The sequence below is a fragment of the Bacillus sp. EKM501B genome (genome assembly GCF_011800505.1).
Taxonomy (GTDB): domain Bacteria; phylum Bacillota; class Bacilli; order Bacillales; family Bacillaceae_G; genus Bacillus_A; species Bacillus_A cereus.
In genome coordinates, this window is sequence record NZ_JAALFZ010000009.1 from 115,344 (window position 1) to 172,643 (window position 57,300).

Consider the following 57,300-nt stretch of genomic DNA (forward strand, 5'->3'; position numbering starts at 1 on the left):
AGTTGGTCTTATTCAAGTACTAGGATGGGAGCGCAATAAAGGTGGTATACGCTTAACCTTTATCGCTGGTTGGCGTACACTTAAATTAATGGGGCAACAGCAACAAATTATGAAAGATGTTTCCAAACAATTAAACAGTAGCGAAACTGATATCCCAGCAAAAGTGGCACAGCTTCTTACCTCTCAAAAGGAAAACGAAAAAACAATACAAACAATGAATGAAAAATTATTATTTGCAGAGGCAAATGAATTACTACAACAGCCCACCGAAATACATGCTGGGTTACTTATTTCTAAAGCATTTACAGATCGTTCTATGCAAGAAATTGCAAAACTATCAGCTATCATTACAGAACAACAAGAGCATGCAATTACGTATTTCGTTATTGAAAATGATGACAAACTACAATGTATTCTCGCTTGCGGAAAAACAGTAACGCTCGATATGAATGCTCTTTTAAAAGATGCTCTTCCTGCAATTGAAGGAAAAGGTGGCGGAAATAAAAAGAGTGCACGCGGCGGCGGAAAAGCGGTTATGCACGGGGACGAGTTTTTAAATCAGCTTGTTTCTTCTTTACAGTCAGCAGTGTAAAACATGTTTATGAAGGATAGCTAACGGCTATCCTTCAACTATATTTACAGGCCTATATGTTGTTTCAACCCTTGATAACTCCCTGAATTTGCAAAACCGCCACTTATAAGATTGATAAAAGTTTCCGAAAAACCATAATAACTTAATTCGTTAATCGGTACCATTTGCACATCATGAATCGGATTATGATCGAACTCGTTAGAAGGTAGTTTAATTTCACCTTCAATCCTTTCAAGCAGAAACGTAATATGTAACAAAGATGGACTAGCATCTGGTTTATCACAAACATAGAGTAGCTTCTTAATTTTAACTTCTAATCCCGTTTCTTCTCTCATTTCTCGAATCATCGCTTCTTCTAACGTTTCACCATTCTCTACCCTTCCTCCAGGTAAAGACCAATCGCGATTAGCCACTTTTTGCTTTACTAGCAATACTTTTTCATCTTCAATTAAAATTCCCGTAACACGAACTTGCATTACATTTTCCATATGTAATCTCCTCTTCCTGTTATATTTACAAATTAATCCTTCCACAAAGAGAACATACGTTTTATAATTAAAGAAAATTATGGAAGAAAGAAGTTGTTATATTCATGCGTCCACCTTTAACAAAATCTATATCACTTGAAGATTTTCAAAACTATTATTGGTTAAAAGCAGAACTGCAAACATTTTGTCGCGAGCATGGTTTGCCAGCTAGTGGCTCTAAGACCGAAATAACCGAGCGTATCTCACATTATTTAACTACGGGGAAAGTCTTAAAAAACAGCTCTGTGCCAAAAGTGAGCAAAGCTCCCCTCTCTTATAAAGACCTTTCTCTTCAAACGATTATTACTAAAAATCACCGCTGTAGCGAAGATGTTCGTGCTTTTTTCAAAGAAAAAATCGGAACAAACTTCCGCTTTACAGTAGCTCTTCAAAAGTTTTTTAAAGAGAATGTTGGAAAAACATATGAAGACGCGATAACATTTTGGTATGAAGAAAACGAACGAAAAAAAGATCCTACTTATAAAACAACGATCAGCGCGCAATTTGAATACAATCGCTTTACTCGGGACTTTTTCGAAGATCCAAATAATAAAGGAAAAGCAAAAGCTGATGCGATTGCTGCTTGGAACGAAATGAAAGCGAAGCCTGGCAGCAATGTTTATGTTCCTCAAAAAGTAGAAAACTAGTTACCTCACTAGTCTTCTACTTTCTCAAATAATAGCGCAATCCCTATCCCGCCTCCAATTCCTAATGTAGCAATTCCATATTTCATAGACTCTCTTTGAGCCTGATAAAACAAACGTGTTACAAGCATAGCCCCAGATGCACCGTACGGATGACCGAGCGCGATTGCCCCACCATTTACATTTAATTTTTCATACGGAATTTGTAACTCTTTTGCGCAAGCAACAACTTTTGAGGCGAATGCTTCATTTATTTCAAAATAATCGATGTCCTCTACTTTTACATTCATTTCGTTTAATAATCTGTTCACCGCAAATATCGGACCAGTCCCTGGAAGATTGGGATCCACTCCCACTACAGTACTACGAACGAAACGAAGGACAGGTTTATAACCGAACTTTAGGGCTTGTCCCTCTTCCATTACAAGAACAGCACATGCCCCATCATTTACACCACATGAATTACCTGCCGTCACTGTTCCATTTTGTAAAAATGCGGGCTTCGTTCTTTTAATGATTCGTTCATAATTCATTTCTGGCTTTATAGATTCATCTAATAATCCATTAAAAGAAAATATTTCATCATGTATATATCCTTTTTCTAACGCTTGCAGTGTCCGCTTATAACTAAGACAAGCGTACTCGTCTTGCATTTCTCTCGTTATGTTATAACGCTCCGCAACATATTCAGCCGCTACTCCCATGTCAGGATCACCAATTGTTTCAGGTGAAAATCTTGCTCTTTTTTGAAAAGGTGACGTACTTGTACTCTCTACTCCTCCGGCGATATAGCAATTACCTGCCTCGCCTTGAATGAGATGACACGCAGTTCGAATTGCTTCTAAACCAGCACCACATTGCCGATCAATCGTTACACCAGGAATATGATAGCCAAGTCCTGCCGCTAAAGCAGATAGTCTCGCAACATTCCCTCCTGGCCCAACAACATTACCTAATATAACATCGTCTATCTCTCTCTCAATTCCTCTACTTAAAAACGTAAGAAGCGGCGTTGCTAATTGCTGGACTTCATACTCTTTTAACATCCCATTCTTCTTACCGATAGGTGTTCTTTTCGCCTCTACAATAACTGCTCTATTCATCTATTTTCTCCCTGTTTTCAATCATACTTTTTGCTTCCATACGAGCGATTTTCCCACTATTTGTATAAGGTATTCTATCTACAAAATGCCATTCTTTCGGTATTTTAAACGAGGATAATCGTTGTAAGCAAAAACTCTTTAATTGTTGTTTCGTAGCACTTCCTTTTACGATCGCGACGGGCTTTTCACCCCAGTAACTATCTTTCACACCAATTACAACTATTTCATCAACAGCTGGGTGTTCATGTAATACACTTTCTATTTCTTCTGGATAAATATTGATTCCTCCAAATAAAATCATATTCTTCTCTCTACCAACAATATATATAAAGCCTTCTTCATCTTCATAGCCTACATCTCGCACTGTCATCCAGCCTTCTGCATTCAACTCCTGTGTTAAAACCCCATCTATTATGTATCCCATAAAAAACTGATCACTGTTCACATAAACAGTTCCTATCTCGCCTTTTTGTACTTCTTCGCCTGCTTCATTACATATTAGAACTTGCACATTATGACAAGGTTTTCCTACTGAATTTGGCCTTCTTTCGCTTTCTGCATCGACTAGTGCTGTTACAAAACTTAACTCTGATGCACCATAAAATTCATACCTTTTCGCATAAGGAAATATATTCTTTATTTTTTCTTTCGCTTCAGCTTCCCATTTCGCTCCTGATGAAATAATTTTCATTTTATTTTCTATTAATCTATTTTCTTTATATAAAGATTCAAGCATTGTCGGAACTGTATACATAACCGATATATTTTCAGTTTCTAACTTATCTAATACTTGATTCGGAATGAACTTTCTCATAATGTGCACCGTTTGTCCTACATATAATGCACTTATTGCCCCGTATAAGAAAAGAGAATGAACGAGCGTCCCAGCTATTAAAATTGAATCCTCCATTTTCATATGAAAGTCATGTACATTACAATCAAAACTATGAACCCACGATTGCTGTGCACGTAAAAATGCTTTTGCTTTTCCAGTTGATCCTGATGTAAATCCCATATAAAAGGGAGCATTTCGTAAACTTTCTACAGTGGAATGTGTAGGAAGATATTTCTCTATCATTCTTTTCCACTCATCAATTTCAATTACTCTTCCTTCTTCATCAGGTAGATCATTTACCTTATATCTTTCTGTCACAATCATATCCGGATTACTGATTTCAATTCTTTCTCTGAGCTCATCTTGTTTCCACTTTATATCTAACGGAACACAAACCCACCCGGCCATAGCGGCACCAGCAAATAGTTGTAAAAACTCTATACGATTTTCTAATAGGATTGCTATTGTTTTATTCTTTGATTCTGTTGCGTGCAACCAGTTTGCTACTTTACAAACTGATTCGAACCACTCTTTATATGTTAAAACTCTATCATTTTCCTTTATCGCTATTTTATTTGGTTGTAAAGAGGCATGCTTTTTGTATTCTTTTGTAATACCCATATGAGACGTCCTTTCTTTACAAAAATAATAAAAAGAAACACGGAATTAACGTGTTTCTTCCCTTTATCATCCCGCATTTGTATATTTTCCATTCTTTAAAGCGGGCGTAATAATATGTTTCAATGAACGATGTAATTTTGTTACGAGAATCGCCGCAATAATTGCTTTTATACAATCCCCTGGTAAAAACACAGCACTCACTTTCATTGTCTCCCATACAGAAACATCCATTAAAAACGCTTGTACAGTAATACCAAATACATAAACTACGAAAATACCACCAATTATATTAATACATAATACTTTTATAATAGAAACTTCACGTAAACGCTCAATTAAATAACCAATAACAAACGCTCCAATGATGTAACCAAGTAAATATCCTGCACTTGGCCCAACAAATACACCAAGGCCACCGCGTCCACCAGCAAGTAATGGTGCTCCAACTCCTACAATAAGTAAGAAAATAAGCTGACTTAATGCACCAAGGCGTGACCCTAACAATCCACCCGCAAGCATAACACCGAGTGATTGCAATGTAATCGGAACTGGTGTAATAGAAAGAGCAATCGGAGGTATTAACCCTAACACTCCCATAATAGAACTAAATAAAGCGACGAAAACTAATTTTTTTGTATGCATATTTTCTTCTCCTGTTTGTAAACTTAAAAGCGTTTTTAGGTAACATATCACGAAAATTATATTATCTTTCCACCCTTCTTTTGTCAACTTTTATTTCATTTAAGTTTACAAATAAGAATTCACTTATTTCTCTCTATGCAAATGCTCCAGTTCTTTCCGAAGCGCCTGTTTCAAAAACTTCCCAACAGATGTTTTCGGTATTTCTTCCATAAATACAATATCATCTGGTAACCACCACTTCGCAAACTGTGGTTTTAAAAACTCATATATTTCTTCTTTTGTAACCGTACTATTTTTCTTTTGAACGACGCAGGCAATTGGTCGCTCTTGCCACTGAGGGTGAGGAATCGCAACGACGGCCGCTTCAAATATAGCATCATGTGCCATTAAAGCATTTTCAAGATCGACCGAAGAAATCCATTCTCCCCCGCTTTTAATAACATCCTTCGTACGGTCAACAATTTTCACGCAGCCTTCCTCATCAACCGTAACGACATCTCCTGTATATAACCAACCATCACGAAAACCTTCGACAGTACGATTATCGTTATAATAGCTTTCAGCGATCCATGGCGCTCGTAAACATAGTTCTCCCATCTCCGTACCATCCCACTTCACTTCACCATTTGTACCGACTACTTTCATCTCTACACCAGGGACAAGATACCCTTGTTTTGATCTAATTTCTAATTGCTCTTCATACGATAATTCTGTTTCATAACTTTTTAAACGTGCAAGTGTTACGAGTGGGCTCGTTTCAGTCATACCATATGCATGTATGAATGGAACATTATGTTTCTGTTCAAATGCTTTAATAACGCTTTTCGGCGCAGCTGCACCTCCGCATAGTATTCTCGTCATACTAGATAAATCGTAACTATTATTTTCTAACTCTTGTAATACGCCGAGCCAAATTGTCGGCACACCCGCAGCTAACGTCACTTTTTCTGATTGAATCATCTCTAATAAAATTTTCGGGGTAAACATCGGTCCAGGAAGAACTTGTTTTGATCCAAACCAAGTAGCCGCAAAAGGAAGTCCCCAAGCGTTCACATGAAACATCGGGACGATTGCCATTGCTGCGTCACTTTCCGATAAAGCAGCTGTATCAGCTAAACCGAGTGCCATACAATGCAATACAGTACTACGATGCGTATATACAACACCTTTTGGGTTTCCTGTAGTCGCTGACGTATAACACATACCAGCAGGTGTATTTTCATCAATATCTTTTACAAATTGGAAATTGGGATCGCCTTCTTCTAATAGCTTTTCATAATGATATACAGGCTCCAGCATAGTATTTGGAAGTTCATCTTTATCAGTCATAATAATGTAAGCCTGTACAGTTGATAATTGTGATTGAATATTTTCAACGAGCGGTACGAGATCTTCATCTATAAGTAGAATTCGGTCTTCTGCGTGCTGAATAATGTATGAAATATGTTGAGGAGATAAACGAATATTAATCGTGTGCAAAACAGAAGCAATACCTGGAATAGCAAAATACGCTTCTACATGTCGATGATGGTTCCACGCTAACGTTCCTACACGTTCACCTTCTTTAATTCCAAGCTTTTTCAACGCACTGGAAAGTCTTCTCGTCCTTTCCCCTAACTGCTTATACGTTAACGTTGTAACTGTATCATGTGTCCGTGAAACAATTTCTTTCTTCGAAAACAGTTTCTCTGCTCTTTCCATCATAGAACTAATTGTTAGCGGTACATTCATCATCATATTGGTTATATCCCCCTTTAAAGCGTTTTCATTTTTCGTTTATTATAACAGAATTCCGCAAATGGTTACGATATTTTTCTGTTTTTTCTGAATTATTTCTTTGGAAATAATTCAGAACGATAAAAAACATGTTTTGAATACATTGATTCGAAACATGTTTTTTATCTTTTATAAACTATCTACCTTTTTTCTTACTTTCTTTTTCAGTTTAAAAATAAAACGATTACTGTATTCCTTATTTTCTACTAAAATTCGATATATCTCCCATACTCCTAACACACGAACAAAAAGATAAACTCCGATAGCAATAAGTACAACACAGTACGGATAATACTGAACTAATTCCCCTGAAGTGATATGCTTTTTCTCAAACAAAAACGGGATCGCGCCTGCTGCTATAAAACAAAATCCAACGATCATTACCGCAGCATACTTCTTCTTAATAATCACATATCTTTTTGTCAATTCTTTTAGAAAGTTTTGATCAAATAGTAGTTCTTCCTTTTTCAATACATTGTATCGACCCTCTTCTATCGTTACAGGTGCCATCATTGCTCCAATTCCAAGAACAGCAATGATAATGACAAGAAATGTCGACATTGTTGCATTTTCTTTAAATAATAGATACGGTATTGTAGACAAAATAAGCAAACTAAACCCTAACGCTATATATTTTGAAATCTTTTGTCCGTACACTATATACCCTTCTGCCATTTCCTGACTTACGTAATAGCCATCCACATTTTCATTACTTTGCTCTGCAGTTTCTTTTAATAAATAGTCGAGTGATACTTCAAAAACATTTCCAATCATTATTAACTTCTCAGTTTCAGGAAAACCTTGACCGTTTTCCCATTTACTAACCGCTTGCCTTGTTGTGTTTAATTTTTCAGCTAATGCTTCTTGAGAAAGGCCCTTTTCCTTTCTTAATTTAAAAAGCTTTTCACCAAATCCCATATGTGTGCCCCCCTTTGTTTTCTTACCTAAATTGTATGTAGACATTGCCCTTATCTCTATCTTCCCGGGGTTGCACTTTGTCAACTTACGGTTGCGATTGTGTTATTTAATGGTTTTATAGACGATTTAGCTATTTTCCTTCTATGATTATGGCGTTAATAAACCAAGACCCCTTAACAACCAATTATAACAATTAAAGGTAATTATTGTTATAAAAAATAAAAAAACTCCTTTATTCATTTAAAGGAGTTTTTTATATGAAATATTTCATTTATCCATATATCTTTCTCGAGATATACAATATCTTTTCGTGTCACGATACTTACCTTTAATGAACATATCCTTTTGAATCGTGCACTCGTACTCCATATTCAAACGTTTCATTAATTTTTCAGATGCTTCATTTTCTGAATCACATCCCGCTTCAATACTATTAAGATGCAACTCATGAAAACCATAGTAGAAAAAAGCTAATGCAGCCTCCGTAGCTAATCCTCTTCCCCAATATTTTCGAGATAAGGCGTATGCAATTTCTGCTGTATGTGTGACCAAATCATATTTTATAAATCCACACGTGCCTATAAGTTTCTTCTCCTCTTTTAATACAATTCCAAGAGGTGCTACTTGCCCTTCATTATATTGCCCCACAATTTCTTCTACATAGTTATATGTGTCACATAACGATCGATGAGCATCCCATACAGTAAAAGTTGTCATCTCTTTATCTGTAGCATACTCATATATATGTAAACTATCACTCATATTCATTTTCCTTAACATAAGTCGTTTCGTATACAAAGTTGGATATGACCACTTCTCAATAATCATAAAGGTTTCTGTTTAAACCTTTCATAATTCCTTACCTTTAATAAAAGGATATTCCCACAATCTGTACAAATATAAGCATCCACCGGTGAAGATGTGAACATCGTTTCCTTTTTCCGTATTTGTGCATATCCGACAAACTCACCTTCTCCTATATTTTGAGAACCACAATTAGAGCATGTCTGCACGTCTTTCTGTTTCATGAGAGCACCACCTTTAATCTGTTTCTACTCCCTTCGACAGTTCAATTCCATTTCCCTTCCAAAAAACTTCTTATTCTCCTACATTACAACAGGAATCTCAAAACAAAAATCGTATATATACTATGAAATATATTTATTAACGGAGGAATTTTATGACTACTGTTATGACACTCGATATAGCAACAGAAATTGAAAATGCAGAAATTGATATGCTCTCTTCTAGATTAGAGAGACTACAAACAATAAGCGGAAACCCCATGCAAGTGCAAATGAAAAAATTCGGTAGCGCCACTGCCTTTTCATCAAAAATAATTGCTGGTCCTGCTTTTAATACGGTAAAAGGTATTACAAATGCAGATGCGATTGATGCAATCATTTCTTATTATGAATCACTACAAATCCCTTGTCGTTTTGAAATTACCCCAGCACAAGGTACAACTGAATTATTTCAATACTTATCTCAAAAAGGGTTTTATCAATCTAGCTTCCATACCGCTTTGTATAGTATACCGAGAGAGGGTTCATCACTTCTTCCTTCTAATATTACAATACGAAAACTAAAAGAAAATGAGTTTGATATTTTTGCAGACATTTATGTATGTGGATTTAATATGCCATCCTTTACAAAAGATAGCGTGCGCCAAAATAATGAAATTCTTTACAATGAACCAGGATGGCATTTTTTCATAGCTGAAGTTCAAAATATCCCTGCTGGTATTGGTGTCCTGTATATAAATAAGGGTGTCGCATCATTAGCTGCTTCTGCTACTTTGCCAGAATTTCAGCGTAAAGGCTGTCATACTGCATTAATTCAAAAACGAATTAAGACAGCTATTGAATCCAATTGTACTTTAATAGTTGGACAAGCAAGGTTCGGTAGCGGCAGTCAAAATAACATGGAACGTGCCCACATGAAAATTGCTTATACAAAATCAATATGGACCGCAAGAGACATATTATAATTTACTTTATTTCTCCTTCCGTTACATTTTTAAACATTTTATGACAATTCCTTTTCTATCCTATTAATCATTTGAATATTCCAACTAAATTTGTTACGCTATTACTAGGTACATCATTCAACTTGCACTATGAAAAGAGAATTCTAATCAAACTACAAGGAGGAGAAATGTATGACTAAGCATGAACACGGTTTAAAAGAAAAAGTAGAAGGTGCCATTGATAAGGTAAAAGGCGAAGTAAAAGAAGCTGTTGGGAAAGTAACTGACAATAAGAAATTACAAGCTGAAGGAAAATGGGATAAGGTGAAAGGCACTGCTAAAGATACAGTTGGTAATGTGAAAGAAAAAGTACATGAATATAAGGAACATAAATAATAAAAAACACGTTGGATGAATTTTCATCTAACGTGTTTTTTATTTTACTTTATATACATAATGAACCAAATGACATATGATATATTTTTATTTCTCTATGCTCTTTGTAAGCGGTTCTTTAAAGGCATTTCTATTCCATACAACAAAAACAATAAGAGAAATAATAAAGAATGCAACAAGACATATACCCAGATAATCAAAATTAACTACTTGTATGAGATTCCAAAACGGGCCCTGTAAATTATAGCTTTCAATAAGCAAAGATAATAGTTGATATCCCCCTATTAAAAAAGCCGTAATAACAGATATTGAGGTAATTAATACATTATATGAATTTCTTATTCGACTATTTTCCATTGCCCACTTATAATTCGTATTCATGAATGTACTATCTAATGTATCCATCAATGACATTCCGGCAGCAAACAAAACGGGGAAAGCAAATATACTTACAAGTGGAATAGATTGACTTGTTGCAGTTACTGTAGAAAGAGCAATTAATCCAATTTCACTCGCTGTATCAAAACCAAGTCCAAATAAAAAACCGATTATATACAATTGCTTCTGACTATCAATAAACGTAAATAAGCGCTGTGTGAAACGATATATAAACCCTAAATTTTCTGGCTGTTTGTCCTCGTGGCTTCTCAACACTTTAATAAGGTACAACAGATTGGTAAGACCAATAATGATAAGGAATGTACTAGAAACGATTGTACCGATAATACCGCCTATAGTTGAAAAGCTCTCCATTCCATGTTTTGCCGTTTTTCCAATTAAAGCAATTAAAACAATCATCGCAAATACTACCGTAGAGTGTCCTAATGAGAAGTAAAATCCCACCCCCTGTGAGTTTTTACCTTTTTCAATTAATTTCCGAACAGTATTATCAATTGCGACAATATGATCACTATCAAACGCATGACGCAACCCTAAAGAATATGCAATAATAGCCATTCCGATTATGCTATTACCTTTATATAGCGCCGGTAATAATAATAAAATTCCAAGCACATGAAGAAATATAATAATAACAAAAAAGTTGGTTGCCTTTTTCAGTTCACTTTTCCACATAGTTACTAACCCTTTCTACTTTAAATTGAATACTCTTGAAAAAGAAAAGTGCCATAATAAAAACTAAAATCGTTATAATAGTCGCTAAAATAATTACAAAATTATTTAACACGTCGGTATGATTTGTAAGTGTTAACAGAGCTGGTACTGTTGCAGTAATCCAAGATTCAATGAAGCAAACAATACCTACATAAATATGAATCTTCTTTTTCAATCCATCTTGTAGGAAAAATAAAAACCAAAGGAATGCCCAAAAGAACCAAATTATTGTACTTTGCAAACTACCACTCTCATGTAATTGATTCACAATTCCCATAACCGTTGCAATGATAGCAACCCAAAGAGAATAGTAACCTACACCTGAAGAATCAAGTTTTAATATATTCGTAAGACCAACATATAAATAAGTAAAACCAAATAAAAAAATAGTTCCATTAGATAGGATAGTCCACTCATCGGATTGACTTCCTGTAAATAATAAATATAATGGTGTCAAAGTTTGTAATGCCCCTACAAATAAATTAAAGTATCCTACACTTTTGCTATCAATAAGTTTAAAAGCTGCTAGTGAATTCATAAATAGAACTGCACCGACAAACAATAATCCCACATTAGTCATAGTATCCCCTTCTCCTACTTAATATTTTCGATAGGATGTTAATTCTTCATGTAGACAATTCTCTCTAACAAAACGATGACACTGAAAAAATATAGACTCCATATCCTCAGTATTATGACTAAGTATGCGAATGACAAAGCCTTTACATGGTGTAGAAGATATTCCAATTTTCATATTGTTAGTGTTAGAAAGTGATGTTTTCAATGTTGCAATTAAATCATTTGTAATGTTCTCATTAATAACTATGAAAGTACCATAATGGGAATATTGATTTAATATTCCCATTTGATCTAACGACTCTTTGAAAGGGTTTAGCAATAAATGATCGTATACTACAAGTTTATTTTCCATATATATTTTTGTTAACGAATCAAAATATTGGTATGTGAACTTCTCCATATTTGGCGACCAACCAGGCGTAACTGAATCGCATAAAATCAATGTAGAATTATTTTGCATATATATATTTGTTTTTTGCTTATATGCTGCATCCTTGTACATAATTAACGGGTCTGGTAAATACTCCATAACAGCATTCTCACCAATATAAAAATTCAATTCTTGCAAAGCATAACTATTTGGAGTCTTGTAAACTTTCGTTGCTGATTGGCTTGTTATATATGTTTTCGCATCTTTACCAACATTTATATTTATAGAATAGAAATCTCCTTTTAAATAGCCTCCACCAGAATTCATAATATAGTAATATGCTCTACCATACTCATCCAAATATATTGGCTGCGTTACTTTTAAGGCATCTTTATGATAAACCTTAATAGGTACGGTTTTATGTCTCTTTTCCATCATATCAATGTTTAAGACACCTGTAGGGGATTTCATTTTTTCAGTCCTTCTAACATAATGTTCTGTCTCATCCAATTTATTAATTCTTGTAAACCTTCCTCATCCTTCAAATTTGTAAAAAAGTATGGTTTATTATGTCGGTAATTTTTCGTATCCTGCTCCATAACTCCAAGATTAGCTCCTACATAAGGTGCCAAATCCGTTTTATTAATTACAAATACATCAGATTTGATCATTCCTTGTCCACCTTTACGCGGAATCTTTTCTCCCTGTGCCACATCAATAATATAAATTGAAAAATCCACTAGCTCCGGACTAAATGTGGCAGCTAAATTATCACCCCCGCTTTCAATAAAAATAATATCTAAATTATTATGTCTAATCATGAGTTCTTCAATTGCTTCAAAATTCATAGAAGCGTCCTCTCGAATTGCTGTATGCGGGCACCCCCCTGTCTCTACACCAATAATTCTATCTTCTGATAAAACACCTGTTTTCAATAAAATCTTTGCATCTTCTTTCGTATAAATATCGTTTGTAATTGCTGCAATTTCATAATCTGTATTTAGATGTTTTGTTAACTTTTCAACTAACATGGTTTTCCCAGCACCTACGGGGCCACCGATACCAATTTTAATAGGCTTTATCATTTTATTCTTCCTCCCTATGACATGAAGACCCTTACATTTACATCTTCATGTTGCATTTGATTTATTTCGAATTCAGGATCATTCAATCCAAAATCTTCTAATGAAAGTATTTGAATTCTATCAATAGATTCGCAGATTAATTCATGGCATTCTTGTAATAGTTTTTGACCATCTGTTTGTCCAAGAGGAATGGCTCTCACACCGTTTTGAATTATACTTCCAACACTTGAGTATAAGAAAACTAAGAGCGTTTCTTCTATTGTCATTTTCAATTCCGCCCCTAATATTCCGTATACAATACTCGGATGACCTTGTAATTTATTACCCATAATATTTTCTTTATATATATTTAAATTTACAAACGAGAACAATTCACACAATAATTTAGAAGTACTTTTACTAATCATTCTATTTGCTTTTCTACATTCAAAAGGCAATGTTTGTGCTGTTATTAAATCATCTAAAAATGTAATTTGTTCTCCCTCATTATTCTTAATGGCTTCGTAAGTATATTTGCAAATTAAGCCGTCCGTGTATGTTAATTGGACTTTTACATATCGATTAACCCATTTGAAAAACCCGTCTTTATTTGTAACTTGTCCCTCTTGAATAAATGTTTCTAATCCAAAAGAGTGACTAAAACTTCCTGTTGGGAAGTTCGAATCACTAATTTGGAGTAGGTTAAGTAGGTTAAATATGTTTGTGCGAAGCATGCTTGAACGGTTTTGGTAATACTCTATTTTCTTTTTGATAAGGAACACCTTCCTTTTTAAGTAAATCTTCTACTAAGTAGTCGTTCGCCAAAATCATGCACCCTTCATCGAATTGTGCTGGTAAATGTCTATTCCCTAAGTTATGAGCAATAATCCCCATTTCTTTTATTGATTTTGGAGTAATTACAATTACCTCTTCTGGTAATACTTCAATATACACAATTCGATTTTCATCTTCATATAAAATATCACCGTTCTTTAATGTTTCTCCACTATCTAAAGACACCCCAATTTCAAAACCAGATTCTGAATATAATTTCTGAACTCTCTTCAGTAAAAGCTCACTAGAAATTAATATCTTATCAAGATGCTTTTTTGTGTTTGAGAAATCATTCATATTGCATACGTTGTTATTAATTTTTTCAATAATCATTTTATCTCCCCCGTTATATCAAAATAAAAAATATCTTTGAGCCATAGGTAGTACATCTACTGCTTCACACGTGATTACTTGTCCATCAACTTTAACTTCATATGTCTGCGGATCTACTTCAATTTCTGGTGTTGCATTATTTAGCTTCATATCTTGCTTCGAAATCTCTCTCGTATTTTTAACAGGTAATACAACTTTATTTAAACCTAATTTTTCTTTAATATTATTCTCATAAGCTACTTTCGATACAAATGTAATCGAACTTGACTGTACTGCTTTTCCATATGCACCAAACATCTTTTTTTCATAATATGGTTGTGGGGTAGGAATTGAAGCATTCTCGTCTCCCATTAATGCCATCACTACCATTCCGTTTTTCAAAACCATATCTGGCTTAACACCGAAAAATTGTGGATCCCATATTACAAGGTCTGCATACTTTCCTATTTCAATAGAGCCCACGTATTCTGAAATCCCATGTGTAATAGCTGGATTAATTGTATACTTAGCTATATAACGTTGAATTCTATTATTATCGTTATATTCTTTATCTCCCTCTAAACTACCAAGCTGCTTTTTCATTTTATCGGCGGTTTGCCAATTGCGAATAATAACCTCTCCAACCCTTCCCATCGCCTGTGAGTCAGAGCTAATCATGCTGAAAACCCCTAAATCTTGCAAAATATCCTCTGCCGCGATTGTTTCTTTTCGAATCCTTGAATCTGCAAACATTACATCTTCTGGAATATTCGCTTTTAAATGATGACATACCATGAGCATATCTAAATGTTCATCCAGCGTATTCACTGTATATGGCAAGGTCGGGTTCGTTGATGATGGTAAAATATTATTCAGCGCAGCAATCTTTATAATATCTGGTGCATGCCCACCTCCAGCTCCTTCAGTGTGGTACGTATGAATAACACGATTATCAATAGCTTTTATCGTTTCTTCCACAAAACCACATTCGTTTAACGTATCCGTATGAATAGCGACTTGAATATCATATTTATCAGCAATCTGTAACGAGTGATTAATTACTGACGAAGTTGCTCCCCAATCTTCATGGATTTTCAATCCGATAGCCCCTGCAAATATTTGTTCTTCCAGGGCAGGTAAACTTGAACTATTTCCTTTCCCTAAAAATCCAAGATTTATAGGAAAAGCTTCTGCTGCTTCTAGCATTTTTCTTAAATTCCAAGATCCAGGTGTTATTGTAGTTGCCTTAGTCCCTTCTGCCGGTCCTGTTCCCCCACCAATTAAAGTTGTTATACCTGAAGCCAATGCCGTATCAATTTGTTGTGGGGATATGAAATGCACATGTGTATCAATACCTCCAGCTGTAACGATTTTCCGCTCACCAGAAATTACTTCCGTTGATGTTCCAATGATGATATCAATATTATCCATAACTGAAGGATTACCACTCTTACCAATTGCTGAAATCTTCCCATCTTTTATACCAATATCCGCTTTATATACTCCCGTATAATCAATAATAATTGCATTCGTAATAACAACATCCACAACCCCCTGTTCTCTTGTAAGTTGTGAATTTTGTCCCATACCATCCCTAATTGATTTTCCTCCACCAAAGACAGCTTCATCACCATATACAGTGGCATTTCGATCAACATGTGCGAATAATTGTGTATCCGCTAAACGAATAGAATCTCCTGTAGTTGGACCATATAAATCAGCATATTGTTTACGTGACATCTTAAAACTCATGCTATCTCCCTCTTTTTGTGTAAGATTGAATATCGCCATCCACTTTATTTTTAAATCCATATACTTCTTGTTCCCCTGAATATGGAACTAGTTCAATCGTTTTTTCATCTCCAGGCTCAAATCTTACCGCTGTACCTGCTGGAATATTTAAATGTTGTCCAATTGCTACACTGCGATTGAATTTTAACGCCTCATTCACTTCATAAAAGTGGTAATGAGATCCAATTTGAATGGGTCTATCTCCCTGATTTATCACTTTGACTTTCATTGCTTTTTTATTTCCATTACATACTATGTCTTCTTTCGCAAGGATATATTGCCCTGGAATCATAACATTCACTTCCTTTAATGAATTGGCTGATGAATAGTTACTAATTTTGTTCCATCAGGAAAAGTTGCCTCAACTTGAATATCTGATATCATGTCTGCAATACCATCCATAACATCTTCAGCACTTAAAATGTTTTTTCCAAGTTCCATTAATTCCGCTACATTTTTACCATCTCTTGCTCCTTCCAAAATTTCATACGTAATAATAGCGATACTTTCTGGATAGTTTAACTTAAGCCCCCTCTCCTTTCGTCGATAAGCTAAATCAGCCGCAACAACTACTAGCAGTTTATCAATTTCTCTTGGCGTTAATCTCATTACAATCTTCCTTTCTGAAGTATTTTAAAACTAAGAATATTCTAAAAATAAAAGGTGTATTTTCAATGTCTTTTCCGTGTTTTCCCTATGTTTTTTTGCTATCAATCAAATAAAAAAAGAGCCCATCGGCTCTTTTTTTATTTTCCTTCATTCTTCTCTAACACGTATAAATCTTCTTCGATATTCGTTAATTTCTCACTTACAAGCTTTCTTGCATCTCCAATTGCTTGATTGTATGCAAATGGTCCAACTAATTTAACCATTTCTTCTATTAAACGCTCTGCTTGGAAACGTCCAATTTCATCTAAATCTTCTTCAACGAAAAATTGCTGAATTTGCGCTACAAGCTCTTCTTTTTTATCATTTGGTATTTTTATATTCATCATCGTTGTTACTCCTCTATATTTAAGATAATATCTTCCTTAACTCTACCATAGAAAAACGATTACCAGGACAGCTTTTTGTAACTCCTTCTAACTCCCTATGACCTAGTATATTTTCTTTCTTTATAGCAAATTGCTTCATAAACATTTTACATAAAGAATATAATGCAGTCACTTGTGCAGAAGTTGGATCGTATTTATCGAAATTTCCCGTCATACATATTCCAATTGTATGGCGGTTATGGTCTTTCGCGTGCGCTCCAATATGTAAACCTCGCCCTTCCACTACAGTTCCGTCCTTTTCGATAAAATAGTTGTAACCAATCCCGCTCCACCCTCTTACAGTTTGATGAAATTCATGCGTTTTATACACGTCCCATCCATCTTCAGCTGTATGGTGGATAATCAGTTGATTTACTTTTTCTAAAGGAACTAATTCATCTTGAAATGTTAGATTGACATATTTAATTTCCATTTGAACTGCCTCCTCTTAAAAATCAATCATAATAATCGTTTTATCATCTGGCCTTATTCTCTTTTCCGCTTCTAGCTCTTCAATGATTGCTACATATTCATTTATACTATTCTTTCTTATATATGCAACAGTTTGTTCTAATGACCAATCTGGGTGAAATAACCCGTCTGAACAAATAAAAATTCCACTCACTTCATCTATATGTAATTCACCATGTTGTAAATAATGTATCGCTTCTTTCATTCCATTTGCAACTGAGTAACCATTTGGCATATTTGCAAGATAACGATTGTACTTTAATTGTTCTCGAACATCTTGAAAAACAGGTTCTTCCGGCACAGATAAACCTTTCTTACGATCTTCTTCCCTCTTCCTTTTTGCTCGTTTACTAATTCCTTCAACTGTGTCTTTCGTTAATACTTGCATCGTTCCATTTTGAAAAGTTGCGACAATCATACAGTCCCCAAGCTGCGCATATTCAATTTTCTCACCAACTATTTGAACTGCCGCGATACATGTGCACCACAAATGCTCTTTTTTTCTCGTGTCTACTTCATATTCTAACATTTTGCTTTGTAATGCTTCATTTGCTTTGGCAACTGCAAATTGTAAACTATGATTCTCTCGTAATGCAGTAAAATAATTTGCAAATAAATGCGAAGCGATGTATGCTCCATTATGTCCATTTTCATCACGAAACGGGACAAGTGGTGTTGCACCGTCACATACACCATAAATCTTTTTATCTTTATTACAAAAATAAGAATCCTCACATTCTTGCTTCAACGGGCTTTTCTGTTGATATGTTTTTATCTTCACAACTGTATCCCCTTTCAAATGATAAAATACTCAAATTCTTTCGATTAATCTAATTTACCAAAATAAACTGTTTTTACCCAAAACTTTCAATATCATATATAATCTTGAAATAATATGAATTTTTCAGTGAAGGACGGGAAAGAAATGGTCAGATTCCTTGGTGTTATTATCGGTTCTATTATTATTGCGGTTGCCTTTAATCTTTTCCTTATCCCCCACAAAATTTTAAGTAGTGGAATTGGCGGAATTGCTATTATTTTAGGGATTGTAACCCCTGTAAACACAGGCATTATTAACTTTGTATTAAACTTACCTATCCTTATTTTAGGGTACATAGGCCTTGGAAAAAAAGTAATTTTTAACACAGTTGTCTCTGTAGTTGTATTATCTGTTGCATTATACTACGTTCCAGTAAAAGTCGTAGCAACAGATCCATTGTTATCTTCTATCTTCGGGGGTGTCATCGCCGGAGCTGGTATTGGTCTTGTTTTTAACTGTAATGGATCCACTGGTGGATTTGATATTATCGGTATGCTTTTATCCCGCAAGCGAGACATTAAACTTGGCGGATTCCTTATTATTTTAAATGCAGTCGTTGTAATAATCGCAGGATTCTTCTTCACCTGGGATGTTGCACTTACAAGCTTACTTTCAATTTATGTAACTGGTAAAGTAATTGATGCTGTTCATACAAAACATCGTAAAGTTACACTTATGATTGTAACAAATGAAGCAGAAAAAATGAAAAAACAGCTTCTTTCAACTGTTGTACGTGGAATAACGTTACTTGATGGCGAAGGCGCTTATTCAAGCGAGAAAAAGCGTGTACTTATGACGGTCGTTTCTCGTGAAGAATTAGCAAGTATGAAACTTACAATTTCTGAAATTGACCCGAATGCATTCGTTAATATTACAGAAACTGTAGAAGTGTTAGGACTTTTCAGAAGAAGTTAAAGACTAGGTGGGAATACACCTAGTCTTTATTTTGCATAAATTCAATTCTGTTTCCAAACGGGTCTGATACGTAAAATCGAATTACATCTGGCCGTGCATAATCATCAATCACTTTTACACCTTGCTCTATAAGTGTTTGCTTAAATTCATTAATTTCATTCACATAAAAAGCTGGATGAGCCTTTTTAGCTGGTGTAAAGTTCCGCTCGACACCAATATGGATTTCTTGATTTCCACATTTAAACCAACATCCACCTCGTTTTTTCAACTCTTCTGGCTTTGGAATTTCTACCATACCAATTTTATTCCCATAAAAATCACGCGCCTCTCCTTCACACTCTACAGGTGCAGCTACTTGCACGTGATCAATCCCTTGAATATAATTTTTCATTTTCTCTCCCCCTCCTCTACCCTAATGTTATACGGAAAACAGCCGTCTGTAACTTACAAAAGGGTTATAAAACAATATAAGCTCCCCTTATTACCATCCTGCATTCACTTTGCAAAAAAAATAAAAAAACAAAATTTATTCTATAACTTCCATTTTTTATAGAAATACACATCACATCTATATTATAGTTATGAATAGACAAATCTTTTTAGATGCTATTTGTACGGAGGAACTATTATGAGTCGTAAAAAATATTCACCAACTCAAAAAAAACGTCATCCGAACATTTCTAGACGTTTGCGAAACCATATACAAGATCGTTCATTAACAGAAATGTACGCATCTCTGTTCGAACATAATCCTGATAGTATTATTTCATTAAACTTAGAAGGAGTTATTCTACATATAAATCCTTCTGCCGAAAGAATATTAGGTTACACTTCTTTAGAATTAGAACAGAAAAATATTACCTCTATTTTAGGAGCCCATATTTCTGAGCAAGTATTACAAAATATAAAGAATACTGAAGCGGATAATCAACAAGAGTATATCTTATCTATTTATCATAAAAATGGATTCTTATTAGATGTTGTGACAAAACTAGTTCCTATTTTTGTTCAAAATCGTCTTACTGGTGTATACGCTATTATGAAGCCACTTGAAAAATCAGAAAGAATTGAGAATATGCTAAAAGAAAGTGAGAAGAGATTACGTACATTAGTAAACTCCATGCCTGCGTTTGTTATATTTAAAGATCATGAAGGGCGCTGGCTTGAGGCAAATGACTACGCACTTTCTTGCTTTAACTTCCATCATGTACCTTACCACGGGAAAAAAGATAGCGAACTCATTCAATATAATGAAGCATACCGAGAAGCTTTTTTACATTGTGAAGAAGTCGATGAACTAGCATGGCAACAAAGACAAATTCTTCATGGCGAGGAATTTATTATACATAGAGATGATTTCGATTTAATCTTAAGTATATCAAAAGTTCCGCTTTATCATCCTGATGGTTCTCGCAAAGGTCTTATCGTGATGGGGAGAGATGTTACTGAGCTAAAAGAAACTGAAAAGTTACTACGAAAATCTGAGAAGCTCGCAGTAGTCGGACAACTGACAGCTGGAATTGCCCATGAAATTCGAAATCCACTCACTTCCCTAAAGGGTTTTCTAACATTGCTCCTCCCTGAAATAAATGAGGAGCAAAAATGGTATATCGATGTTATGTTAAGTGAGATTTCACAAATGGAATCCATCACGAGTCAATTTATGGCGATGTCTAAGCCACAAGTATTATCTATCCAAACTTGTAACATACAAACTTTAATTGAAGAGGTAGTTACATTTATTTTACCGACTGCAATTATGCATAGCGTTCATATCATCATGGATCATTTTGATTACGTATATGATATTCAATGTGACGGTAACCAATTAAAACAAGTTTTTATAAACATATTAAAAAATGCGATAGAAGCGATGCCAAATGGCGGAAATATTTTCATCCAAGCAAAACCATTAGAGGATAATTTCATCTTAATACGAATTATCGATGAAGGTTGTGGCATTCCAGAAGATCGTATCTCCCGTCTAGGCGAACCTTTTTATAGTTTAAAAGAAAAAGGCACAGGACTAGGATTAATGATGTGTTACAAAATAATTGAAGAACATCATGGTAAATTACACATTTCAAGCGAATTAAATAAAGGTACAATTGTTGATATTGAGCTACCACTTTCTTCATCTCATCTTGCAATCCAGTCTTAAATAAAAAAGAAGCATCTGCTAATCGTTAGCAGATGCTTCTTTTTTAAAATACTTTGTCATACCACTCTTTTGCTTTTTCTACTTCACCCATCGTTAATTGATGCCCTCGATTTTCCCAATGCATTGTTACATTCGCGTTTGCATTTTCTAATAGTATCTTCAATTCCTCTGACTCTGCTGATGAACAAATTGGGTCATTTGTCCCAGCAGCAATAAACACAGATTTCCCTGCTAAATTTGCTAATTGCATTCCTCTTCTTGGTACCATTGGGTGATGAAGCACAGCACCTTTCAATGCATTTTCGTAATGGAATAATAAGCTTGCTGCGATATTTGCCCCATTCGAATAACCGATAGCTACAATGTTATTTCTATCGAATTTATATTCTTTAGCCGCTTCATCTAAAAATTCATTTAATTCCTTCGTACGGAAAATTAAATCCTCTTCATCAAAAATGCCCTCTGCTAATCGGCGGAAGAAACGCGGCATCCCATTCTCTAACACATTTCCCCTAACGCTTAATACCGACGCTTCCGGATCAACTATTTCTGCAAGTGGTAGTAAATCTAATTCATTACCACCTGTGCCATGAAGTAATAACAACACTGGTTTTGACGTATCTTTTCCTTTTTGAAAAACATGTTTCATCATAATCCTGTTCCCCCTTCAATCACTTTAATCTAAATTTCTCACTTCAAATGGTAAAAGCGTTTGTTCAATCTGTTTTCTATGTTGTTCATATTGTTCCGGTAACTTTAATTCCTCACCCATCGTCTCTAACGATTCATCATGAGCGAAACCAGGAGGATCTGTTGCAATTTCAAATAAGATTTCACCATGTTCTCTAAAATAAATCGCGTTAAAATAATTTCGATCTTGTACAGGAGTTACGTGATATCCAAAACGCGACACATGCTCTTTCCAGTCTAGCTGATCAGCATCGTCACTCGCTCTCCAGGCAATATGATGAACTGTGCCAACGCCCATTTGGCCACGACCGATTGTTGATAATTTCAAATCAATAATATTTCCAATGTCAGCAGAAGAACGGAATCGAACAAATTCACCCTCTTCTCCAATTTTCTCAAGACCCATAATATGTTCTAACAATTCAGCTGTTTTTTGAGGCTGTGTAGATAAAAGAACAGCACCTCCAAACCCTTTAATTGCTACTTCTGGTGTAACTTCTCCAAAACTCCAATTATTTAATTCGCCTTTTTCTCTTTCAACTAATTCTATATGCAAACCATGCGGATCATCAAATTCTAAATACTGCTCTCCAAAACGAGTCATTTTTGTATACGAAACATCGAATTTTTCTAATCTATTTTCCCAAAACTCCATTGCACCTTTTGGTACAACGTAAGACGTAATTCCTACTTGACCATCTCCAATAATACCTTGACGAGCACCTGCCCATGGGAAAAACGTAATAATTGTTCCAGGCTTTCCTCCTTCATTTCCAAAATAAAGATGGTACGTACCTGGATCATCAAAATTCACTGTTTGTTTCACTAAACGTAACCCCAATACACCAGCATAAAAGTCTACATTTTCTTGTGGATGCCCTACAATCGCTGTAATATGATGGATTCCCATTGTTTTCTTTTCCATTTCTTCCACTCCTTTTTTATTTCATTATAAAAATTCTTTTACATTTAAATTCATTATTCATTTTGTCCATGCTACAAAGTAAAATCCGTCATTATAATTTTATCTCGAATTCGAGATATTAATTACAAAATTACGTATCGGTGTCTAACCTATTGAATTATCTCGAATTCAAGATAATTCGCAAAAAATATTTGTTCGATTTATAACCATAATAAATTTTCATTATGAACATTATTTATCTCGAACTCAAGATTTATTATAAGTTACTTATTTTTTATTGTCAATAAGTCCTTACTTTCATTTTTCTTGTTTTCACTTATGGTTCCCTACCTTAACAAACATTTTTTGTTCTTTCAAGTGAACGAGCACTTTTCATTACATGTGAAAACCTTTATAAACGCCTTTATCCCAGTGGATTACAATGATTTTTCAAGAAATTAAAGTAATAATATTCAGAAAGTTAAAGAGTGTTTTTTCACACCTTATTTTCATTCCTTTACCCGATAAATTTTAAAAACTAAAAGCCATACAAATGTATGACTTTTAGCTTATTGACGTCTCAAATTTTGCTTTCTCTACATATACTTTACGAAATTTCATATAGCATCCAATACGCCAAGGTACTATATAACAAACCGCAAGAGTGTAGAAAAGAATGCCGATTGACTTTGGATCTAGACCTTGTAAATGTCTTCTAAAATAAGCACGTAAAAGAACGATAACTAAAAATGTAGCAATAAAAGCGATACTTTTTTTCGCATAAATTTGACCATCTTCTCTGACTTCATACCCACTTAAAATAATAAGTGGAATTGACAATAACAGTCCGATCCCAGCAGCTATACCAATTTGCCAACCAGCAAGTTGTATCGGTGCTGCGTATAAAGAAAAACCTGGTAATAAGAAGAATAATGGCAATAGTAGTCGTCTTCCTTTATTATTAATTGGTCGATTCATAGAGCGCATGCGTCTAAATATAACGAGCCCTATGACGAGTAAAAAAATTGTAATACTGTACGAACCTTGCTGCAAGTGAATCTCTCCCTAAAAATAGTCATTTTCAAAAATACTTCCCTATTATACTCCTAATTTTTCCAAAAATATAATTATTCCTCTAAAAAATCTTACACATCAAATATACTTTTAGGTTTGATTTACTATAGGAAACAATTCCGAAAGAGGAACTACTCTCCCCACCTCGTCTTTAAACACAATATGCTCTCTAGTTAAATGGCGCGGGCTCTTCACTCCCGCCGCTGCCGCTAATGAAAATAAACTATATCTCATACTAATAATATAATTCATAACTCGCCACTTCTTCTCATACGGATCTAACGCTTTTTGATAATGCGGATTCGTCGTGGCTACACCAGATGGACATTGACCAGAATTACATTGAAGGGCCATAATACAGCCACTTGCCATCATAAACCCACGGGCTGAACTTACAGCATCCGCCCCAATCGCTAAAGCAATCGCCACTTTATCTGGTGTGATTAATTTACCCGATGCAAATACTTTAAACTTGTTACGGACACCATAATGGTTTGCTGTATCAATAAATGTAAGTAATGCTGGAATAAGCGGCAGTCCCATATAATCTGCCATCGATTTATACGTTGCCCCTGATCCGCCTTCTGAACCGTCGATTGTAATAAAATCTGGGTAAATGTTTAGTTCTTTCATTGTTTTTATTAAATCTTCCAAAGGCTCCTGCTGACCAATTACAATTTTCATTCCAACTGGTTTACCGCTGTTTTCTTGCAACTGTTGAATAAAACAAAGTGTATCCGCTGCATTCTTTAAAAATGAAAATCGATTCGGTGAATTAATCGTCTCTCCCTTTCGGACGTTGCGAACAAAAGCAATTTTCTCATTTACTTTTTGTCCCTCTAAATGACCACCACGTATTTTAGCACCTTGCCCAAATTTCAATTCGAATGCTCTAATATTACTTTCTTTCGCTTTCTCCATGAATTTTCCCATTGAAAAATTACCGTCTTCATCACGGTATCCAAATAACCCTGGACCAATTTGCGCAACGATATTCGCTCCTGTATGTAAATGTTCTGGAATAACGCCACCTTCACCCGTATTAATCCACGATCCGCCTGCCATTTTTGCTCCAAAACCACTCGCTAAAATATAATTTTCTCCAATCGCACCGTAAGAAGTCGCAGATGCACCAAACATGCCATGTAGCTTCCACGGATATTTACGGTTCTCGCCAACTATAATTGCATCTTCTTCTTCGTACAGCCAAAGATTCGTTGTATCCGCTGTCAATTTTTCTCTTCTTGAAAATAACCCTTCTTTATGAATCACGTACTTTTTACCTTCCCGCTCTTGCGTGAGATTCACACTTAATTCCTCAGTTAATATTGGAAATAATGTATTAGCAATATAATATCCAGAAGCTTCAAAATCTCGTTTTGATCCAAAACCAAGTATTTCAGAGCGATATTTCGCTAAAAACATAACACTTTGAAAATCATAACGTGAGAAAGGCTTTCCATCCGTATCATGATCAAACCAATATTGTCGAAATTCAGGCCCTATCTTTTCCAGTAAGTAGCGCATTCTTCCTAAGTACGGATGTAATTTTAAAATAGAATGGTGTGTTCGTTTTTTTATAAAAAATGTGATGATAAAAAAGACGATTAAAAGCAACATTAAAAATAGTAATATACTAATAATAACGAGTAGCGTTTCACTCATCCCGCTTCCCCCTATGAAATTCCATAATAAAAGGAGAACACTCGATGTGCTCTCCTTTTATCTTTATTCATACTAACGTAGCAAGATGCTCTTTCGCGTCATATTCAACTAAACTTTCAGCGTGTTTAATTCGATGAACAAAGTCTGGATTAGCAATTAACGGTCTTCCGAATGCTGCTACATCAATCGTTCCTTCTTGCAACGCTTCTTCGGCCTCTTTCGGATTTAAATTACCAACCCCAACAATCGTACCATCCCAATATTTTCTTACTAGTTGATGAAAATTCTTTCCGTCAGCAATCTCTTGCGTATAATTCATCGTTGAAGGATGGATCATCGTTAACCCAACCTCTTTAAACATATTTATGAACGTTTCAATTGCAAACTCAGGGTTTTCCCACATATAAGTAGGATTATCACCTTTGAAAGCAGAGAAACGAAGAAGTGTTTTATTAGCTCCAACAGCTTCTATTACAGCCGCCGTTACTTCTTTCATAAACGTTAACCTTTGTTTTAAATCACCGCCATATTTATCTGTTCGCTTATTCGCAAACTCATACGTAAATTGATCGATTAAATATCCGTGTGCACCGTGAATTTCTACTCCATCAAATCCAGCTTCGATCGCATTTTTCGCAGCTTGTGCGTATTGACCGATCACTTCTTGTATTTCTTCTAACGTCATTGCTTCTGGCGTATCAAACGGTTTACGAAAGCGTGGAACATTCCCCTCTGCAGCGATAGCCGACGGTGCTTGTGGCATTTGACCACCAATTATTTCATGATGACTCATACGCCCAACATGCCATATTTGAGCAATAATCGTCCCGCCTTCTTTATGTACTGCCTCTGTAACAGGTTTCCAAGAATCGATTTGTTCTTGTGTATAAATACCTGGTACTCCTGGGTTTCCTTTTGCTCTCGGACTAATGACAATTCCTTCTGTAATAATTAGTCCAATTCCATCCGCAGCACGTTTTCTGTAGTACTCCACTACATCAGCACCAACTGCTCCAGTCTCATTATCTGCAAAGCATCTTGTCATCGGTGCCATCGCTATACGATTACGAAGAGACCAAGTTCCAACTTGAATTGGATCAAACAACTTTGTTTCTTCAACGTTTTCAAAAAATCCCCCAGCATTTACATTTGTTCCTTCATAAATACTCGCTGCTTTATTACTTGAACTTGTCATTTTTCTTCCCCCTAAAAAATCTTACTATAATCGCATCATACTTACTTTTAGATAGTAACGTCAATTTTTACGACTTTACAATAAAAAATTCGAATATCAAAAAAATAAAATGCTATAAATAATATTAAAAAGGTTTCCTTAGGAGGAAACCTTTTTTGTTGACCATATATGGCTGTCAATTCGTTTATCTCTTTAATAAAAAAACACCTTATCAATAGAAGTGAAAATGGTTCAGTATTCTTCTAAAAATAATAACTTATATACCTAAAACAATGAAAGCCCTACCTCTCTTTCATCCTTACGGCTCCTCGTCCGTGCCAGTGTGAATCAGGATTGCAAAAATCAAGTAACTATTTTATCGAAGTATTCAATTAAACTTCGAACATTCATAAATGAAATTAAAAAATAAAAATGGATTTGATTGTAGTAATAACAATAGAGGTAATGCTCTAAAAGTGGTTTGAAAGAGTTGAATGTCTTTGAAATGATAAATTTTCTATAATTATGTTCCCAAAAAATTCAAGATCTTTTTTGGGATATAATACATTATTTGTAATGAACCTTAACAAAAGCTTTTTATCTGATTTTCTGTGATACCTTCAATTAATCCCAGTTCACTAATCAAAAATTCATATGCGTTATCTAACATCTTCTTTTCGCTTGCATTAAGTGCTTTTTCTTTCTGTATACGCATTAAATCACGCACAACTTCAGCACCTTCTTGCATTTTACCCGTCTTTATTTTATCAGTGTTCAATTTATACCTTTGTTTCCACGTAAGTAATCTATCTGATTCCCCATGTTGAAAAATATCCATTATGTGTGCTAATGCGGTTATATCCGTAACTGGTCGTATATTCGAATTCAATATTCTCCCTGCTGGAATCATTAGTTCCATATTACTAGCCGACATTTTTATAACATAATACTGTTGTTTTTCTCCTGAGATTTCCTTCTCTTCTATGGCTTTAATTATACCTGCTCCCTGCATTGGATAAACAATGTTATCGCCAATTTGAAACAAATAATCCACCTCCATATATGGTAACCTTCTCAAGCTTAACACACTTTTAGTTTTTTAGCAAAATTTTTATTTTATCATAAAATTATTTTATGAGTCAATACTTCAGAAGCAAGAAATTAAATTTACACAATACACTATAAAAATCGCAATTCCATTAACGGTTCCACACACATTCATTCTCCTTTAACACAAAAACACATCACTACATTTAAGTAGTGATGTGTTTTTGATAAGGCATAAATAAATATCTACTTTTCCGTCTATATACTAACCTGTTTGCTAACTGTTTCCCTCGCTAAAAGAAAACTCATAATCACTTGCGCTGCTACTCTACTCGTCATATCTCTGAAATCAAGAGTTGGATCAATCTCTACTATATCCATCCCTTGAACGAGCGATTCTTTACCAAGGAATTCAATCGCATCTAGTAAAGTCGTACTATCCATCCCACCAGGCCCAATTGCTGGACAACCTGGTGCAAACGCTTGGTCTAGCACATCCATATCAAGAGAAATATAAATAGAAGTCACACCTTGATTTCTTAATACTTCAATACTTTCCGTGATAATATCTTTTATTTCTCGCTCTCGTACGTCTTTCATTGTATACACTGTTACACCATGCTCTATTGCATATTCATGGTACGCACGTGCATTAGAAAAATTACGAATTCCAATTTGAACGAGTTGTTTTCCAGTAATGACATCATTTTCTAGTAAACTACGGAATGGTGTACCATTTGACGGGCCTCCATCATCTAAATTACGTAAATCATGATGAGCATCAAATTGAATAATTCCGACCTTTCCTTTACTGTTTGCAAAACCTGTTATACTCGGAAAACTAATCGAGTGGTCACCGCCAAGAACGATTGGTATCATGTTCGGGTTTACTTTCGTTACATGCCCAACTGTTTTCGCAATTCGTTTATGACTTTCTTTTATATCCGTCACATGCATCGTAATATCGCCGCAATCATATAAGACACTTTCTTTCATATCGTGTTCTTCTGTAATTGCATATGTGCTATATGCATCTAACATCGCACGAATTGTTTTTGGCGCAAAACTCGCTCCTGAATGACTAATAGACGGTTTAGAAAGGGGTGCTCCAATTAAGGCAGCACCGAATATTTCCACACCTTCCTCCCAATCTTTAATCATCTCACTCCATTTCGTCACTTCACGATCAATAAACTTTGCATTTTTCTTTAAATAGTGGCCGTGCTCCACGATTGTTCACCTCTTGTATATGCAATATTACCATTCTTCCATACTGTATTCACATGACTTACGCCGTAATGATACGGTACGTAAGCATAATTGTAAGCATCCCATAAAACTAAATCTGCCTTACGACCAACTCTAATTTTCCCAGCTACATCACCACGGTTAATGGCATATGATGAGTTAACCGTTACGGCATTCCAAACTTCTTCTGGTGTCATTTTCAATTTTAGCATCGCAATGCTCATAATAAGCTGAATATTTTCAGTTGGACAGCTACCTGGGTTAAAGTCTGTAGCTAACGCAACTGCAACACCTTCATCAATCATTTTACGTCCACGAGCAAAGCTTTCTTTATTTAAATAGAAAGTTGTTCCTGGTAATAAAGTTGCTACTGTATTAGAATTTGCAAGCATTTCAATTCCTTTATCAGAAGCACCAACTAAATGGTCCGCTGATGCTGCACCGATTTCTGCCGCTGCTTCCGCACCACCAAGAGGGTCGATTTCATCTGCATGAATTTTCACATCAAAGCCAAGCTCTTTCGCTTTTAATAAAAATTCTTTTGATTCTTCTACAGAGAACACACCTGTTTCACAGAAAATATCAACGAACTCCGCTAATTGCTTCTCTTTCATTTCTGGTAGTAGGTCTAACATCCATTGTAAAAATTCTTTCGATCTACCTTTATACTCTTTCGGAACTGCATGAGCACCTAAAAATGTTGAAACTAAATCGATCGGATGCTCTTTTTGTAATTGTGCTGTTGCCTCTAATTGTTTCCATTCCGTCTCATCATCTAATCCGTAACCACTCTTCGCTTCTACAGTAGTAACTCCGAAAGATAGCATACGGTCTAAATGGAATTTCGCTTTTTGAACAAGTTCTTCTTTCGACGCCTGTTTCGTTGCATTTACAGTTGAAAGTATGCCTCCGCCTTGTTCTAAAATTTCTAAGTACGGAACTCCTTGTAGTTTTAGTGCGATTTCATTTTCACGAGATCCACCAAATACAAGATGAGTATGCGGGTCAACAAGACCAGGAGAAACCATTTTCCCGCCGCAATCAATAACTTCTCTCGCTTGTAATCCTTTCGCTTCTTCCGCTGTTCCAACGAAAGTAATTACACCATTTTCAATTCCAACCGCACCGTTTTCGATAACAGGAAGCGTGTTCATCGCTTCCCGTCTTAACAAGCCATCTTCTTGATCCATTGTTAGTAATTGACCGATATTTATTAGTAAAGTGTCCAGCATGTTTTCTCCTCCTTATTTCATCATCGGAATGTTAACGCCTTTTTCTTTCGCAGTTTCCACAGCTAAGTCATACCCTGCATCCACGTGACGAACAACACCCATACCAGGGTCAGAAGTTAATACGCGCTCAATTCGTTTTGCTGCTGCTTCTGTTCCATCTGCAACGATAACCATTCCCGCATGAAGTGAATAACCCATACCAACGCCACCACCGTGGTGAACAGATACCCAGCTTGCACCGTTTACACTATTAATTAATGCATTTAAAATTGGCCAGTCAGCTACTGCATCACTACCATCTTTCATCGCTTCTGTTTCACGATTTGGAGATGCTACTGATCCACAATCTAAATGGTCACGACCGATAACGATTGGTGCTGATAATTCACCATTTGCAACCATTTCATTAATGATGCGACCAAATTTCGCACGCTCACCGTAACCAAGCCAACAAATACGTGATGGAAGCCCTTGGAATTCAACTTGTTGACGTGCCATACGAATCCAGTTACATAAATGTTCATTATCAGCGAACTCACGTAAAATTACTTCGTCTGTTTTATAAATATCTTCTGGATCACCAGAAAGTGCTACCCAGCGGAATGGTCCTTTTCCTTCGCAGAATAATGGACGGATAAATGCTGGAACGAATCCTGGGAAATCGAATGCATTTTTCAAACCTTCATCGAAAGCAACTTGGCGAATGTTATTTCCGTAATCAAATGTAATTGCGCCTTTTTCTTGCATAGCAAGCATTGCTTCCACATGTTTTGTCATACTTTCTTTTGATAATTGTACGTAGCGTTCTGGATCTTCTTCACGAAGTTTCGCTGCTTCTTCTAACGTGTAGCCTACTGGAATATAACCGTTTAATGGATCATGAGCAGATGTTTGATCTGTAACTAAGTCTGGTGTAATATTGCGCTTCACTAGTTCTGGTAAAATTTCTGCCGCATTTCCTAATAAACCAATAGAAATCGGTTCTTTCTTCTCTTTATACTCGTTCGCAACCGTTAACGCTTCTTCTAATGATTCTGTATACATATCACAGTATCTCTTTTCAATACGACGATCGATGCTGCGCTTATCAACATCAATAGCAATGACAACACCGCCGTTCATCGTTACAGCAAGAGGTTGTGCACCACCCATACCACCTAAACCAGCAGTAAGTGTTAATGTACCTTTTAATGAACCATCGAAATGTTGACGAGCTGCTTCACCAAATGTTTCATATGTTCCTTGTAGAATCCCTTGCGTTCCAATGTAAATCCAGCTACCAGCTGTCATTTGTCCGTACATCATAAGACCTTTTTTCTCTAGTTCTCGGAAGTGATCCCAGTTTGCCCATTTTGGTACTAAGTTTGAGTTCGCTAACAAAACGCGAGGTGCATCTTCATGTGATTTAAAAATGGCAACTGGCTTTCCTGATTGAACAAGTAACGTTTCATCGCTTTCTAACGTTTTTAATGAATCTACAATCGCCTGATAACTTTCCCAGTTACGAGCTGCACGGCCAATTCCGCCATATACAACTAATTCTTCTGGTTTTTCAGCAACTTCAGGATCTAAATTGTTCATTAACATACGAAGTGCAGCTTCTTGCACCCACCCTTTCGTTTGTAACTCTGTACCTCTTGGCGCGCGAATTGTTTGTTGTACTTTTTCCATTTCAATCTCTCCCTTTTCTCATTTTATAGTGCTGCGTTTACATCTAATCTTTCTTTTATCGAATAATTCGTTTTTAACCAATGCGCAATATTTTCAATATCTGTTGAGAATATACGGTCATTTTTAATAGATGGCACCTGCTGACGACCTTGATGGTAGAAGCTCTTCGTCACTGTACTCATGTTTTCAATTCCGCGATATTCTGCTGCTTGCATCGCACAAATCATCTCAATAGAAAGAACACGTCTTGCATTTTGAATAATCTGATGTGCATGGCGTGAAGCAATTGTTCCCATACTTACATGATCTTCTTGGTTAGCAGAAGACGGAATTGAATCTACACTCGCCGGATGTGCCAACGTTTTATTTTCAGAAACTAGTGACGCTGCAGCATATTGCATAATCATTGCACCAGACTGAAGTCCTGGTTCTGGACTTAAAAATGGTGGTAAATCATTTAATTGCGGATTCACTAAACGCTCAATACGGCGCTCCGAAATATTTGCAAGTTCTGCCATTCCTACTTTTAAGAAGTCCATCGCAAACGCAATCGGTTGACCATGGAAATTCCCGCCCGAAATTACTTTTTCCCCACCATCAAAGATAAGCGGATTATCTGTTGCTGCATTCATTTCAATTTCTAATTTTTCTTTCACATAATTTAAAACTTGCCAAGAAGCACCGTGTACTTGCGGGATACAGCGAAGTGAATAGGCATCCTGTACACGTAGTTCTCCTTGTTTTGTTGTTAATTTACTATCATGAAGAATGTCACGAATTCTGCTCGCTACTTCCACTTGCTCTTTATAACCACGTGCTTTATGAACATTTTCATCAAATGCATCAATAATGCCTTGTAACCCTTCAATTGTCATCGAAGCAATTAGTTCAGCTTGATACGCTGTTGCTTCTGCTTCTATATAAGAAAGAACTCCTTGTGCTGTCATCGCCTGCGTACCATTAATTAACGCAAGACCTTCTTTTGCTTCAAGTTCAATTGGCTCAAGCCCTTCTTCTGTAAGAGCAACCATTGCATGAACGCGTTTCCCCTTATAGAACACTTCACCTTCGCCTAATAATACGAGCGCAAGATGAGATAAAGGTGCTAAATCGCCACTTGCACCAAGTGAACCTTGTTGCGGAACGACTGGATGAATTTTACGGTTTACAAACTCAAGAAGCATATTTACAACAAGCGGCCTAACACCAGATACTCCTTTAAGCATCGTGTTCGCTCGTAAAATTAACATTCCACGCGATACTTCTTCCGGGAATGGATCACCAATCCCACATGCATGTGACTGAATTAAATTATGTTGAAGTGCCTTTACATCATCTTTTTGGATAAGCACATCACTAAACTTTCCAAATCCAGTTGTAATTCCGTAAACGACTTTTCCGTCCTCTACAATTTTCTCAACTACTTCGCGGCACTCCGCTACCTTTTGCATACTAGTTGGACAAGCTGTTACACCTTCTCCTTCCAGTAATAACCTCTTCATTTCTTCAACTGTCAATGTATGTCCTGTTAACGTAATCATCATTTTTCCTCCTTAAAAAGGCAAAAGGGGACCTTATCTTTTTAAGACAGACTTCTGTCCTAAAAAAGTAAGGCCCCCTTCTAACTAATAGACTATGGGCAAATCATATGTGATTAATTCCTAAACCAATCGCCTCATGCTCAGATCCTTTTACAGGTGCACCAATCGTTCCATATAATGCAACAGCAACCCATTCGCCTTCTTTTTTTCCGTCGTATGGTGTACCGCGCACAATCGCAAAACGAAGTCCTACTGTACGAAGAACGTCTGCTAACTGAATTTGACCTCTCGTCACTCCGTACAAAGCTTCCATAATTGCATGATAAAGTGCATGTGTTTCTCTGTAAACGTCTGTTTCAATAACTTGGTTGCTTTTAGCCGCTGTTTCCATTGCTGCGACAACCTTTTGCGAATTCATCGAACCCACTTTCCCCGTACAATACTTCCAACCTTTTGGAATGGATAATACAGGACTTTCATTCTCATCCGCAAGTGCCAACAGCATGGCCATACGACCAATTCGATGTGTTCCTTGAAGAAGCATGTGACTCTCTCATTTCTTTTGAATTATTTGAATATTACTTAATTTAAGAATATATGAAAACGTTTAAATCGTCAATAGTTTAAAATCATATTCAAACATTTTTTTCATCCCCATAATTTTGTGTACACAAATGATTTACACAAAATTTCCAAGCATGCTATAGTCTCACTAACAGATGCAAAGGGGCGAAATTTCAGTGACAAAACGAAAAGATATTCATTTTCGAATTGAAGAGAAATTACTTAAAAGGTTTGAATCAGCACTCCATTACGAAGGTTTAAAGAAAACAGATGTATTAACACATGCAATCCAACAATTTTGCACAAAGGTGGAATGTGACAAAATGAATGATGTAAAACGTCAATATAACGTTAGCAACCATTTACAAACACGCATCGACACACATACACATTACGAAGAAAAACACGTAGATTTAGATAAGATCGTCATTGAACATTTACAACTTCAAGGGGAAGAAAATATATTAGAGGTTGGGTGCGCTAGTGGAAAATTCCTTTCCCTTTTACAAACAAATGGTCATAAAGGCCCATTAACCGGGTTTGATCAATCCGAAGCTATGCTTGCTGAAGCTGCTAAAACAAATAACTTAATAGAATGGAAACGAGGGGATGCTAGTAAACTTCCTTTCGAAACAAATTGTTATGACCTAATAATTGCAAGACATATGTTATACCATGTGAAAGATGTTGAAAAAACGATTCAAGGATTCCATAAAGTAATTCGTCCTGGCGGAACACTTTTAGCTACAACAAATTCTAGCGTTACACTACCTCGTATAGTTGAAATGTGTAACCGTATGTTAGACGCATTTGATTTACCGAAAACAACATCATCAGTCACTCCATTTTGTTTAGAAAACGGTAAAGAGATATTACAATCTGTTTTTCCAACTGTTGAAGAAACAGTTATTCATAATGCTCTCGTTTTTCATCATGCTACTCCGATTGTAAACTATATTTCTAGCATGTTTCCGTCGCTAAATATACCCGATAATATGTATCTTCAAGCCGAGATGAAAGAATGGCTAACAGAAGAAATCAACCAGGAATTATCTCTCCATAACGGTATATGGCGTGACCCAAAAACGTTAGCCATTTATCGATGTCAAAAAGAAAAAAGCTAGCATTTGCTAGCTTTTACACGTTTTCTCGTAAAAGTTTCTCCATTACTACATTACCTTTACCACAATAAAAATCTGTATTATGTTCGTCTGCCACTCCAAAATAAGAGGCAATTGCTATTCCAAATGGTACAAATGCATGCCCTTGTGCTGTAATGATATTTGAGTGTTTCACAACTTCTTCATACACGAAATTTTCTACTGGAAAACAATCAAATTTTTGATAATCTATAGTCGCAGTATAAGAAATCCCTTTAAATAACCCTGCTTTTGCTAGTGCATACGGTCCAGCACAAATTGCCGCCACTAATTTTTCTTGTTCATGAAATTGACGAATGATTGAAAAAAGAGGTTTTGCATCTTCCAACTGTCCTTCTTCTCCACCTGGAATAAGTATCCCCTCATACTCATCTACACGTGCTTCACTTACTTCTATATGCGGCTGCACTTGCAATCCAGTTTCACTTATAACCAATTCTTTAGTTAAGCCCGCTGTAATGATTTCATATTTATTTTTCAGCAATGCCGTTGCTACTGTTATTTCAAACTCTGCAAATGTTGAGTATACAAATAAAAGTATTTTTTTCATAGCTCTCTCTCCTTTAACCAGTCCATAAAATATACCTCTAAATCGTCCACTGTTAATCTATTCGTGTCCACATAAGTTACAGGAAATTGTTTATACCAGTCTTTTTCAGTTTCTACTAATTTAAATTGCTCTTCAAACGTACTTCTGTTTCTTGTTCTATCATTATTTTTTCTATCATATACATTCTTTTTCGTAACATCTAAGTAAAAAATCACATCCGAACGGCATGCTCTTAATTTATATAATTCATCTTTCAATTCAGTTTCTATATCCCACTCTTCTCCTATAATCGTTGGATAAAAGAGTGTAAAGAACTCAATGTCTTCTGGTCCGCGATCAAAAATTACGACTGAATCTTTCACATTTTGAAACTCCTTTATTTTTGCTTCCATAAACATTTTTTGATTCATAATAAACCCTACTTTTGAATTCATATCTAAATTCAATTTTTTTCGCTTCTCTACAATTGGATATGGATTTTCATATATAACTCGAAACCCTCTCTTTTCTAACCTTTTTGCTAATGTTGTTTTTCCGCTAGCCATCGGCCCTTGCAGTGAAATTACGTATGCCACACCTCTCATTCCCTTACACTTTAGTACACCTATAATATACAGAATCTTGAAAACTCTCAACATTATATATATCATCTTGTTTCTTATTCATATCTAACTTATAATGAAAAATAGAGATTATGACGGACGCATCAATAATGTAAGCTTGGAAATCCAAGCTTACATTATTTTTTGCTTTCCCTTTTCTAATAAAAAGAGTATACTAGATTAGAACGTATGTTCTTAGTGATTACATACAGTAAGGAGATAGAACAATGGTATACGACACAAAAGCAATTTCTTGGAATGAATCTTTAAAACAACTTCAACGCCGCTATACAAACAAACAAGTTGACCGAAAAGAATTTGAGGATATTGAACTGATGGAATTCTTCCGCGATAACGACTACATTTCTTTACCTACACATATAAGCGGCCTATCAAAAACACGTTTTACTTCTTACTCTATTTTCACAACTGAAGATAAAGATCGTAAAGTTGGCACACTTATTATTGAGTATGTTGAAGACGATAATAATAATTTATGTGTTGAACAACTATACTTCGTTTAAACTATAACGCTTGGTCAAAATGACCAAGCGTTCTTGCTTTCTATGAATCTCACTGTATATAATATGAATAAAAGAAAACCGCTATCATTAAGGGGGGATATGCGTGCTCGAAGGATGGTTCAGTTGGTTCATTGTATTATGGACGGTTATTTTATTAGGGCTTATGTCTATCGGTGGATACTTTATGTTCAGAAAATTTTTAAAACGTTTACCAAAAGAAGACGGCATGTCCATTTTGGATTGGGAAGAACACTACATAAATAAAACGAGACATTTATGGGCTGACGAACAAAAACAATTGTTAGAAGAGCTTGTAAGTCCTGTTCCAGAACTATTTCGCGATGTTGCAAAATCAAAGATCGCTGGAAAAATCGGGGAACTTGCATTACAAGAAAATGCCTCTCAAATTACACAAGACTTAATTATTAAAGGATATATCATTGCCACACCAAAGCGTGATCATAAATTTTTAATAAAAAAACTACAAGAAAAAAAGATTGATTATTCTAACTATCGATCTTTACTCGCAAAGTAACTTCATATTATTTTCGATAAAAAAGACAGCGCCTTTGACGCTGTCTTTTTATTTGGTACATATACAGTTTTTAAGTTAGCTTCATATCTTTTTCATTATAAAAACCATCTTCTTTTTCCATTTCCTTCTGTAATTTCGTAAAGGAACGATACATTGCAATTCTCCATGACACAATCATCGCAAACGCAAGTAAGAAGAACATGCCACTAAGTTGTCCTAAATCAAGAGATTGACTTAAGTAGGTTTTAAATACAATCCGCACTACAAGTAATCCAATTAATATGAAAACAAAGGCTTTTGAACGCTTCAAATAAATCTCTTGTCCTCTAATTTCAAATTTAGATGTTTTAATAAGAAAAATAGAGAAAATCAAACCGACACCAATTGCTTCTAACATTTCTGCTGGAGTTAATCGAAATTCAGGAAAAACATACATCAATGCACCCGTACTCATAAAAAATGGTGGAAGTATAATTTTTTTCAATGTTGCAGGTTTCTTAGCTGCTTTTAAACGAATAAACATCGCACCGACAGCCATACAAACAGCAACGATACTTGATAAAAGAACTATGTTCATATTTTCTCATCCTTTTTTGTGGCTATATGCAAAATATACTTTCATTATATGCTTTTCCGTTAGTATTTCCAACATTTTCGCAGAATAATACTAAAAACCAGTAAAACCACCAAATAAACTTGAGAAATATACGATAATTTTCGTCATCCAGTTAAAGTATAGGAAGACACCCATAACAATCATAATATATCCTCCGACTTTCATGAAGGCCATACTATTTCTTTTAATCCAAGACATTTTCGTAATAAAGAATGACAGTACGAAAAACGGGATTGCAAATCCAAGTATGTAAGCAATCATATATATCATTGCTGATTCTGGATTTGTTGCTGCTAATCCAATTACAGACACTAGAATTGGTCCGGTACATGGCGTCCACCCTGCTGCAAAAGCTAATCCGATTAGTACTGATCCAAAATAGCCACTTGGACGATTTTTAAATGTAAATTTACGGTCTTGCATTAAAAATTTCGGCTTAAACACCCCGACAATAATTAAGCCGAACACGATGATAAATATACCACCTAACTGTCTGATTAAATCTTTATAGTCAGTAAAGATTCCTCCAATAAAACTTGTACCAAATCCAATTGCAATAAATATAATTGAAAATCCAAGTAAGAAAAACGCTGTATGTATCATACTTCTTTTGCGAAGCATTGCATTTTCTTCTTTCAATTCAGAAACCGACATACCTGTTATGTACGATAAAAATGCCGGATAAAGCGGTAAGCAACATGGGGAAATAAATGATAAGAACCCGGCGCCAAACGCTAAAAAAATACTAATATCTTGCATCATTCCACTCCTCTCCCTAAATATTGTAACAAAAACACATAAAAATACTATGAACAATTCGTGAAATCACTTTTACAACGTGGCAATAAGAAAAACCGCACTTCCTCACAGTTTCTAATAAAACGTTTTCATTTCCTTCTATTATATAGAAAAAACCCAAATGGATTATAAACTCCTTTAATTGTTATTACCATAACAAAGGTAACATAGTTTCTCAAATAATTAGCACGTTACTAGTACGTCTATATACATATTGGTTTAAAAAATATTTTTTTCAAATGCTATCTCTATACAATGCAAAGTTTATTTTATAATACTTCTACTATTAAAAATTTCAAGATTATGCATAAATATCATACTTTTATTATTATTCTATAAAATGTCATACTTTTCTTTCATTTGACCCTTTATTTCTAATTTTGTATACTTCCCTCTAGTTATATATTTTCGATACGGAACAACTTCATATAGATGGGAGGAATTTTTCATGCTTCGTTATTCTCTTTTAGTTTTATTAGGAGCGTGTAGTTATGGAATTTTAGCTATTTTTGTTAAGCTTGCATATGCAGAAGGATTTTCACTTGGAGAGGTAATTGGCAGCCAATATTTGTTCGGTTGGATTATTTTGCTTGCTATTACACTTCTATTTTCTAGACATCGCGTTCCTTTAAAGCAAGCATTACTTTTATTCGTTGCAGGAACATCTGCAAGTTTTACCGGAATTTTTTATTATGCTTCATTAAAAACTGTACCAGCTTCTATTGCAATTATTCTTTTATTCCAATTCGTTTGGGTCGGAATTATCATTGAAGCAGTCGCAACAAAAACATTACCTTCAAGAGAAAAAGTTATTTCTGTTATTTTCTTACTTGTAGGGACATTTTTATCAAGTGGTTTACTTGAACAATCAGTAGGTGCTTTCGATACGACTGGGGTCATTTTAGGTTTATTATCTGCTGTTACATTCGCAACATACATTTTCGTAAGCGGAAAAGTTGCTGTTGAAGTACCTTCATTACCGCGCGGTGTTCTCTTAATGACTGGTGCTTTAACTTTAGTCATGATTGTATTCCCACCAACATTTATTTTTAATGGTGCCATTTCTCAAGGTCTTTGGAAATACGGTTTAGGATTAGGAACATTTAGTATCGTTATTCCATCTATTGCCTTTACAATCGGGATTCCAAAAATCGGTTCTGGCTTAGCGACTATTCTTGGTGCAGCGGAACTACCAGTTACAACAATTATGTCAGTATTCGTTTTAAAAGAGGCTGTACTATCTTCACAATGGTTCGGTGTATCACTTATATTAATTGGGATTGCAATCCCGCAAATTGCATACGCAATGCGTGGACGTTATCGTAAACATCATACGCATAAAAAAGTCGCAGCATAAAGTGAAACTTTAATTAGTTGAACCAATCGGGCTTTTATGGGATAAACGAGAGAGGATTTTCATTTGAGAATCCTCTCTTTTATTGTTGTATACTTATGATAAATATTTTGCTGAAGAAAGAAGGCATACTACATGGTATCTATTTCAAATCAACTAAAAGAAAAACTTATTTCCATCCGTCGACATTTACATGAGTATCCAGAACTATCATATGAAGAGTTCGAAACAACAAAAGCAATAAAAAATTGGTTAGAAGAAAAAAACATTACTATCATTGATTCCAATTTAGAAACAGGAATTATCGCTGAAGTGTCTGGTAATAAAAACGGACCAATTGTAGCAGTTCGTGCTGATATTGATGCCCTTCCTATTCAAGAAGAAACACATTTGTCCTATGCATCTAAAGTACGAGGGAAAATGCATGCTTGTGGACACGATTTTCATACAGCTGCTATTTTAGGTACTGCTTTCTTATTAAAAGAAAGAGAATCTTCCCTAAATGGAACGGTTCGCTTCATATTCCAACCAGCTGAAGAAAGTAGTAATGGCGCTTGCAAAGTTATTGATGCTGGACATTTACGTAATGTGCAAGCGATTTTCGGCATGCATAATAAACCTGATTTACCAATAGGTACAATTGGCATTAAAGATGGTCCACTGATGGCCGGAGTTGATCGATTTGAAATTGAAATTCACGGAGTTGGTACACACGCGGCTGTACCAGATGCTGGAGTAGATCCTATTGTCGCATCCTCTCAAATTGTGATGGCACTGCAAACAATTGTAAGCCGAAATATAAGTTCATCTCATAATGTAGTTGTTAGTGTTACAAATATTCATGCAGGAAATACGTGGAACGTGATTCCTGAAAAAGCTACGTTAGAAGGAACGATTCGCACATTCCAAGCTGAAACACGTGAAAAGATTCCAGCACTCATGGAGCGTATTATTAAAGGTGTATCTGATGCATTAGGTGTAAAAACGAAATTCCGTTTTTATTCAGGTCCTCCTGCTGTTCACAACGATAAAGCTCTTACAGACTTATCTACTCAAGTTGCCACAAAGATGAATCTTAATATCATCTCGCCTAGTCCGTCAATGGCTGGAGAAGATTTCTCATTTTACCAACAGGAAATACCAGGTTCATTCGTCTTTATGGGAACGAGCGGTACACATGAATGGCATCATCCTGCTTTTACAATTAATGAAGAGGCACTGCCTATAAGTGCAGAATACTTTGCTTTACTAGCCGAAAGAGCACTTAAACAATTCTCATAAAAAAAGCCGTTCAAAGTGCATCTCAGCACCTTGAACGGCTTTTCTTATTAAGTTAAATCACGTTTTAAAAACACAGTATATGAAATACATAAAAATACGAACAAATAAAGTAACAACATACATGATGCAAACGGGAATGTTACTCCATCAATAAAACTTCCATTCTTTGAAATACTATATAAATCTGTGTTTGCTGGCAATAAATATTTCGCCCAGTTATATCTAGTGGCTGCTAATAGCGCAATATTGCCTGATAAAGCAAGGAATAGTGAAATACCAATTGCACCTCCACTAGATCTTGTTAACACAGAAATCATAAATGCAAACGATGCGTACACAACCGTTGGTAACCACGATAAAACATAATATTTACTTGCTTCTACAAAAATGTTTTGTTTTATTATATTTCCATCTTGGAAAATAAACTCACTCCATGCAGGCTGTTGGAATTTATAAATAACAAGTCCACATAAAGCGGAGAAGATCATATTAAATATAAATAATAAAGCTGCAAATATAACAATTGCTAAAAATTTTGCTGTTAAAACTTTAAAGCGACTCGCTGGTCGTATCGTTAAAAATTTATATGTTCCCCAGCTATATTCATTCGCAAAAATTGTACTTGCATACACGAGGATAAATGGGAGCAAAATTGGAAATACGATAAAACCTGTATCTCTCATGAAAGAAAGTGGAGAACTGCTTGCCGGTGCTGTATCCGTATCTAAATGCTTCATCTTAAGCTGGTATTCTTTTACAAGCTCATCCCCTGATTTTTCTGCTAAAATAGCTTCTTTTTTCATGCCAAGCTTTTTCTCAATTTCTACAGTTCGTTCTGTATAATCTACTTTCCATCCTTTTGTTTCCGGTTCAAAATACTTTACCGTAACCCATCCTAATCCGATTATTAATACTGCAATAACTGCAAATGGAATAATCGTTCGCTTCCGCTTAAATATTTTATACAGTTCGTTATATACTAAATTAAACAATATCTTTTCCCCCTGTTAATTCTAAAAATTGCTCTTCTAACGTTTTTCTTTCTTCATATACACGATACACTTGAATATTTTTCTCAAACAATGTACGAATAACATTTGGGATTTCTTCATCTTTTACATTAATAAGTAATTCATTATCTTTTACTAAAACATCATGCCCTAATATTTCTGCTGCTTTATTCGCATCATCTACACGTATACGGATCGTCTCCATCTCTTCGCTTTGGCTATGCTGAATATTTTGCGTAGCCACATATTCCCCGTGCTGAATAATGATAACTCTGTCACACATTAATTCAACTTCTGAAAGTAAGTGACTTGATACAAGTACAGCTTTTCCTTGTTCATGTGCAATTTTTTTTATGTACATTCTCATTTCATGTATTCCACTAGGGTCTAATCCATTTGTCGGTTCATCTAGTATCAACACGTCTGGATCGTGAATAAGTGCCTGAGCGATTCCTAAACGTTGTCTCATGCCGAGTGAATACGCTTTTACTTTGCGATCAATTACTTGTCCCATCCCTAACAATTTCACTACTTCATCGATACGTTCTTCGGTCACATTACCATTCATTCGTCCGAAATATGTTAAATTTTCATAGCCGCTCAAAAAAGGATAAAATTCAGGTGTCTCAATTACCGCTCCAATTTTCGCAGCTGTTTTTTCGAATTGCTGTTTCACAGATTGACCATCAATCCATACTTCACCTTCTGTCATACGGATCATACCAACCATCATTCTCATTAAAGTCGTTTTTCCAGCACCGTTTGGTCCGAGTAAACCGACAACCTCGCCTTTTTTCACTTCAAAACTAATATTTTGTACAAGTGTCTTTGATCCGATTCGCTTCGTTAACCGATCGACTTTTACAATTGATTGTTCATTTGTCATTCTATACAACCTTTCCTTCCCATTCTTTGTCAGGTCTTTTCACTGTAACATGATTATTTTTATGTGTAAAATAGAAAAAAGCATGCTTTCTCATGCCCTTTCTTTAAACCGCAACGAATTTTCATCTTTTAAATTTCGAACAAATCGATAACATTGCATCATCGATATTAAAACGACAGTCATCATAATTACACTAATAATTACAACTGCATATATTGTAATTGGCGCACTATTTATTCCTTGTATCCCTGCGATTTTCATAAAGATAACCGTGAATAATTTCAAAAATAGCATCCCATTAATTAATCCAAAAACAAATGCTGCTCCATAAATGAATAATTGCTCCTGACATAATACACATAGTACCTCTTTTCTTTTCATATTTTCTGCTACATAAGATATAAACTCCTCCCTCCTCACATGCAAAAGGGAGTACATCATTTTATATGTAGTAAAAATACATATGAAAATTAGTACAATAAAAAGTGTGTAAAAGTACATTTGAAATACAAATGCATCCCCTACTTTCAAAATAGCTCCTTCATTAAATTGTAACGATATCATAAAAAACAAAATCATAGTACTCATAGCAATCCACATAAATTGCTTCATCCTTTTGGTAGCAAATGTTATAATATTTTTTCTCGCTAACCGACATAAAGACATAAAATTCTTCCCCTACCTTATTACATACGCATTCTATACTACTAGTGTATAAAAATATGACATTTTAAACATCGCACTACAATCGGAATTTCTTCTAAGTCTTTAGTCCTAGAAAACGAAATGATAAAAAATCACATTTAGAATATAATTGTAAAAAGGAGGAGGTTGCATGCGTATAAAATTACTATCAATCTTGTGTTTATTATTACTCACAAGTTGTAGCCAAATAAAAAACAATGAAGTTGCCATTGTTGAGCCATACAAATTAACAAAGGAGCAAGCTTCTATTTTACAAATGACTCCTTTTCAAGAAGGAAATAGCATATTTTATAACGTTACGCTTAAAAATGATAAAGATGAAATAAATGCTACAATTGATTATTATAACAATGGTAAGAAAACAAAAGAAATTGCTAATATAGCTACCTCACATTTTTCAAAAAAGAAAGTAAAGCTTTCTTTTTTACCACCACATTTCCAATTTGATAAAGATATACAAGAAAAAAGGCAGTGGTATCTGAATATTGAAGGTGGTTCAACACTTGTTCCTGAAGAAGCGCCACCAAGCGTAAATAGCTCTGCAACTACTACAATCCAATCTATAAAAAATTTAAAATACAATCAAAAAACAACTTTAGCTGCTGTAATCCAAACCAGTAAAGAAACTGTAAGCGTCCCTACAATTGACGAAGAAAAGGGTATTGATTTACTCTTAAAAGAAAATGAACACGTTTATCTATTTAGTATCGAGCTAAAAAAAGAACAATAAAGCGGAAATGCAACTTAAGTTGCATTTCCGCTTTATTGTTTAATAAGGTGTACTTTTATGGATTTGAATCAAATCCATTTTCTGTTACTACTATTATTCATCTTCTACTTCTATTCTTTTCTTCTCTCTTGCAATTTTTAAAAACTCTAGCAGCTCTGGATTACTATTCATTTTTTTGTAAGCCACTGACATTTCTGCAACAAAATTAGAATCATATAACTCTTTATATACAACTTCTGTTTTATATAACTTATTTGCCGACACGGGTATTACTGTAATTCCAATCCCTGCTGCTACAAGCCCCATAACTGTTTGATACTCTGTTGCTTCTTGTACAATACGCGGACTAAATCCAACTTCTCTGCAAAGAGATAAAATTGTATCATACAAAGCTGGCCATACTGGTCTCGTAATAAATACAAACGGCTCATCTCGTAAATCTTCTATATGTATTTCATCTTTCTCTGCAAGCGGATGTGCCTTTGGTAAACATAAGGTGCATGATAACCTTTGAATTGGCTCTAATTCTAATAATTGCGTTGGAATTGGTGGACGTAAAAAGCCAATATCGATACGGTTATCATGAAGTGCATGAACTTGATCTGGTGTTGACAATTCATGTAATGCAACAGACACTCTCGGAAAATTTTTTCTATATTCCCTAACAATTGATGGTAAAATATCATATATCGCCGCACCTACAAAACCAATTGAAAGTGATCCTACTTCTCCCCTTTGCGCACTTTGTGCAACTTCTACTGCTTTTTCAATTTGTTCAAACGCCTTTTTTACTTCTTTTAAAAACATTTCTCCTGCTTCTGTTAGTTCAACCTTTCTTTTCGTTCTTGAAAATAATGTAACTCCCATTTCTTTTTCTAATTGCTGTATTTGTTGACTAAGTGGTGGTTGTGTCATTTGTAAACGAGCAGCCGCCCGTCCAAAGTGTAACTCTTCTGCCACAACAACAAAATATTGCAAATGCCGTAATTCCATTTTTGGACACCCTTTTCACTTTCGATTAATATGTCTAATATATTAATAACATATAATTTATATATTAGACAAATATTTCGAATGAACGTATAGTAGAAATTGTTAATTCTTTTTTACAATTTTTATGTAAAAAAAGAAAGAGGTGGTTACTGTATGAAATGGTGGAAGTTAAGCGGACAAATTTTATTACTATTTTGTTTCGCTTGGACAGGTGAATGGATTGCAAAACAGGCACACCTCCCAGTTCCAGGAAGTATAATCGGTATTTTTTTATTATTAATTTCATTAAAATTTAACCTAGTTAAAAAAGAATGGATACAGGACGGAGCAGATTTTTTATTAAAAGAACTTATTTTATTTTTCATCCCTTCTGCAGTCGCTGTCATACGTTACAGAGATACACTAACACAATATGGAATCGATCTCATTTTAATTATTATGATTAGCACTCTTTGCGTTACCTTAGTTACAGGACTTTTAACAGAATTGCTACTAAAGCGGAAAGGATCAACGCAATGATCGGATTTCTTTGTTTACTATTAACACTATTCACATATTGGATATCAAAAAAAATGTATCAACGTTGGAATTGGAGTCTACTTTCTCCTCTTCTCGTCTGTCCCATTATTTTAATTGCTTTATTGCTCGGATTAGATACACCTTATGAAACATATGAATCTGGTGGTCATTGGTTAACTGAATTATTAAAGCCCGCAACAGTTGCTTTTGCATGGCCAATCTATAAATACTTTGATTTATTAAAGAAACATGGAATGGCTATCTTACTTAATGTCATTGTCGGTTCGTTTTTATCAGTCATTACTTCAGCACTACTAGCAAATTATTTTCAAATTGATTCATCACTAGAACATAGTTTAGCGCCACATATCGTAACAACACCAATCGCAATGGCTATTTCAGAAATGATTGGTGGTATGTCACAATTAACTGCTGTATTTGTCGTTTTAACTGCCTTAACAGGAGCATTGCTCGGTCCTTCTCTCATACGTATTTGCCGTATTAAAACAGCAATCGCAAAAGGTATTATGTTAGGAACGAGCGCAAATGGAACCGGTACATCAAAAGCATTCGAAATCGGTCCTGTGGAAGGAACAATTGCAAGTTTATCTATGCTTTTAACAGCAGGCGCTAGTTTAGTTATCGTTCCGCTTTTCTTGTCTTGGATACATTAAAGAAGCAAGTATTTACATACTTGCTTCTTTATCTATATATTGGCACAGCAATTCATAATCCTCTGGAAAGGCTAAACACAATTGTTCAACTTCATGTATCCCTTTCCAAGCAATTTCATGTATTAACTCATCAGGATCTTGGATTTTCATATTACCGCCTATTTGTTTAACAAAATAATAATGGACATACACTGGAACACCGTATGTAATACCCTCTTTTTCATATATTTTATTTACAACTTCCACATTGTAACCTGTTTCTTCCCAAACTTCCCTAATACAACATTCTTCTAGTGTCTCTCCCTTTTCAAGTCCTCCACTTGGGACAGACCACCTTTTTTCTTCTCCCTCTTTGCCCTGCAATACCATTAAAACTTCATTTTTTTCATTTACACATACCGCTGCACTACCTATCCATCTCTCCATAAACATCCCTCCCCTACTAAAATTCGCCTTCTTTATTATTTTCCCCTTGAAAAAAAGAGGAAAATAATAAAACAATGACGAAAAGTTACATCAACTTCATAGACAATCCCTTCTTAGAAATTAAAACTGGAAGGATGAAAATATGATTTCTAATTATGTTGTGGAATGTGTCTTTTGTGAAGAAAATCGAAAACCTCGCCAAGCTATTGTCACAGTTCCCGCCACTACTCAGCTACTAGCCCTTGAAAAAGTGCGCGCGGAATGCAAACGTCGCTTCGGAAAAACTGTATTATTGCAAACAGAAATTAAAGAAGAAATAATTTTCGAACAAAAAGAAAGCTGACCATAAATTGGTCAGCTTTCATATCCGATCATATTTTCACATGAAGATTAGGGGCATCCTCTTTAAGGATCGGGATTTTCCCATTATGTACGTTCCATAATGGTCATCGAACAATATATTTCTATACAATTAAATATTGAATAGAATAGGGCAAAACTTGTTCGCATTTTTAGAAAAGGGATAGGGATATAATTCAAGTAGTACTTCGAATACTCGAACTTTACACTCATAATATTAAAGCAAATCCTTTTATATGGGAAATATGAATTACCTATATAATTCATTCGTAAAATATATTAATAGTTTGCTATATTAATTTTATCTCGCTATTTGTAAGCAGTAACCCCCTACTGATTATAATTTCACTTTATTCCATCAATAGCATACACCCAGCTAAAACCGGTGTCATAATCATCGAAAACCTCAAAAGCGTTCGCGGTGCATAATTTGTAAACTTCGCGCCAATGTATGCCCCTAACATGGTCCCAATCAATACTTGCAATAACAATATATAATCTAAATATCCTTCCGAACTATATCCTAGCCCGCCTCCAATTGCAATCGGTAATATAACAAGCATTGTTGTCCCTACAGATTGCTGAATCGTTAGTCTCAATAGAACCATTAATCCAAGCTGAATAAACGGTGCAGAACCAATCCCAAATGAACCAGCCATCATTCCAGTAACTAATCCAAGGCATATACATTTCAACAAGTAGTTCATGGAAAACTCTTTATGCTTATATAAAGATGACTGTTCTTTGTTTTGGAACATAATTAATTTAATAAACATAAAAATTGCCGATAAAAATAACATCCCAGCTGTAAACCAATGAAGAAGATGTGCTGGTATAAGTGAACCAAATTTAGAACCAATATAAGAGCCAATTGCGCCAAATCCTCCAACAATCCCGCCTATAATAAATGCAACATTGCCTTCACGGTAATGACTGACAACACCTGATAATGTCGTAAATGCCATTGCAGTTAAAGATGTTGCAAGAGCAACATGAATAGGAATATGGAATACTAAAGTGAGTATCGCGATAATAAACCCAGCTCCTCCAGCTCCAACAAATCCTAATAAAATACCCATTACTAACATTGTTATAATAATTGCCACAGACTTTCCCTCCAGTAACACAATTATCCATCATATTTATCCTTACATACAAATAAAAAGCATCCTAGATGGATGCTTTTTATTTCAATGATATGTACTTAATCTTGATTAATCAAAATAACTGCTGGACCAGCGACCACCACTCCAGCTACTTCTATCTTTTCAAATTCCTTTACTGTAATAGAGATAACTCCTTCTCTTTCCATCAATTCTTTACTCAGGACATCAGTCGGGATTGCTTTCACCGTCTTACCTCCTTTTCATTTATACAATATGATAAAGTGAAACTTTAATGAGTGGGGTTTTTGTCCGTACTTATTAATTATTACCCCTCACCAATCGGACTAATAATCACCCAATGCATCTATATATATGCATCACCTCCGCTTTCATTCCTTATTCCACTCAAAAACCTTCTCCCCCTTCCGTGACATATTGAAAAATAAAAAAGAAGCTATAACATATAGCTTCCCTCTACGTTTCTTTAATCTTTATGCACCGTATATTCCATGACTTTTCCATCTCTATCAAATTGGAAAACAAGCTGTTCGCTATCTATTGGAATAAAGCCACGTTCAGTCCCAAGATAATACAAAGTGGTAACTCCTTCTTCCCCACTTCTCGTTTCCGTTGGAGCTCCTAACAATTGTATAATTTCTTCATTTGATTTCCCTATTAATTTATATTTTTGTAATAGATCATCTACCATATATACCCGCTTATCTGCATGATTTAACCATCTATTTTGATTAAACTTTGATGTATATTCATTTACACTTAGTTGTACAGTGCACACTATTAATGGTATGAGTGCTACTATTAAAACCCCCAACATTTGCTTCTTTTCTTCATTACGATTTTTAGAAACATATAAAATAGCCCTTTGAATCATGACTAATAAAACAAATGGTATGAATACTACAAAAATGCTCCTTACACTTAAGGGTATATGGACCATATCAATGACGAATATAAATAGAATGTACATTACTATATACAAACAAAAATAGACATACAAAATGCCACGTAGCATAGCGTTCAGAAAGATCTCCCCTTTTAACTCACTATATAATTCATCCGGCTAATCATTTCTCGAATCTGTTCTAATTCTTGCACTGTATATACTACTTTCCCTGCTAAGATTTCATTTCTGAAGAACGTTACAATTTGCTCCCGATTTTTTAATCTAGGTGTTTCCTCACTAGAAAGATCTATTATTTCTTTTCCATTTTCATTATAAAAATATACAACTGGTTTTACCTTTTCTTTTATACTATTAGCCTGCATTTCTTTCAAACAATTGTATAAAATTTGAGATAGTTTCTTCGCCTTATATACTGGATTTCCTTCATTTTTCACTTGTATAGTTGACGAATCTTTACCTACTATATATTCAAATGTCTCTTCTTTATCAACTTCTTGTTGATACTTACCCATTTCATCAATCATAAATGAATATATACCAGCATTTTCTTTCGTTAAACCATGAATTAATTTCTCGTTCCATTCTTTCGTCTCCAGTAGATAAATACCAGTTTTGCACAAGATGAGATGATGGATTCTATTATCGTTTATTTCACTATTATTTTTAATAAAAACATTCGGCATGACTTGAAATTCAGCATCTAATATGATGCCTTGCTCTATGAATCCTCGCTTCATATAATGTAATGTTTCGTACGTATTCATTTCAGCACCGTTTTTAGTATATTCTCGTAAATTTGCAATTAATTTTTGAAACATATGTATTTCGTTATTATGTTTATTTTGCATTTCACTACGTTCTTTACTATACTGCATAGCTAATTGATTTTTCATCATACGCATATTTTCAATTTCTCTATTTGCACTTACTTGTAAATCATTGTATTTTTTCTGTTCCATATTTTTTAAATTATTTTGTTGTTCTTTATGCTCTATCACCGTAGCTGCAATTTCATTTTTATACGTTTCAATTGCTTGTTTCTTTTCAAATTCTACTTGCTGACTCTCTGATTCTAACTGTTTATTTTTATAAAACAGCACAAATACTACAGCTAATAATATTAAAACCGCACCTATTAGCACATAATTCATATTTTTACCCCTTTATTTCATTTTTGATTATTTTTTATAAATATATCTACTATAGTATACTATGGTTTCGATATAGACTTTGTAAAAGTTGTATATTTTTAATAAAAGGCACCTCTGACGGGGCACCTTTTATTTTCACTCTATTGTACACCATACTGAATATAACTCGGATCGTAGTATATCCATTGATTTGTCCCTAAGCAAAGCCATCCATCTTGCTTACTCCATACTCGATACGATTCACCATGATGTAACTGTCTTATAACATTTCCATTTAATGATGGAGCATCACGCAAATTTACATTATCACCAGTAATAGTCGCCACATAATGTTTATACTGAATATAACTCGGATCATTATATACCCACTGATTTGTCCCTAAACAAAGCCATCCATCTTGTTCTCCCCAAACTTCATATGTTTCGCCACGATTCAATTGGCGAATTACACTAGACTGCAAAGATGGTCCACTTCTCAAATTCACATTATCTCCATTAATTATAGCAACCCCGTACACTGGAGTTGCATTATTAGGCAGGGAAACATTACCTCCACCACTTGCTCCATTCCCTTTTAAAGCTTCTAATGAAACTGCAGCTGATACATCACAATTTCCTACGCCTGAAATTTGTCCAGAATCTGTGTACTGCCACGCTGTCCACGCTGTCCATCCACCAGCATCAGCAGGCGGTGTACTCGAGTATTTAGCAATCCAAAGCGGTATATCACTTAATCCGCTAATTCCGAACTCATTAATATACCAAACTCCTGTATATAACATTACATCTTTTCCAGTAGCCTGTTTCACATAATTTATGAAGCTTCTTGCCCAATTCGATATAGCGTTACCAGTTAAATTACTGTTGCTCGGATCTGTTGGTGATTCTAAATCCAGAACTGGCATTAAGTCTGTCTGGTTATTTTGTAATATACCCACAAAATATTTCGCCTCTGAAATTGCATCATTTTGTTCTGGGCGTGCAAAATGGTATGCACCAATTAATACATTCGCATTTCGTGCTGCTTGTACATTCTTAGTAAAAGTAGGATCAATGTAGTTTACACCTTCTGTCGCTTTTGCATACGCTGCTGGAATTCCAGATGCCTTCACTGCATTCCAATCAATATTCCCTTCCCAATGAGACACATCAATAAACGTAACATTTGAACTTGATCTGTTTTGCATATAAAATCTCCTATCAATTTTTTTACTTCGTATACATACAATATGTACAAGTTTCATAAGAGGACACAACATTTATGCTATAGAAACAAAGAGTAAACATATGTTGTATACAAAATAAAAAAGACCTTGTATTACAAGGCCTTTTGCAAACTCACTTTATTTTGTAGCAAGTACATATTATAATACAAACCTTGCTCACTTAGTAATTCTTGATGTGTTCCTCTTTCTACTATCTCTCCATCATGCATCACAAAAATTTGATCTGAATCTTGAATTGTAGATAACCTATGCGCAATGGCTATCGTCGTTCTACCTTTTCGCATTTGTTGCAACGCTGTTTGAATAGCCTCTTCTGTTTCTGTATCGATATTAGCTGTTGCTTCATCTAATACTAATACTTTCGGATTCGTTGCTATCGTTCTAGCAAAAGCAATTAATTGTCGTTGACCGCTTGAAAATGCTGCACCTCTTTCTACTACTTCTGTTTCATACTGTTTTGGTAACTTTTCAATAAACGTATTTGCTTGCACAAATCGAGCAGCTTCTTTTACTTCTTCATCCGTAATTTCTTCATTATACATACGAATATTTTGCTTTACATTTCCAGCAAATAAAAATGCATCTTGCAATACGAGTCCTATTTTCTTTCTAATTTCTCGTTCTTCAAATTTTTCTAAATCTACACCGTCTATTACAATATTTCCTGACTTAATATTATAAAATCGCATTAACAAATTCATAATCGTACTTTTTCCGCTACCAGTATGCCCAACAAAAGCAACCGTTTGCCCTTGTTTCACGTGAAATGATACATTTTTTAAAACGTCACGCTTTCCATCATATGAAAAAGTAACATTTTTAAATTCAATATCCCCATCCACAACTTGAGGATTCTCATTGCCTTTTTGAACCGGTGCTAAATCTTTCTCGTCCATTAAATGAAATACACGTGATGACGAAACAAGTGCCTGTTGGAAAAAGGACAATTTCATCATCATCTCATTTACAGGTTGGAAGAAACGATGTATATAGTTAACAAAAGCATATAAAACTCCTACTTCAACAGGGCTCTTTAAAGCATCAATTCCAAATAAACCTAGTACTAACGCAATAGCTACAATATGCACTAAATCCGTAGCTGGTCGTAAAAGTAATGCGTCTAACTTCAAAGTACGTCGCCCTGCACTATAATGTTTATTATTCACTTCTTCAAACTCTTTTCTCATACGTTTTTCTTGTCTGAACACTTGAACAATATTCATTCCTTGTATGGACTCGTTCAACTTTGCATTTAACACGCTTAGTTGATTACGTACTTCTAAATAAAAAGCTGCACTTTTCCGGCGATATAATACCATAATCGCAAACATTATCGGAATTAATACGAGAGAAAATAGCGCTAATTTTACATCTAATAAAAACATCGCTACTAAAATACCTACTAAAAAGACTACATTTTTCACAAATGTTGATAATACACTAACATAAAAATCTTTAATCGCTTCCGTATCATTTGTTATACGCGATACAAGTGTACCAATCGGCGTACGATCAAAGAAACTTAATGACAGCTTTTGAACATGTTCATATACTTCAACTCGCATATCTTGAACAATCTTAAAAGCAATGTTCTGAAAGTACAATAGATTTAAATACGTAAATAATACTTTTAATAAATGTGCAACTATGTAAATTACAAATAAAGTAACGAGCGCTGATCGTTCAAAATCCCGCGGTACTAGGTGTTCATCGAGGAATTGTTTAATTAAAAAAGGACCCATCATTTCCGTTACTGTCGCACCAACTAAAAAGATAAATGCTAAAGATAGCAACCCTTTATATGGCTTCATATAGGAAAGCAATCTACTTAAATCACTTCGCTTCTTCTCTACCATCATACGCCTCCTTTCTCGACTAAAGCTTCTAATTGCTGGCTTTCATACATTTCCTTATACCAGCCGTTTTCCTTCATTAATTCCTCATGTGTACCTCTTTGTACAATTCTACCTTCATCAACAACAAGAATAAGATTGGCATGCTGAATTGCACTTAATCGGTGTGCAGTAATAATCGTCGTTTTCCCTGCTCTTTCCCTCTTTAAGGCACTTAAAATCGTCTCTTCTGTTTTTGCATCTACTGCTGATAAACAATCATCCAAAATTAAAATTTCAGCATTTGTTAATAAAGCACGAGCAATAGAGATTCGCTGTTTTTGACCACCAGATAACGAAACACCTCTTTCCCCTACTACTGTTTCATATCCTTCTGAAAATTGGAGGATGTCATTATGAATACAAGCAATCTCTGCAGCTTGGGTAATTTCATTATATGTAGCATCCGCCTTTCCAAAGGCAATATTCTCACCAATACTTGCTGAGAATAAAAAATGATCTTGCGGCACGTATGAAATGGCAGAACGGACACCATGAAGTGTTATATCTCGAATATCTCGCTCCCCAATTTTTAATTCACCATTAAAATGATCATACTCACGGATTAAACATTTTAATAAAGTTGTTTTCCCTGCGCCTGTACGTCCTACAACTCCTAGCGTTTCGCCCTTCTTCAAATCAAAGTGAATATCGTTTAAATGTAACAATTCATTTTTCTTATACGAAAATGAATCAACGGCAAACGAAACATTACCGCTCGCTATTGTCTGTACAGCTTTTTCGCTATTTACTACATCTGATTTTTGTGAAAGAATTTTTTCTACACGGTCATATGAAGCACGCCCACGCTCCATAATATTGAATAACCATCCAAACGCTAACATTGGCCAAACGAGGGTACCTAAATATGTCGTAAATGTAACGAGATCACCTACTGTTAATTCACCTCTTACAACTAATACCGATCCATAACATACTGCGATTAAAAAAGAAAATCCAACGATAAGAGAGATTGTCGGATCAAATAACGAATCAATACGTGCAACTAACACATTTTTATGTACAACATCTTCTGATTTTCTTCGAAACGCCTGCAAATCTTCTTTCTCTTGTCCAAGCGAGCGAATCACTTTCATTCCACTCATACTCTCTTGCACTTTATCATTGATTTCCGAAAACGATTGCTGTGCTTTATGAAACCTTTTATGTAATAAAGTTCCATAATAATTTGTCGAAATAGCTACAATCGGCATTGGAATTAAACTTAATAATGTTAACTTCCAGCTAATTGTAAAACCCATCGCTACGAGTACACATCCTCCGACAGCTAATGAGTCAACAAGCGTCAAAACACCTGCTCCAGCAGTTTGCTGGATCGCTTGAATATCATTGGTCGCATGTGCCATTAAATCACCTGTTCGATTTGACTGATAGAAAGATGGACTCATCTTTGTAAAATGTTCATATAAATTTTTTCGTAATTGGCGAGCTAATTTTAATGAAGACCCGAAAATCATAATACGCCATATGTAACGTAATATGTACATCGTAATGCCTACAATTACTAATAGTACAACCCATTTTAGTAACTTATCGGTCGTCAATGTTCCATCATTAATTTCATCTACAACGACTCCAATTACTTTTGGTGCTACAAGTTCTAAAAGTGCAACGCCAAACAATAAAATAATTCCAGTTATGTACGCTCGTTTTTCTTGTTTAAAAAACCACGCTAAATTCATAAACACTTTCATTTTTTTCCTCCTCCCTTAAAATGAGCGATGTTTTCAGTTTACCAAAAATACAGAATTTTTAAAAGTTTTAAAAACTATAACTAACAAAAAGAAAGACACTCTTAGCGAGTGTCTTTTAGCGCTTATTTCATTTGTTGCTTGTTCATTGCGCTCATCATTTGATTGATTTTCTTTTGGGAAGGTTTTTGTCCCATTTGCATCATCATCATTTTTAACATTTGTTCGTTAATTGGTGGATTTTTTTGTAAGTAATTCATCATATATTTGCGGGCAATGAAAAATCCTAACGCCACGCCTGCTACTAGTGCTACTACGCCCACTAGAATACCTAACCAAATTGGCATATATTTTCCTCCTTCATGTTGTCTACCTTACAGTGTACTAAAACCTTTTCAATAAGACAAGATACAATTCGACATTTTTTACACATATGTTCGTACTTGTTTTAGAGGATTCAGCCATCCGTACTTTGTATTTTCATAATCCATAGCTAAAAATGTTAATTCACACTTTCTTAACACCTCAAAGAATGTTGTTTCCATAGAGACATTTCCAGAGGTATTCATACGAATATAGTGCGGTTTCACCATTATTTCGCCGTACTCCGCTCCCGTATAAAGTGTATGTGTATGATGTGTTCTATCATATTTACCAAGAACGCGCAAAGCTTGTTCTAATTTATGATGAATTTTCATTACTTGCAATGGCATCGTTATATACATCATTTGCTTATATAACACTTTTTTCTCCGAAAGGGACCCAGATTCTGAAAATCGAGCAAATAAATCAAAAAACAAATATTCACGACCAAAATAAGCTTTCGCAATATCCTCTTGAATTAAATACAATTCATACGTTTTCATTTTTCCACTCCCAATCTGGACAACCTTTTCTCTTCATTATATATAAGAAAATTTGCAATGATTGTCTGACTGCGGAGAGATAAAAAACTTTTTCTGTCGAAAAAACTCATTTACATAGAAAAACCTCTCCATGCCGGAGAGATTTTTCTGAAATCATTAAAGCATTTCTTTTACTTTACGAACAACGTTCTCTACAGTAAATCCATACTCTTCCATAATCTTCTCACCAGGAGCAGAAGCACCGAATGTATCGATACCTAACACATCTCCTTCAAGACCTACGTAACGGTGCCATCCGAATGTAGCACCCATTTCGATTGCGAAACGTTTTGTTACTGCTTTTGGTAATACAGATTCTTTGTACTCTGCAGTTTGAGCTTCGAAGCGATCCATAGATGGCAT

At 35.1% G+C, this 57,300-nt stretch carries 67 protein-coding genes (2 of these 67 running past the window's edge); 15 read left to right on the forward strand and 52 right to left on the reverse strand.

Going from position 1 to position 57,300, the window contains the following annotated elements; all coding sequences use genetic code 11:
* Positions 1-592 carry the end of an alanyl-tRNA editing protein gene (locus HFD78_RS17750; protein ID WP_176543412.1) on the forward strand. The gene continues 611 nt to the left of window position 1, outside the view, so 592 of the gene's 1,203 nt are visible here — the last part of the coding sequence; its start codon lies beyond the left edge, outside the window; its stop codon occupies positions 590-592.
* A 44-nt stretch (positions 593-636) separates the two neighbouring features.
* On the opposite strand, the gene HFD78_RS17755 is transcribed toward HFD78_RS17750, so the two are convergent.
* Positions 637-1,080, reverse strand: a complete 444-nt coding sequence (locus tag HFD78_RS17755; RefSeq protein WP_000432561.1) for an NUDIX hydrolase — start codon at positions 1,078-1,080, stop codon at positions 637-639.
* Between the two features lie 104 nt (positions 1,081-1,184).
* Between HFD78_RS17755 and HFD78_RS17760 the strand changes: the two genes are divergently transcribed.
* Complete coding sequence (locus tag HFD78_RS17760) at positions 1,185-1,766, forward strand: DUF6434 domain-containing protein (protein ID WP_001247742.1); 582 nt, start codon at positions 1,185-1,187, stop codon at positions 1,764-1,766.
* Positions 1,767-1,774: 8 nt separating this feature from the next.
* Here HFD78_RS17760 and HFD78_RS17765 read toward each other — a convergent pair whose 3' ends face one another.
* The 7 genes from HFD78_RS17765 to HFD78_RS17795 form a co-directional block, all read right to left on the reverse strand.
* Positions 1,775-2,866 carry an acetyl-CoA C-acyltransferase gene (locus tag HFD78_RS17765; RefSeq protein WP_001078001.1) on the reverse strand — a complete coding sequence of 364 codons (1,092 nt, stop codon included), beginning with the start codon at positions 2,864-2,866 and terminating at the stop codon, positions 1,775-1,777.
* The gene (locus HFD78_RS17770) at positions 2,859-4,322 is read right to left on the reverse strand and encodes an acyl-CoA synthetase (RefSeq protein WP_098432057.1); all 1,464 of its coding nucleotides are present in this window, start codon (positions 4,320-4,322) and stop codon (positions 2,859-2,861) included. The genes HFD78_RS17765 and HFD78_RS17770 overlap by 8 nt, the downstream gene beginning before the upstream one ends.
* A 66-nt stretch (positions 4,323-4,388) precedes the next feature.
* Complete coding sequence (locus HFD78_RS17775) at positions 4,389-4,964, reverse strand: biotin transporter BioY (protein ID WP_000556954.1); 576 nt, start codon at positions 4,962-4,964, stop codon at positions 4,389-4,391.
* 123 nt (positions 4,965-5,087) lie between these two features.
* On the reverse strand, positions 5,088-6,701 hold the full coding sequence (locus HFD78_RS17780) for a long-chain fatty acid--CoA ligase (RefSeq protein WP_000980202.1): 1,614 nt from the start codon (positions 6,699-6,701) through the stop codon (positions 5,088-5,090).
* 168 nt (positions 6,702-6,869) lie between these two features.
* Positions 6,870-7,658 carry a helix-turn-helix domain-containing protein gene (locus HFD78_RS17785; protein WP_000505613.1) on the reverse strand — a complete coding sequence of 263 codons (789 nt, stop codon included), beginning with the start codon at positions 7,656-7,658 and terminating at the stop codon, positions 6,870-6,872.
* 267 nt (positions 7,659-7,925) lie between these two features.
* Positions 7,926-8,486 carry a GNAT family N-acetyltransferase gene (locus HFD78_RS17790; protein ID WP_000582844.1) on the reverse strand — a complete coding sequence of 187 codons (561 nt, stop codon included), beginning with the start codon at positions 8,484-8,486 and terminating at the stop codon, positions 7,926-7,928.
* Positions 8,483-8,686 (reverse strand): hypothetical protein, encoded by a 204-nt coding sequence (locus HFD78_RS17795; RefSeq protein WP_000810210.1) that lies wholly within the window; start codon positions 8,684-8,686, stop codon positions 8,483-8,485. Before HFD78_RS17795 ends, HFD78_RS17790 begins: the two co-directional genes overlap by 4 nt.
* 152 nt (positions 8,687-8,838) lie before the next feature.
* Here HFD78_RS17795 and HFD78_RS17800 point away from each other — a divergent pair, with 152 nt between their 5' ends.
* Entirely contained in the window at positions 8,839-9,648 is an 810-nt protein-coding gene (locus HFD78_RS17800; RefSeq protein WP_065703454.1) for a GNAT family N-acetyltransferase, read from the forward strand.
* A gap of 171 nt (positions 9,649-9,819) precedes the next feature.
* A complete protein-coding gene (locus HFD78_RS17805) occupies positions 9,820-10,023 on the forward strand; it encodes a CsbD family protein (RefSeq protein ID WP_000160423.1) in 204 nt (67 codons plus the stop codon).
* 87 nt (positions 10,024-10,110) lie between these two features.
* Here the strand turns inward: HFD78_RS17805 and HFD78_RS17810 are convergent, their stop codons facing one another.
* The 12 genes from HFD78_RS17810 to HFD78_RS17865 all read right to left on the reverse strand — a co-directional run bounded on the left by HFD78_RS17810 (position 10,111) and on the right by HFD78_RS17865 (position 18,390).
* Complete coding sequence (locus HFD78_RS17810; RefSeq protein ID WP_000265977.1) at positions 10,111-11,097, reverse strand: HoxN/HupN/NixA family nickel/cobalt transporter; 987 nt, start codon at positions 11,095-11,097, stop codon at positions 10,111-10,113.
* The gene (locus tag HFD78_RS17815; protein ID WP_000185993.1) at positions 11,084-11,716 is read right to left on the reverse strand and encodes an AmiS/UreI family transporter; all 633 of its coding nucleotides are present in this window, start codon (positions 11,714-11,716) and stop codon (positions 11,084-11,086) included. The genes HFD78_RS17810 and HFD78_RS17815 overlap by 14 nt, the downstream gene beginning before the upstream one ends.
* An 18-nt stretch (positions 11,717-11,734) precedes the next feature.
* Positions 11,735-12,556 (reverse strand): urease accessory protein UreD, encoded by an 822-nt coding sequence (locus HFD78_RS17820; RefSeq protein ID WP_000841915.1) that lies wholly within the window; start codon positions 12,554-12,556, stop codon positions 11,735-11,737.
* Entirely contained in the window at positions 12,553-13,170 is a 618-nt protein-coding gene (gene ureG, locus HFD78_RS17825) for an urease accessory protein UreG (RefSeq protein WP_000594928.1), read from the reverse strand. Before ureG ends, HFD78_RS17820 begins: the two co-directional genes overlap by 4 nt.
* Positions 13,171-13,184: 14 nt before the next feature.
* Entirely contained in the window at positions 13,185-13,883 is a 699-nt protein-coding gene (locus HFD78_RS17830) for an urease accessory protein UreF (RefSeq protein WP_000946573.1), read from the reverse strand.
* Positions 13,861-14,316 carry an urease accessory protein UreE gene (locus tag HFD78_RS17835; protein ID WP_000582805.1) on the reverse strand — a complete coding sequence of 152 codons (456 nt, stop codon included), beginning with the start codon at positions 14,314-14,316 and terminating at the stop codon, positions 13,861-13,863. Before HFD78_RS17835 ends, HFD78_RS17830 begins: the two co-directional genes overlap by 23 nt.
* A gap of 18 nt (positions 14,317-14,334) precedes the next feature.
* The gene (gene ureC, locus HFD78_RS17840) at positions 14,335-16,047 is read right to left on the reverse strand and encodes an urease subunit alpha (RefSeq protein WP_116291538.1); all 1,713 of its coding nucleotides are present in this window, start codon (positions 16,045-16,047) and stop codon (positions 14,335-14,337) included.
* A gap of 1 nt (position 16,048) precedes the next feature.
* Positions 16,049-16,378 (reverse strand): urease subunit beta, encoded by a 330-nt coding sequence (locus HFD78_RS17845; RefSeq protein WP_000612160.1) that lies wholly within the window; start codon positions 16,376-16,378, stop codon positions 16,049-16,051.
* A gap of 14 nt (positions 16,379-16,392) precedes the next feature.
* Positions 16,393-16,695, reverse strand: a complete 303-nt coding sequence (locus tag HFD78_RS17850) for an urease subunit gamma (RefSeq protein ID WP_001241327.1) — start codon at positions 16,693-16,695, stop codon at positions 16,393-16,395.
* A gap of 137 nt (positions 16,696-16,832) precedes the next feature.
* Positions 16,833-17,081: a DUF2164 domain-containing protein gene (locus HFD78_RS17855; RefSeq protein ID WP_000981075.1), complete on the reverse strand. Its 249-nt coding sequence runs from the start codon at positions 17,079-17,081 to the stop codon at positions 16,833-16,835.
* 19 nt (positions 17,082-17,100) lie between these two features.
* Positions 17,101-17,553 (reverse strand): peptidoglycan recognition protein family protein, encoded by a 453-nt coding sequence (locus tag HFD78_RS17860; RefSeq protein ID WP_098005484.1) that lies wholly within the window; start codon positions 17,551-17,553, stop codon positions 17,101-17,103.
* Positions 17,554-17,568: 15 nt separating this feature from the next.
* Positions 17,569-18,390 carry a protein phosphatase 2C domain-containing protein gene (locus tag HFD78_RS17865; protein ID WP_053078841.1) on the reverse strand — a complete coding sequence of 274 codons (822 nt, stop codon included), beginning with the start codon at positions 18,388-18,390 and terminating at the stop codon, positions 17,569-17,571.
* 126 nt (positions 18,391-18,516) lie between these two features.
* On the opposite strand from HFD78_RS17865, the gene HFD78_RS17870 reads away from it, so the two are divergent.
* Positions 18,517-19,326: a YitT family protein gene (locus HFD78_RS17870; RefSeq protein ID WP_000251344.1), complete on the forward strand. Its 810-nt coding sequence runs from the start codon at positions 18,517-18,519 to the stop codon at positions 19,324-19,326.
* 19 nt (positions 19,327-19,345) lie between these two features.
* Here the strand turns inward: HFD78_RS17870 and HFD78_RS17875 are convergent, their stop codons facing one another.
* On the reverse strand, positions 19,346-19,717 hold the full coding sequence (locus tag HFD78_RS17875; protein ID WP_116291537.1) for a VOC family protein: 372 nt from the start codon (positions 19,715-19,717) through the stop codon (positions 19,346-19,348).
* 237 nt (positions 19,718-19,954) lie between these two features.
* Between HFD78_RS17875 and HFD78_RS17880 the strand changes: the two genes are divergently transcribed.
* Positions 19,955-21,487: a BA3702 family sensor histidine kinase gene (locus tag HFD78_RS17880; protein ID WP_116291536.1), complete on the forward strand. Its 1,533-nt coding sequence runs from the start codon at positions 19,955-19,957 to the stop codon at positions 21,485-21,487.
* A 43-nt stretch (positions 21,488-21,530) separates the two neighbouring features.
* Here the strand turns inward: HFD78_RS17880 and HFD78_RS17885 are convergent, their stop codons facing one another.
* The 11 genes from HFD78_RS17885 to hutP form a co-directional block, all read right to left on the reverse strand.
* On the reverse strand, positions 21,531-22,139 hold the full coding sequence (locus tag HFD78_RS17885; RefSeq protein ID WP_000975485.1) for an alpha/beta hydrolase: 609 nt from the start codon (positions 22,137-22,139) through the stop codon (positions 21,531-21,533).
* Between the two features lie 24 nt (positions 22,140-22,163).
* Entirely contained in the window at positions 22,164-23,102 is a 939-nt protein-coding gene (locus tag HFD78_RS17890) for a ring-cleaving dioxygenase (RefSeq protein WP_000412731.1), read from the reverse strand.
* Between the two features lie 543 nt (positions 23,103-23,645).
* Entirely contained in the window at positions 23,646-24,134 is a 489-nt protein-coding gene (locus tag HFD78_RS17895) for a cytochrome c biogenesis protein CcdC (protein ID WP_001183922.1), read from the reverse strand.
* 111 nt (positions 24,135-24,245) lie between these two features.
* Positions 24,246-25,820 (reverse strand): FMN-binding glutamate synthase family protein, encoded by a 1,575-nt coding sequence (locus tag HFD78_RS17900; RefSeq protein ID WP_044584764.1) that lies wholly within the window; start codon positions 25,818-25,820, stop codon positions 24,246-24,248.
* A 67-nt stretch (positions 25,821-25,887) separates the two neighbouring features.
* On the reverse strand, positions 25,888-27,015 hold the full coding sequence (locus HFD78_RS17905; RefSeq protein WP_000204590.1) for an alkene reductase: 1,128 nt from the start codon (positions 27,013-27,015) through the stop codon (positions 25,888-25,890).
* A gap of 562 nt (positions 27,016-27,577) precedes the next feature.
* Positions 27,578-28,039 (reverse strand): CarD family transcriptional regulator, encoded by a 462-nt coding sequence (locus HFD78_RS17910; RefSeq protein ID WP_170317877.1) that lies wholly within the window; start codon positions 28,037-28,039, stop codon positions 27,578-27,580.
* A 260-nt stretch (positions 28,040-28,299) separates the two neighbouring features.
* Positions 28,300-29,271 (reverse strand): formimidoylglutamase, encoded by a 972-nt coding sequence (hutG, locus tag HFD78_RS17915; protein ID WP_000399828.1) that lies wholly within the window; start codon positions 29,269-29,271, stop codon positions 28,300-28,302.
* A complete protein-coding gene (gene hutI / locus HFD78_RS17920) occupies positions 29,250-30,521 on the reverse strand; it encodes an imidazolonepropionase (protein WP_000887540.1) in 1,272 nt (423 codons plus the stop codon). The genes hutG and hutI overlap by 22 nt, the downstream gene beginning before the upstream one ends.
* A gap of 12 nt (positions 30,522-30,533) precedes the next feature.
* Entirely contained in the window at positions 30,534-32,192 is a 1,659-nt protein-coding gene (gene hutU / locus HFD78_RS17925; protein WP_000416946.1) for a urocanate hydratase, read from the reverse strand.
* A gap of 23 nt (positions 32,193-32,215) precedes the next feature.
* Positions 32,216-33,733, reverse strand: a complete 1,518-nt coding sequence (gene hutH, locus HFD78_RS17930; protein WP_000631875.1) for a histidine ammonia-lyase — start codon at positions 33,731-33,733, stop codon at positions 32,216-32,218.
* 103 nt (positions 33,734-33,836) lie between these two features.
* On the reverse strand, positions 33,837-34,277 hold the full coding sequence (hutP, locus tag HFD78_RS17935) for a hut operon transcriptional regulator HutP (protein WP_000926516.1): 441 nt from the start codon (positions 34,275-34,277) through the stop codon (positions 33,837-33,839).
* Positions 34,278-34,473: 196 nt separating this feature from the next.
* Here hutP and HFD78_RS17940 point away from each other — a divergent pair, with 196 nt between their 5' ends.
* Positions 34,474-35,421 (forward strand): class I SAM-dependent methyltransferase, encoded by a 948-nt coding sequence (locus tag HFD78_RS17940; RefSeq protein WP_000166777.1) that lies wholly within the window; start codon positions 34,474-34,476, stop codon positions 35,419-35,421.
* A 13-nt stretch (positions 35,422-35,434) separates the two neighbouring features.
* Here HFD78_RS17940 and HFD78_RS17945 read toward each other — a convergent pair whose 3' ends face one another.
* Together HFD78_RS17945 and HFD78_RS17950 are read right to left on the reverse strand one after the other, a co-directional pair.
* A complete protein-coding gene (locus HFD78_RS17945; protein ID WP_000722227.1) occupies positions 35,435-36,007 on the reverse strand; it encodes a DJ-1/PfpI family protein in 573 nt (190 codons plus the stop codon).
* Positions 36,004-36,591: an AAA family ATPase gene (locus HFD78_RS17950; RefSeq protein ID WP_002196801.1), complete on the reverse strand. Its 588-nt coding sequence runs from the start codon at positions 36,589-36,591 to the stop codon at positions 36,004-36,006. The genes HFD78_RS17945 and HFD78_RS17950 overlap by 4 nt, the downstream gene beginning before the upstream one ends.
* Before the next feature lie 245 nt (positions 36,592-36,836).
* On the opposite strand from HFD78_RS17950, the gene HFD78_RS17955 reads away from it, so the two are divergent.
* Together HFD78_RS17955 and HFD78_RS17960 are read left to right on the forward strand one after the other, a co-directional pair.
* Positions 36,837-37,133 carry a hypothetical protein gene (locus HFD78_RS17955; protein ID WP_000262400.1) on the forward strand — a complete coding sequence of 99 codons (297 nt, stop codon included), beginning with the start codon at positions 36,837-36,839 and terminating at the stop codon, positions 37,131-37,133.
* A gap of 103 nt (positions 37,134-37,236) precedes the next feature.
* Positions 37,237-37,668: a DUF2621 domain-containing protein gene (locus HFD78_RS17960; protein ID WP_000889373.1), complete on the forward strand. Its 432-nt coding sequence runs from the start codon at positions 37,237-37,239 to the stop codon at positions 37,666-37,668.
* Positions 37,669-37,738: 70 nt separating this feature from the next.
* Here the strand turns inward: HFD78_RS17960 and HFD78_RS17965 are convergent, their stop codons facing one another.
* The 3 genes from HFD78_RS17965 to HFD78_RS30110 form a co-directional block, all read right to left on the reverse strand.
* The gene (locus tag HFD78_RS17965; protein WP_001028440.1) at positions 37,739-38,245 is read right to left on the reverse strand and encodes a CcdC family protein; all 507 of its coding nucleotides are present in this window, start codon (positions 38,243-38,245) and stop codon (positions 37,739-37,741) included.
* Between the two features lie 90 nt (positions 38,246-38,335).
* The gene (ccdA, locus tag HFD78_RS17970) at positions 38,336-39,043 is read right to left on the reverse strand and encodes a cytochrome c-type biogenesis protein CcdA (RefSeq protein WP_001152676.1); all 708 of its coding nucleotides are present in this window, start codon (positions 39,041-39,043) and stop codon (positions 38,336-38,338) included.
* A 16-nt stretch (positions 39,044-39,059) separates the two neighbouring features.
* A complete protein-coding gene (locus tag HFD78_RS30110; RefSeq protein WP_071686460.1) occupies positions 39,060-39,209 on the reverse strand; it encodes a peptidase T in 150 nt (49 codons plus the stop codon).
* A gap of 321 nt (positions 39,210-39,530) precedes the next feature.
* Here HFD78_RS30110 and HFD78_RS17975 point away from each other — a divergent pair, with 321 nt between their 5' ends.
* A complete protein-coding gene (locus HFD78_RS17975; RefSeq protein ID WP_000947046.1) occupies positions 39,531-40,439 on the forward strand; it encodes an EamA family transporter in 909 nt (302 codons plus the stop codon).
* A gap of 132 nt (positions 40,440-40,571) precedes the next feature.
* Entirely contained in the window at positions 40,572-41,717 is a 1,146-nt protein-coding gene (locus HFD78_RS17980; RefSeq protein ID WP_116291535.1) for a M20 peptidase aminoacylase family protein, read from the forward strand.
* 47 nt (positions 41,718-41,764) lie between these two features.
* Here HFD78_RS17980 and HFD78_RS17985 read toward each other — a convergent pair whose 3' ends face one another.
* The 3 genes from HFD78_RS17985 to HFD78_RS17995 form a co-directional block, all read right to left on the reverse strand.
* Positions 41,765-42,709, reverse strand: coding sequence for an ABC transporter permease (locus HFD78_RS17985; protein ID WP_000482761.1), 945 nt, complete (start codon positions 42,707-42,709; stop codon positions 41,765-41,767).
* On the reverse strand, positions 42,702-43,613 hold the full coding sequence (locus HFD78_RS17990; RefSeq protein WP_116291534.1) for an ABC transporter ATP-binding protein: 912 nt from the start codon (positions 43,611-43,613) through the stop codon (positions 42,702-42,704). Before HFD78_RS17990 ends, HFD78_RS17985 begins: the two co-directional genes overlap by 8 nt.
* A gap of 90 nt (positions 43,614-43,703) precedes the next feature.
* Entirely contained in the window at positions 43,704-44,279 is a 576-nt protein-coding gene (locus HFD78_RS17995; RefSeq protein WP_000050597.1) for an FtsX-like permease family protein, read from the reverse strand.
* Positions 44,280-44,448: 169 nt separating this feature from the next.
* On the opposite strand from HFD78_RS17995, the gene HFD78_RS18000 reads away from it, so the two are divergent.
* Complete coding sequence (locus tag HFD78_RS18000; RefSeq protein WP_001220602.1) at positions 44,449-45,048, forward strand: hypothetical protein; 600 nt, start codon at positions 44,449-44,451, stop codon at positions 45,046-45,048.
* 93 nt (positions 45,049-45,141) lie between these two features.
* On the opposite strand, the gene alsR is transcribed toward HFD78_RS18000, so the two are convergent.
* A complete protein-coding gene (gene alsR / locus HFD78_RS18005; RefSeq protein WP_000423236.1) occupies positions 45,142-46,041 on the reverse strand; it encodes an acetoin biosynthesis transcriptional regulator AlsR in 900 nt (299 codons plus the stop codon).
* A 153-nt stretch (positions 46,042-46,194) separates the two neighbouring features.
* Between alsR and HFD78_RS18010 the strand changes: the two genes are divergently transcribed.
* Together HFD78_RS18010 and HFD78_RS18015 are read left to right on the forward strand one after the other, a co-directional pair.
* The gene (locus HFD78_RS18010) at positions 46,195-46,560 is read left to right on the forward strand and encodes a CidA/LrgA family holin-like protein (RefSeq protein WP_000872365.1); all 366 of its coding nucleotides are present in this window, start codon (positions 46,195-46,197) and stop codon (positions 46,558-46,560) included.
* Positions 46,557-47,234, forward strand: coding sequence for an LrgB family protein (locus HFD78_RS18015; RefSeq protein WP_000578954.1), 678 nt, complete (start codon positions 46,557-46,559; stop codon positions 47,232-47,234). The genes HFD78_RS18010 and HFD78_RS18015 overlap by 4 nt, the downstream gene beginning before the upstream one ends.
* Positions 47,235-47,246: 12 nt before the next feature.
* On the opposite strand, the gene HFD78_RS18020 is transcribed toward HFD78_RS18015, so the two are convergent.
* The gene (locus tag HFD78_RS18020; protein WP_000442975.1) at positions 47,247-47,660 is read right to left on the reverse strand and encodes an NUDIX hydrolase; all 414 of its coding nucleotides are present in this window, start codon (positions 47,658-47,660) and stop codon (positions 47,247-47,249) included.
* A 142-nt stretch (positions 47,661-47,802) separates the two neighbouring features.
* Here HFD78_RS18020 and HFD78_RS18025 point away from each other — a divergent pair, with 142 nt between their 5' ends.
* Entirely contained in the window at positions 47,803-48,003 is a 201-nt protein-coding gene (locus HFD78_RS18025) for a DUF3903 domain-containing protein (RefSeq protein WP_000625226.1), read from the forward strand.
* Between the two features lie 367 nt (positions 48,004-48,370).
* Here the strand turns inward: HFD78_RS18025 and HFD78_RS18030 are convergent, their stop codons facing one another.
* From HFD78_RS18030 to tkt, 10 genes are all read right to left on the reverse strand, one after another.
* Positions 48,371-49,126 carry a sulfite exporter TauE/SafE family protein gene (locus HFD78_RS18030; protein ID WP_000974655.1) on the reverse strand — a complete coding sequence of 252 codons (756 nt, stop codon included), beginning with the start codon at positions 49,124-49,126 and terminating at the stop codon, positions 48,371-48,373.
* Positions 49,127-49,224: 98 nt separating this feature from the next.
* Positions 49,225-49,371: a BC1881 family protein gene (locus tag HFD78_RS18035; protein ID WP_000644411.1), complete on the reverse strand. Its 147-nt coding sequence runs from the start codon at positions 49,369-49,371 to the stop codon at positions 49,225-49,227.
* 239 nt (positions 49,372-49,610) lie between these two features.
* Positions 49,611-50,159 (reverse strand): hypothetical protein, encoded by a 549-nt coding sequence (locus HFD78_RS18040; protein ID WP_000943751.1) that lies wholly within the window; start codon positions 50,157-50,159, stop codon positions 49,611-49,613.
* A gap of 23 nt (positions 50,160-50,182) precedes the next feature.
* Complete coding sequence (locus HFD78_RS18045) at positions 50,183-51,202, reverse strand: NERD domain-containing protein (RefSeq protein ID WP_098568753.1); 1,020 nt, start codon at positions 51,200-51,202, stop codon at positions 50,183-50,185.
* A 140-nt stretch (positions 51,203-51,342) separates the two neighbouring features.
* A complete protein-coding gene (locus HFD78_RS18050) occupies positions 51,343-52,389 on the reverse strand; it encodes a GH25 family lysozyme (RefSeq protein ID WP_098202835.1) in 1,047 nt (348 codons plus the stop codon).
* A gap of 131 nt (positions 52,390-52,520) precedes the next feature.
* Complete coding sequence (locus HFD78_RS18055; RefSeq protein WP_000229523.1) at positions 52,521-54,284, reverse strand: ABC transporter ATP-binding protein; 1,764 nt, start codon at positions 54,282-54,284, stop codon at positions 52,521-52,523.
* Positions 54,284-56,035: an ABC transporter ATP-binding protein gene (locus HFD78_RS18060; protein ID WP_098568752.1), complete on the reverse strand. Its 1,752-nt coding sequence runs from the start codon at positions 56,033-56,035 to the stop codon at positions 54,284-54,286. Before HFD78_RS18060 ends, HFD78_RS18055 begins: the two co-directional genes overlap by 1 nt.
* Positions 56,036-56,157: 122 nt before the next feature.
* The gene (locus HFD78_RS18065; RefSeq protein ID WP_001123317.1) at positions 56,158-56,379 is read right to left on the reverse strand and encodes a YneF family protein; all 222 of its coding nucleotides are present in this window, start codon (positions 56,377-56,379) and stop codon (positions 56,158-56,160) included.
* Between the two features lie 78 nt (positions 56,380-56,457).
* Entirely contained in the window at positions 56,458-56,898 is a 441-nt protein-coding gene (gene sirA, locus HFD78_RS18070) for a sporulation inhibitor of replication protein SirA (RefSeq protein WP_000860645.1), read from the reverse strand.
* Positions 56,899-57,054: 156 nt separating this feature from the next.
* A protein-coding gene (tkt, locus tag HFD78_RS18075) for a transketolase (protein WP_000019782.1) crosses the window boundary here: on the reverse strand, positions 57,055-57,300 show its final stretch. It continues 1,755 nt past the right edge of the window; the window shows 246 of its 2,001 coding nt (coding positions 1,756-2,001); the start codon falls outside the window, past its right edge; its stop codon occupies positions 57,055-57,057.

What these genes read in the sequence shown, in the direction of transcription:
- HFD78_RS17755 (WP_000432561.1), bottom strand. Translation starts at nt 1,080, where the DNA reads ATGGAAAATGTAATGCAAGTTCGTGTTACGGGAATTTTAATTGAAGAT.
- HFD78_RS17760 (WP_001247742.1), top strand. Translation starts at nt 1,185, where the DNA reads ATGCGTCCACCTTTAACAAAATCTATATCACTTGAAGATTTTCAAAAC.
- HFD78_RS17765 (WP_001078001.1), bottom strand. Translation starts at nt 2,866, where the DNA reads ATGAATAGAGCAGTTATTGTAGAGGCGAAAAGAACACCTATCGGTAAG.
- HFD78_RS17770 (WP_098432057.1), bottom strand. Translation starts at nt 4,322, where the DNA reads ATGGGTATTACAAAAGAATACAAAAAGCATGCCTCTTTACAACCAAAT.
- HFD78_RS17775 (WP_000556954.1), bottom strand. Translation starts at nt 4,964, where the DNA reads ATGCATACAAAAAAATTAGTTTTCGTCGCTTTATTTAGTTCTATTATG.
- HFD78_RS17780 (WP_000980202.1), bottom strand. Translation starts at nt 6,701, where the DNA reads ATGATGATGAATGTACCGCTAACAATTAGTTCTATGATGGAAAGAGCA.
- HFD78_RS17785 (WP_000505613.1), bottom strand. Translation starts at nt 7,658, where the DNA reads ATGGGATTTGGTGAAAAGCTTTTTAAATTAAGAAAGGAAAAGGGCCTT.
- HFD78_RS17790 (WP_000582844.1), bottom strand. Translation starts at nt 8,486, where the DNA reads ATGATTATTGAGAAGTGGTCATATCCAACTTTGTATACGAAACGACTT.
- HFD78_RS17795 (WP_000810210.1), bottom strand. Translation starts at nt 8,686, where the DNA reads ATGAAACAGAAAGACGTGCAGACATGCTCTAATTGTGGTTCTCAAAAT.
- HFD78_RS17800 (WP_065703454.1), top strand. Translation starts at nt 8,839, where the DNA reads ATGACTACTGTTATGACACTCGATATAGCAACAGAAATTGAAAATGCA.
- HFD78_RS17805 (WP_000160423.1), top strand. Translation starts at nt 9,820, where the DNA reads ATGACTAAGCATGAACACGGTTTAAAAGAAAAAGTAGAAGGTGCCATT.
- HFD78_RS17810 (WP_000265977.1), bottom strand. Translation starts at nt 11,097, where the DNA reads ATGTGGAAAAGTGAACTGAAAAAGGCAACCAACTTTTTTGTTATTATT.
- HFD78_RS17815 (WP_000185993.1), bottom strand. Translation starts at nt 11,716, where the DNA reads ATGACTAATGTGGGATTATTGTTTGTCGGTGCAGTTCTATTTATGAAT.
- HFD78_RS17820 (WP_000841915.1), bottom strand. Translation starts at nt 12,556, where the DNA reads ATGAAATCCCCTACAGGTGTCTTAAACATTGATATGATGGAAAAGAGA.
- ureG (WP_000594928.1), bottom strand. Translation starts at nt 13,170, where the DNA reads ATGATAAAGCCTATTAAAATTGGTATCGGTGGCCCCGTAGGTGCTGGG.
- HFD78_RS17830 (WP_000946573.1), bottom strand. Translation starts at nt 13,883, where the DNA reads ATGCTTCGCACAAACATATTTAACCTACTTAACCTACTCCAAATTAGT.
- HFD78_RS17835 (WP_000582805.1), bottom strand. Translation starts at nt 14,316, where the DNA reads ATGATTATTGAAAAAATTAATAACAACGTATGCAATATGAATGATTTC.
- ureC (WP_116291538.1), bottom strand. Translation starts at nt 16,047, where the DNA reads ATGAGTTTTAAGATGTCACGTAAACAATATGCTGATTTATATGGTCCA.
- HFD78_RS17845 (WP_000612160.1), bottom strand. Translation starts at nt 16,378, where the DNA reads ATGATTCCAGGGCAATATATCCTTGCGAAAGAAGACATAGTATGTAAT.
- HFD78_RS17850 (WP_001241327.1), bottom strand. Translation starts at nt 16,695, where the DNA reads ATGAGATTAACGCCAAGAGAAATTGATAAACTGCTAGTAGTTGTTGCG.
- HFD78_RS17855 (WP_000981075.1), bottom strand. Translation starts at nt 17,081, where the DNA reads ATGATGAATATAAAAATACCAAATGATAAAAAAGAAGAGCTTGTAGCG.
- HFD78_RS17860 (WP_098005484.1), bottom strand. Translation starts at nt 17,553, where the DNA reads ATGGAAATTAAATATGTCAATCTAACATTTCAAGATGAATTAGTTCCT.
- HFD78_RS17870 (WP_000251344.1), top strand. Translation starts at nt 18,517, where the DNA reads ATGGTCAGATTCCTTGGTGTTATTATCGGTTCTATTATTATTGCGGTT.
- HFD78_RS17875 (WP_116291537.1), bottom strand. Translation starts at nt 19,717, where the DNA reads ATGAAAAATTATATTCAAGGGATTGATCACGTGCAAGTAGCTGCACCT.
- HFD78_RS17880 (WP_116291536.1), top strand. Translation starts at nt 19,955, where the DNA reads ATGAGTCGTAAAAAATATTCACCAACTCAAAAAAAACGTCATCCGAAC.
- HFD78_RS17885 (WP_000975485.1), bottom strand. Translation starts at nt 22,139, where the DNA reads ATGATGAAACATGTTTTTCAAAAAGGAAAAGATACGTCAAAACCAGTG.
- HFD78_RS17890 (WP_000412731.1), bottom strand. Translation starts at nt 23,102, where the DNA reads ATGGAAAAGAAAACAATGGGAATCCATCATATTACAGCGATTGTAGGG.
- HFD78_RS17900 (WP_044584764.1), bottom strand. Translation starts at nt 25,820, where the DNA reads ATGAGTGAAACGCTACTCGTTATTATTAGTATATTACTATTTTTAATG.
- HFD78_RS17905 (WP_000204590.1), bottom strand. Translation starts at nt 27,015, where the DNA reads ATGACAAGTTCAAGTAATAAAGCAGCGAGTATTTATGAAGGAACAAAT.
- hutI (WP_000887540.1), bottom strand. Translation starts at nt 30,521, where the DNA reads ATGCTGGACACTTTACTAATAAATATCGGTCAATTACTAACAATGGAT.
- hutU (WP_000416946.1), bottom strand. Translation starts at nt 32,192, where the DNA reads ATGGAAAAAGTACAACAAACAATTCGCGCGCCAAGAGGTACAGAGTTA.
- hutH (WP_000631875.1), bottom strand. Translation starts at nt 33,733, where the DNA reads ATGATTACGTTAACAGGACATACATTGACAGTTGAAGAAATGAAGAGG.
- hutP (WP_000926516.1), bottom strand. Translation starts at nt 34,277, where the DNA reads ATGCTTCTTCAAGGAACACATCGAATTGGTCGTATGGCCATGCTGTTG.
- HFD78_RS17945 (WP_000722227.1), bottom strand. Translation starts at nt 36,007, where the DNA reads ATGAAAAAAATACTTTTATTTGTATACTCAACATTTGCAGAGTTTGAA.
- HFD78_RS17950 (WP_002196801.1), bottom strand. Translation starts at nt 36,591, where the DNA reads ATGAGAGGTGTGGCATACGTAATTTCACTGCAAGGGCCGATGGCTAGC.
- HFD78_RS17955 (WP_000262400.1), top strand. Translation starts at nt 36,837, where the DNA reads ATGGTATACGACACAAAAGCAATTTCTTGGAATGAATCTTTAAAACAA.
- HFD78_RS17965 (WP_001028440.1), bottom strand. Translation starts at nt 38,245, where the DNA reads ATGAACATAGTTCTTTTATCAAGTATCGTTGCTGTTTGTATGGCTGTC.
- ccdA (WP_001152676.1), bottom strand. Translation starts at nt 39,043, where the DNA reads ATGCAAGATATTAGTATTTTTTTAGCGTTTGGCGCCGGGTTCTTATCA.
- HFD78_RS17975 (WP_000947046.1), top strand. Translation starts at nt 39,531, where the DNA reads ATGCTTCGTTATTCTCTTTTAGTTTTATTAGGAGCGTGTAGTTATGGA.
- HFD78_RS17980 (WP_116291535.1), top strand. Translation starts at nt 40,572, where the DNA reads ATGGTATCTATTTCAAATCAACTAAAAGAAAAACTTATTTCCATCCGT.
- HFD78_RS17990 (WP_116291534.1), bottom strand. Translation starts at nt 43,613, where the DNA reads ATGACAAATGAACAATCAATTGTAAAAGTCGATCGGTTAACGAAGCGA.
- HFD78_RS17995 (WP_000050597.1), bottom strand. Translation starts at nt 44,279, where the DNA reads ATGTCTTTATGTCGGTTAGCGAGAAAAAATATTATAACATTTGCTACC.
- HFD78_RS18000 (WP_001220602.1), top strand. Translation starts at nt 44,449, where the DNA reads ATGCGTATAAAATTACTATCAATCTTGTGTTTATTATTACTCACAAGT.
- alsR (WP_000423236.1), bottom strand. Translation starts at nt 46,041, where the DNA reads ATGGAATTACGGCATTTGCAATATTTTGTTGTTGTGGCAGAAGAGTTA.
- HFD78_RS18010 (WP_000872365.1), top strand. Translation starts at nt 46,195, where the DNA reads ATGAAATGGTGGAAGTTAAGCGGACAAATTTTATTACTATTTTGTTTC.
- HFD78_RS18015 (WP_000578954.1), top strand. Translation starts at nt 46,557, where the DNA reads ATGATCGGATTTCTTTGTTTACTATTAACACTATTCACATATTGGATA.
- HFD78_RS18020 (WP_000442975.1), bottom strand. Translation starts at nt 47,660, where the DNA reads ATGGAGAGATGGATAGGTAGTGCAGCGGTATGTGTAAATGAAAAAAAT.
- HFD78_RS18025 (WP_000625226.1), top strand. Translation starts at nt 47,803, where the DNA reads ATGATTTCTAATTATGTTGTGGAATGTGTCTTTTGTGAAGAAAATCGA.
- HFD78_RS18040 (WP_000943751.1), bottom strand. Translation starts at nt 50,159, where the DNA reads ATGCTACGTGGCATTTTGTATGTCTATTTTTGTTTGTATATAGTAATG.
- HFD78_RS18045 (WP_098568753.1), bottom strand. Translation starts at nt 51,202, where the DNA reads ATGAATTATGTGCTAATAGGTGCGGTTTTAATATTATTAGCTGTAGTA.
- HFD78_RS18050 (WP_098202835.1), bottom strand. Translation starts at nt 52,389, where the DNA reads ATGCAAAACAGATCAAGTTCAAATGTTACGTTTATTGATGTGTCTCAT.
- HFD78_RS18055 (WP_000229523.1), bottom strand. Translation starts at nt 54,284, where the DNA reads ATGGTAGAGAAGAAGCGAAGTGATTTAAGTAGATTGCTTTCCTATATG.
- HFD78_RS18060 (WP_098568752.1), bottom strand. Translation starts at nt 56,035, where the DNA reads ATGAAAGTGTTTATGAATTTAGCGTGGTTTTTTAAACAAGAAAAACGA.
- HFD78_RS18065 (WP_001123317.1), bottom strand. Translation starts at nt 56,379, where the DNA reads ATGCCAATTTGGTTAGGTATTCTAGTGGGCGTAGTAGCACTAGTAGCA.
- sirA (WP_000860645.1), bottom strand. Translation starts at nt 56,898, where the DNA reads ATGAAAACGTATGAATTGTATTTAATTCAAGAGGATATTGCGAAAGCT.